We start from the raw sequence: 51,000 nt of genomic DNA, 5'->3' as shown, positions 1-51,000 counted from the left end.
CTCCGTGTCCAAAAAGTCGCTAGACATCACAACACTAGCCTTCCAGCTTCTCCCCCAGCTCCAGCCATTCCATCTCTAGCTCCTCGCGCTCGGCGGCCACCGCTTTGAGGTCGGCGTCGAGCTTGGCCAGCTCGCCGCTGTCTCCCTCTCCGGAAGACATCTTCTCCGCGGCCTGCGCCATCTTTTCATTCAGCTTCGCCGTCTTGTCGTCGAGCTTGCCCATCTTGCGCTCCAGCGCGTTCATCTTCTTGGTCAGCTCGCGCTCCTCCTGGGAACTCAGCCGTTTTACCGGGGCGGTTTCCGTACGCTGACCGTCGGCGTTCTTCGAGGCCTCGCCCAAGTCGAGCACACCGCCGGCGGTGGCGGCTTCCATCTCCTGGCGGCGGCGCAAGTACTCCTCGATTCCGCCCGGCAGGTTGGTGAGCTTGCCATCCCCAAACAGCGCATAGGTGTTGTCCGCGATGCGCTCAATGAGGTAGCGGTCGTGAGAAATGACCACCAAGGTTCCCGGCCACGAGTCCAGCAAGGATTCAAGCTCTTGGAGGGTATCGATGTCGAGGTCGTTCGTGGGCTCGTCGAGAAGCAGCACGTTTGGCTCCGCCATGAGCACTCGGGTCAGCTGCAAACGGCGGCGCTCACCGCCCGATAGGTCACCGACGGGTGTGCGCTGGCGCTTGGCGGAAAAGCCCAGGCGCTCGGCCAGCTGGGAGGCAGAAAGCTCTTTCTTGCCCAGGTGGACGTAGGTGGCGACGTCTTCGACGGCGTCGAGAAGCCGGCGCTGTGGATCCAGGTCATCGAGTTCTTGGCGCAGCCACCCTAGGCGTACCGTCTTGCCCTCGATGCGTTTGCCGGCGGCAAGCTCGACTTCGCCAGCAAGCGCGCGCAGCAGCGTGGTCTTGCCGGAACCATTAACGCCGACGAGGCCGATGCGCTCGCCCGGCGCCAGCCGCCAGGTGAGGTGATCTACCAGCGTGCGGCCGTCCGGGGTTGTAACCTTTGCGTCCTCGAGCTCAATGACGACTCGCCCCTGGCGCTGCTTGGAAAAGGCCATGAGCTCAACCTTGTCGCGCGGCGCGGGAACATCCGCGATGAGCGCCTCAGCCGCTTCGATGCGGTAGCGCGGCTTTGAGGTACGGGCAGGCGCCCCGCGGCGCAACCACGCCAGCTCTTTGCGCGCCAGATTCTGGCGGCGCTGCTCAATGGCATCGGCCTGGCGGGCGCGCTCAGCGCGGGCAAAGGTCCAGTCGTTATAGCCGCCCTCGTAGGCATCGACTACGCCATCGTGCACCTCCCAGGTCGTGGTGGCCACAGTGTCGAGGAACCAGCGGTCGTGTGTGACGACGACGACCGCCAGCTTGCGCGAAAGCAGGTGGCTGGCCAGCCATTGCACGCCCTCGACGTCGAGGTGGTTGGTCGGCTCGTCGAGAACCACGATGTCGAGGTCTTGAACGAGTGCGGCGGCCAGGTTGACGCGGCGGCGCTCACCACCGGAAAGTGAACCGACGGGAGTGTCCAGCCCCAGGTCAACGATGCCGAGGCCACCGAGAACATCGCGCACCTTCGCGTTAGAAGCCCACTCGAAGGTTTCTAGCCCGAGCGGCTCAATGATGACCTGGGCGATGGTGAGGGACTCCTCCAGCTCGAACCGCTGGGTCACCACCGCCATGCGCAAATCCGAGTTGTGGGATACGCGGCCCGCGTCCGGCGGCTCAATGCCGGTGAGGACCTCCAGCAGCGTGGTCTTGCCGCCGCCGTTAACGCCGACGATGCCGATGCGATCACCGGTTTGAACACCGAGCGAGACCCCGTTCAGCAGGGTCTTGAGCCCGAAGGACTTGGTTACGTTTTCGAGGTTAATGAGGTTCGCCATATCGAGAGTTCATCTTAGTGCTTCAACACAGTTACCCCCGCACCATTACCTTTATTGCTATTGATTTTCACTTCCAATACTCTGCAACACCATGAAAAGAGAACGCCTCATCCTGTGCGCCGCACTTTCCGCAAGCATCATCACGCTGACCTCCTGTTCCTCCCCCGAAAGCAACGAAGCTTCATCGCCCTCCAGCGCTGCAGCCTCCCACGCGCATGCCGAACACGGCGAAGGCCATGACGGAGAGCACAGCCATGACGGCTTCGAAGCCTCTGCTGGCGAAACCGAGGTGGCAGAGCTTCCACCTCGTGTCCTCATCTCCCATAAGGACGGTCTCACCACGCTTGATGGAGAGACCGGTGAGGTCATCGACAACGAAGAACTGAAAGCATTTCTCCGGCTTAGCGATGCCGGCGATAACCGCCACATCATGGTGACCAAAGGCGATAGCTTCCTCACCTACGACACCGGGCGCATCACCAAGCCACACGGAGACCACAAGCACTACTACGCGGCACAGCCGCAGCTTGACGACGCTTCCATTGACGCACCTCACGCCGGCCACGTGGTTCATCACGATGGTTTTACCGCGCTCTTCTCCGACGGAGATGGTGTAGCAAAGATCTACAAGACCGATGACTTCGGCAAGGAAGACGCCCAGCCGGTCAACACCGTCGAGACAGGAGCCGCGCACCACGGCGTCGCGGTTCCGCTGAAAGACGGCTCCGTGGTCACTACGAAGGGCACCGAAGATGAGCGCCACACCATCCAGCATGTGGACAAGTCTGGCAAGGTCCTTGCGGAAACCACCGAGTGTCCTGGTGTTCACGGCGAAGCTGCCGCTGGCAATGGCTCCCTCTTCTTCGGATGCGAGGACGGGCCCATCGTCTTCGACGGAACTGAATTCCACAAGATCGACGCTTCCGCCTATGCAGGCAAAGACGGCTACCAGCGCTCCGGCAACTCTGCAGGCTCAGAGGAGTCCAACGTCATTCTGGCGGATAACAAGACCGACAAGGATGCCGACTTCGAGCGCCCCACCTCAGTGACTCTCATCAATACGGAGGACTACTCTGCCACGAAGGTCGAGCTCGGCGAGTCCTATTGGTTCCGTTCCTTGGCCCGCGGGCCCTTGGGCGAGGCACTGGTGCTCACGACCGACGGCAAGCTCAACATCATCGATCCGGATTCCGGCGAGATAACGAAAAAGATTGACGCCATCTCCCCGTGGAAGGAAAACGAGGAGTGGCAGCAGCCAGGGCCAATCCTGAAGGCAGCCAACGGCTATGCCTACGTCACCGACGCAAACAAGCAGGAACTGGTCGTTCTTGACCTCCTCGGCGACCAAGAACCACAGCGCTACAAGCTCGATGTCAAGCCCGTAGAGATGGCCGTCCTCTAAGGGCCTCCACCATTCACCCTGCTGGTGTTAGACCAGCGTTGCGCCGGTAGCCGGCCCATAGGTCACCAATCCGCGGGTTCCGCGGTTATCGGCGCACACCTGGGCCACCACCTCCTGCGCGGTCTCCTCGTCTTCGCAGAGGAAGGCGCAGGTGGGCCCGGAACCGGAGACAATTCCCTTGAGGGCGCCGGCGGCCTCACCAGTATCCAGAATCTTGCGCAAGTCCGGGCGCAGCGAGAGCGCTGCTGGCTGGAGGTCATTGTGCATCACTGCGGCGAGCTCGCGGGGGTTGCCACCTACGAGGGCTTGCCCCACGGCTTCAGTATCGAGGTGCGGGGTACTTCCACGTCCGGCACCCCGCAGCTCATCCAGCTTGCGGAATACCGACGGCGTCGACAAGCCCTCAGCATTGGTGATGATCGCCCAGATATAGCGCCCACGCGCCAGCATCGGGGTCAGAAACTCACCGCGGCCGCGTCCCAAAGCCGTGCCGCCCATGAGGGTAAAAGGCACATCGGAGCCGAGTTCCGCGGCGAGTTCGTAGAGCTTTTCCATGCTGAGAGGCTCCCGACCAAACTCAGCGCTCAGCGCGTGATTGGCCAAAAGCAAGGCCGCGGCGGCATCGGCAGACCCGCCGGCCATCCCGCCGGCAGCGGGGATGTTCTTTTCCATCGTGAGCGTGCCAGCTGCCGGTAGCATGAGGTTTTTCGCCACCAGCTCCACCGCGCGCCATGCCAGGTTCTCGGTCGATGCCGGCACGCCTGTCGCGTGGTTACCCGTGACCTCCACGGCACAGCCCTCGCCCCAGCGGTAGCTCACGCGGTCGTGTACATCGAGGGACTGGAACACGGTGGCAAGCTCGTGGAAACCATCCGCGCGGGCCTCGCCCACACCCAGGTGCAGGTTAACCTTGGCGTGGGCATGCGCCTGCCACAGCTGCATGGAATCAGTCACTGTATTACTCATGAGGCTTCCGCCAATCGGACGAAGTCCTCCACACCTAGCTTCTCGCCGCGCAGGCGCGGATCGATATTCGCCGCGCGCAGCGCCTCCTCGGCTGCCGCGGCGGAGCCATAAAAGCCCGCCAAGGCGGCGCGGAGGGTCTTACGGCGTTGGGCAAAGGAGGCGTCGATCAGCGCAAAAAGCCGCGGGCGCAGCGCCTCGTCGAAGGGACGGGTGCAGTCAATGCGCACCAGGCCCGACTCAATCTTCGGCGCCGGCCAAAACACGTTCTTGCCGATTGTCCCGGCTTGCCTAACCGGGCCATAAAAAGATGCCTTCACACTAGGAATGCCATAGACCTTGTTGCCCGGCGCGGCGGCGAGGCGCTCAGCAACCTCCAGCTGCACCATGACCAAAACGCGGCGAATCGATGGGTAGACCTCCAGCAGGTGGAGCAAAACCGGTACCGCGACGTTATAGGGCAGGTTGGCCACCAAGGCGGTGGGTTCCCCCAACTCGCCCGCCTCAACGGTGAGCGCATCCTTTTCCACGACTGAAAGACGGTCAGCAAAATCGGCTGCGCGCGCGGCCACGGTATCCGGGAGTTTGCCAGCCAGACGCGAGTCAATTTCCACGGCCGTTACGTGCGCAACTTCCCCCAACAGACCCAGGGTCAGCGAGCCCAGCCCGGGGCCCACCTCAACCACGCGGTCCTCTGGGGACAAGTCGGCAGCAGCAACGATGCGGCGGATGGTGTTCGGGTCATGCAGAAAGTTCTGGCCCAGCTTCTTCGTCGGCGTCACGTCAAGCTCAGCGGCGAGTTCGCGGATCTCCACTGGGCCCAGCAGATGGGGTTGAGTCATACCACTCAGACTAATACGCGTGGCTCGTAAGCTTTAGCGCAGGCCGAGCTTGGCGGTACACGCAGGCCATGCACCCCAGCCCTGCGCGGCTTGAACCTTCTCTGCCACAGCGATCTGCTGCTCGCGAGAAGCCTGCCATGCCTCCGGGGCATACTCGGTGCCACCAAAAGCAGCCCAAGTCGACGGGGTGAACTGCAGGCCACCGGAGAAACCATTGCCTGTGTTGATTGCCCAGTTTCCGGTTGCCTCACACTGTGCGATGGAATCCCACACGGAGCCATCCGCAACAGCCGGCGCGGTGGACTTCGGCTTGGTTCCGCGCGCAATCACGGCAGCAACGGCCTCCCTGCGCACGTCTTCCTTGATAATCTCGTTGGATTCTTCCTTGCCGTTGACCTTGACAATCTTGCGGGTCACGGCGCGCGAACCGGGAGTTCCCTCCTCGCGGACTTCCTCAGTACCTTCCTCGAGCTCTGGGTCATCGACATAATTAGCCGGCGCGTCAAAGTCCTCCGTCTTTTCCTCTTCGGAGATCTCGACGCGGTCCACAGTAATGGCGGTACCGGCCTTCACCGGCGTATCCAGAGCTGGGGATACGCGGTCATCCTTGCCCACCGTGATTCCACGAGCCTCGAGCACGTCCCCCACAGTCTTGGCCGCAACGCTGGCATAGGAAACGGAACCGCCGTCAGTAAGCTTAACGATCTTCGGGGACACCACTTCAAGGTTCATTCCCTCAGTCACCGTTTCATCCTCCTCCACGGTCTTGGAACCGGAAGTGATGGCAGCACCCGGGGCGATTCCATCGAGGCCGCCCAGCAGGTCAGACACCGTGAGATCGGTAGATGAGAGCTGCTTTTCGACGCCATCGATGGTAACCGCGACAGGCTTGGCAGTGCGAACGGTGATCGAATCACCGTCAGCAACCTGCTCCGACAGGGCCGGGTAGACAACGTCTTCTCCCTCAACGTTGACTCCGGCAGCCTCGAGGGCAGCGTTGACATCACCGGCGAAGGTGGCCAGCTGAGTGGTCTCGCCGTTCACGTCAAGCGTGATGTCCTTCTGCGTGCTGACGGCAACGACGCCGCCCACGGCTAGGGTGCCAAGCACACCACCGGTAGCCATGCGCAGCGGCAAAGAGCGGGAATTGTTGATTCGCTTGATCTGCTTCTTCGGGGACATAAACCTTTACTCGTCTTCACGATGCTTCGTATTCACAATGCAGCAACCCGCATTCTGAACACCTGTCACGGCGCGCCCCACGCGCGCCCGCCGGCGACATCAATGCCGGACTAACTTTGAATAACAATACGGTAACAGAACGTAACTTAGAAAATGCATTCACGCGCCGCGGCCACTAGCAGCACACTCGTCACAACAAACACGTGCGCCACCACTGAGCAGCACCTTTAGATAAAGTGAAAATCCTCACACGCCAAAGACCCGCGCGAAAGTCGTGGCCACCTCCGCCGCGAGGTCTTCCACTTCTTGACCACGCGCCTGCGCCACGCAACGGTACGTGTGCCCAATCAAGGAGGGCTCATTACGCGCACCCCGGAAAGGCTCCGGCGTCATGTACGGCGCATCCGTTTCAATCAGCAGTTGCCCTGCCGGGGCAATGGCAGCGGCCTGGCGCATTTCCTCATTGCGCTTGAAAGTAACGTTGCCGGCGAAAGACAGAACATAGCCGCGCTCAAGAGCTTCTTTGGCCACAGCGAGCGGCGAGGAAAAGCAGTGCAGCATCACCGTCGGCGGCTCTGGGCAGTCCCCCAACACACGCATGAGATCCTCATCCGCCTCACGGTTGTGGATCATCAGCGTCTTTCCTACCTTGGCCGCCAATTCCGCGTGCCAACGAAGAGCCCCTTCCTGCACTTCGAGGGGCGCAGTGCGCTCCGGCTCGTGGTGAATCCAGTAGGTATCCAGGCCGGTCTCCCCGATGGCCACGCAGCGCGGATCCGCTGCCATCTCGCTCAGGCGCACACGGGCAGCCTCATCAAGTTCAGCCGCCTTAGTGGGGTGAATGGCGCACGCGGCATACACGTTGTCGAATTCCTGCGCCGCCGCCAAAGCCTTCTCTGCCTCCGCTAGGCCGTCACCCACGGTGACGATGCGCTCAACACCAGCAGCACGAGCGCGCTCGACGAGGTCGGCATCAGCGTCGCGGCAGGAGGCGAGGTGCGTGTGGGCGTCGATAAGCTGGCTCAAACCTTCGGCGGGAACGGGCGTGGGGCGTGGCTTCTTCTTAGACATGGCTGCGAGTGTAGTCTTGCGCGCATGATTATCCGTGAAGCGACGGACGCCGACGTCCCCGCGATGACCGCCACGCTGAATTGGGCCATCCGAGAGACCCACTTCATCTTTCGCAGCGAACCCGCCACGGTGGAAGAGCGCACCGAGTATCTCCACCAGCTACGCCGCGACGGCTGCCCCTGCTTCGTGGCTTTCACTGACGACGGCACGTACTTGGGCTGGGCTCTCTACCGCCCCTACCGCGATCCCAAGGTGTGGCTGGGGTGCTACGAGACCACGATCTACGTTGATCCCGCAGCGCACGGCCACGGGGTGGGCACGGGCTTGCTCGGTGCAGTCGTTGAGCATGCCCGCGCAGCCGAACAGGTCCATACGCTGCTGGCGCTCATCGTGGCGGACAACGCCGCATCCATCAAGTTGCATGAAAAGTTCGGCTTTGCCACTGTAGGAACGTTAAAAGAAGTCAGCCGCAAAGCTGGGCGCTGGATAGACCTCACCCACTTGCAACTCATGGTTTAAGGAACATCATGCACGTCCGTCCCGCAGAGCTTGCCGACGCCTCCGCAATCGCCACCATCTACAACTCCGCCTCCGCCGCGAAACCGGCCGCCAACCTCGTCACATGGCAGGAGTCCGTAGAGGACCGCGAGAAGTGGCTGGCGCAGATGGAAAAGGACAACTATCCGGTCTATGTCGCCGTGGACGACGACGAAATTGTCGGTTGGGCCGCCTACTTCCAATTCGTCACCCCAGCCATCTACTACGGCACGGCGGAGGACTCCATTTACATCGCGGAATCAGCGCGCGGCAAGGGCGTGGGCAGCGAGCTCATGGACACGCTCATGGATCACGCAAAGGAAAATGACTACGTGGAGACGATAATCACCTACATCGTGGACACCAACGAGTCCTCCATCGCCCTGCACAAGAAATTCGGCTTCGTGGAAACCGGCCGCATGCCCAATATCCACACCAAGGACGGCGTGCGGCTAGGGCTGGTACACCTGCAGCGCGACTTCGACCGCTCCTAAAGCGGCTTGATTGCCGCCCACCCCAGTGACGGCACTGCCCTACGCCCCCGACCCAGTGACGGCGCTGCCATTGTTGCCAAAGTTCCGGCCAGATCTTGAGGCGAAGCGGGAAACTTTGGCAACAACGGCAGTTTCAACCCAAGAGACTCACACTGTGCTGCTCAGTCACTCCCCGCGCACAAATTAAGCCGACGCTGCCTGAAGCGGCACAATATCGTCCAACTCAGCAAGAATTTTGTCTTCCGCGACATCCAAATCGTAGTGAGTCTGCAGCCCCAGCCAGAACTGTGGGGACATTCCAAAATATTTAGCCAAACGAAGAGCCGTATCGGCGGTAATAGCCCGCTTTCCGTGGACGATTTCGTTAATACGTCGAGGCGGGACCCCTATCGAAACAGCGAGTTTGTGTTGGATAATCCCCATGTCCTTGAGAAAGTCCTCCATAAGGATTTCACCTGGGTGTACTGGGGGAGCTTGTTAGTGGTAGTCAACGATCTCAACCTCCTCTGCTCTACAGGCAGTATACCGTCGAGAAACAGCTAGGCAGCGAGCTCGTCGTCAATGTAGACCCGAGTGGTCGCACGCAGACCCGCGACCAGCATGCAGAAACAGAGCACCATGAGACCAATGAGCACAGCGGTCCAATCCCCGGTGGCCCCGCGCACCACTCCCACGGACAGCGGTACGAGGCCCGCCAAGACGTAGCCGCCCGGCTGAACGAAGCCGGAGAGCCGCGCCGTGGTGAGCGCGGTGCACGTGCGGGCAGTGAGCAGAGCAAGCGCCAATGGGAAGCACATACCGCCGATCCCCATCAACGAGGCCCAGATCAAGGGGGCGGCGTCGGCAGCCACGAGCACTCCACCCCACCCGGCACACGTGCACAAAGAAAGCACCACGGGAACGGGAGTTAGGCGGTTAAGACGCGAGATGAGCCACGGCATGACTACGCCGCCGAGAATATTAAAGACTCCGATGACAGCCAGCGCCACACTGGCGGTGTTCTCACTCACGCCTTTTTCTACCAGCATGCGCGGCAGCCACCCCATCTGTACATAGGCCATGGTGGACTGCAAACCGAAGAAAAAGAGCATGGCCACCGCTGTGGGCGAGGTGAACATGGAGCGTTGTGCGTCCGCGCCATCAACCGTGCCGTGGGCGACGTCCTTGCCGGCCTTAGGTAGGACCACTATCCACGCCACCAGCTGGGCGATGGCGGGCAGGCACCAAATCCACAACGCACCTTGCCACGATTTTTGTGTCACCGCGGACAATGGGCCGAGGGCGCTGGAAACGCCCAACATCGTGGTGTAGGTGGTCATCAGCGCCACCAACGTGCGGCCCGACCCATGCTGCTTGATCCATGCAGGAAGCAGCACATTTGCCAGCGCGATGCCGGCAACAACGCACAGGGTAAGCGCGACGAAAAGCGGAAAGCTACTGACCCATGGACGCAGGCCGAGCCCCGCAACCAAGGCCACCGTGCCGCCGGCTAGGGTTCGGCTTAGGCCCACGCGGCGCGCGATGGGAACCGCCGCCAACCCCATGGCGGCAAAACACAGCCCCGGCAGCGCGGTCAACAAGCCTGCCTGCCCAGAGCTGATTCCAAAGAAGTCTTGGATCTGCCCCAGCACCGGTGCCACCGAAGCAATACCGGAGCGCAGGTTCAGCGCGGTCAGGCAAACAACTGTGAAGAGTAGGACAGGCGCAAGTGTGCGCCGAAACGCCAAACCCACCTCTTTTACTTCTGAACCGGAGCCCACTCAGGGCCGGTCTCACCGAGCTCTGGGTCAAGCTTAGCCACCAGCGGCTTCGGCTTCTGCAGCGCGGTCCCCGGGGTTATGTCGAATCGCTTCCACGCGGCCTGCTGTGCGGAGTAGTCACCCGTGATGATCGGGTACGGGTGATTCTCCGGCGGAAGGTTTACGCCAACAAGCTCAACCGGCATGTCATCCGCCACTTCCTCGATGCGCGGCTGCGCGGCCCACACTCCCTCGCGGCCCAGGGTCTCGTGCACCTTTTGGGCGGTAAACGGCAGGAACGGGGTCAGCATCACGTTGCAATCGGAGACCACCTGCAGCGCGGTCCACAACACCGTGGCCAGCCGCTCACGTTGGGTCTCATCCTTGGCCAGCTTCCACGGCTCCATAGCAGCGATGTAGGCATTGGCCTCACCCACGACGTGCATGATGGCGGTCATGGCTTGCTTAAACTTGGACTGCTCGAGGAAGCCCGCGGCGGTGGCAAAGGTTTCCTCTGCAAGCGACAAGATGTCCTTATCTGCCTGCTCCAGCGCGGCCGGTGCCGGCACCTCACCGAAGTTCTTGTGAGCCATCGACACGGTGCGGTTAACCAGGTTGCCCCAGCCGTTGGCGAGCTCGTTGTTAATGCGGCGCACGAACTCATCCCAGGTGAAGTCGGTGTCGTTGTTTTCCGGACCGGCAACGGCAATGAAGTAGCGCAGCGCGTCAGGACCGAACTCCTCAAGGAAGTCCTTGACGTAGATAACGACGCCCTTGGAAGAGGAGAACTTGGACCCGGACATGGTCAGGTACTCCGAAGACACGATTTCCGTCGGCAGGTTGAGCTCACCATAGGTGTGCAGCTCACCGCCCTTGGAGCCCTTACCCGCATAGCCCAAGAGCTCAGCCGGCCAGATCTGGGAGTGGAAGGTGATGTTGTCCTTGCCCTGGAAGTAGTAGTGGCGCGCCTGCGGGTTCTGCCAGTAATCCTTCCACGCGTCCGGGTTGCCGGTGCGGTGTGCCCACTCGATGGAAGAAGACAGGTAACCAATGACCGCGTCGAACCACACATAGAGCTTCTTCGCGCCATTGTCCTCCCAGCCCTCGACTGGAATGGGAATTCCCCAGTCGATGTCTCGGGTCATGGTGCGCGGGCGCATGTCCTCCAGCAGGTTGAGGGAGAACTTGAGAACGTTGGGGCGCCAATCCTCACGAGTCTTCAACCACTCTTCGAGGACCTCCTTGACCGCAGGCAGGTCCAGCAGGAAGTGCTCGGTGTCAATAAACTCCGGGGTCTCGCCGTTGATCTTGGATACTGGGTTAATCAGGTCCACCGGATCGAGCTGGTTACCGCAGTTATCGCACTGGTCACCGCGCGCGCCATCGGCGCCACACAACGGGCAGGTGCCCTCAATATAGCGGTCCGGCAAAGTGCGGCCAGTGGACGGCGAGATCGCACCCTGGGTGGTCTCCTTAATCATGTAGCCGTTCTCGTAGAGTCCCTTGAACAGCTCCTGCACCACCGCGTAGTGGTTGCGCGTCGTGGTGCGGGTAAAGAGGTCATAAGACAGGCCGAGCCCAGCCAGGTCGGTGACGATCTGGCGGTTGTAGCGATCCGCCAACTCACGCACCGTCACGCCTTCCTTGTCCGCCTGAACCAGCAGCGGGGTGCCGTGTTCATCGGTACCAGAAACCATGAGGACGTCGTTGCCACGCATTCGCTGGAAACGGGCGAACACGTCGGAAGGAACACCGAAGCCCGCCACGTGTCCGATGTGGCGGGGTCCGTTGGCATAGGGCCAAGCAACATTAACGACAACTGGATTCTTCATGGACACCACTCTACTTTGAGAGGTTTAGCACTTACGAACTGGCTCTGAGGTCTTCTTTACAAGCAGAAGCCATAGCCCGACCGTCAATACAAGACATACCGCACCCCAAACTCCACACGCAGTAGCAGCGCTTATTCCCTCCGAAATGAAACCCAACAGCGGCCGAGTGAAGATCATTACCACTCCGCCTACTAATGAAACGAAGGACAGCATGGTAGCGCGGTTGCTCGTAGATGACAGCTCTGAAACCCAAATGTCGCAGTAAGCAGTGCCGACCGAATAAAAAATACCTAGCGAAACAAGCAATACAAAAGGAGCCCAAACATCAACATCGAGTTTGAACCCAAACCACACGCCTAAGCACATAAACGCAATTCCCGCTACAGACGTAACTAGCACAATTCGTCTCGAAAAGGGGAGCTTTCCCACAAGCCATGCGCCTGCCAACTGCGCCACGCCAAAACCGGCAAAGAGGAAGGAGATCTCCTTAGGAGTCAATGATGCTTCCAACCCAAGCGGTTGAAAGACCATTTGGATACTCCATCCGCTGATCAGCACTATGCTACCGGCCACAATTGCCCAGAGAATCTCTCCTGAAGGCAAATTTTCTGTTGAAATACGTTTCGGCCCAATTTGACGCACATGCTGATCGATATCAGGCAAGCCCCACGCGACAGGAATTACAGCTGCAGCTACTACAGCTGTAATAACAAATGGAAACGCTGGAGACAGTTCGAACAGCGCTCCTGCCGATACCAACGAAACAATCATCGCGATCGCTGCGCACACTCTGCGTATACGAATGAACTCGGCTGCGGTGGTAGGACCACCACCTTCTATTTGGCTGCCTATCTCCCAGCCATAGGCCGTAAGCAAGCCCGAAACAAGAGCCCACACAAGGCCCCACACGCTCCATGCAATAAACAAGCTAGGTAAGTCATTCACATAGGCGATAAGAAGGAATGTAATAAACGTACCAAAAAGAGCTAGATAAAGGGACTTCTTCCGGCCAATGCGATCTGAAAACCATCCGACAGGAACCTCAAGGGCCGTCGCAATCAAGCGGAAAACCCCATCGGCTATAGAGGCCTCCTCGGTGGTAATTCCACGTTCTAAGAGGAAAAGCAACCAAACTGGAAACCAGAACTGGACTTCCAAAGCCAGTACAATTACTCCGTATCGCGTTCTCGTCCCCATCAAGACTCGCTTTTCTTACGAGCAACTACGAATGCGATAACCATGAGAACCGAAACTATGGTTGATATAAGAAGAATGACGTCGACGGGTTGAGTAGCAATCCACGTAGTCAGGTCACCCGCACCTAGATCATAGATAGTTTGATCAGGATCGGCAGAAGTACTCCGGCCCAAACTGACCACTGCCAACATTGTCCCCAAGATTGAAGTTACACCAATCACCATAAGGATTAAGTCCGTGAAAAAGCTCGCAGACCGAGCTCGTTCTCCATCAATATCGTCAAGTCTCGTCTGGCAAATACGCAGCTTGGTTTGTACAGGATTCTCCAATACTTCGTAATAATCCCAAACCTCAAGAATGCGCGTCGTCTCCAATCTCGACATTGGATTAACGTATTTACCCACTTCCGTTTTCTTGAGAAACAAGGCTTCAGCAAAATCCATCTCCTGCCGCAGTTGCGCTCGAAGCTTGCTAGTTGAAATATCGGAAGATTGGGACATGGCCCAAGACAGGATATTCATGAGATTCGAATCGCTTCTACCCGTAGCAGCATAGAAGAACTGTGCACGCACAAGCGCCTTCCACATCTCCTGCATCTCAACCCTGTTGTCAGCAGTTTCCCTCAGATAAATGTAATTCATCCAGTCCGCAGTGTGGCTAGTCTTCCGCTGTTTCAGCGATTCAACAATCCCGCTCTTACCTTTAGTGTTTCCCAGCCATTCCAAGGCAAAGTCACTTTGAAGTTCTGCATATTCGGACTCTGATGGGTCAAAAATCAGTGCTCGCGACGCCCAGGCATCTTCCATGGGCGTATCGCCCTGGAACAACACGAATTCCTCGTAGCCATCATGTTGTTTAATCACGTCGCGCAATTCGTCATAAATGCGGGCGATGAGCTCTTGGTTAATTCGCGTAGCGACCTTCTGCACAAGTTGTTCAATTGACGAGGCCGTTTTCCCTTCAATCCCCACAGCCAGTTCGATTTCAGAAAGCAGGATACCGAAATCACAGAGGCTCCACTCAACAGAACTGATTTCTACTGTCGGTTCCTGACTTCGATAAAACGACTTTTCGACTTGAACCTTGTCCTTCACCACGGCGATATCATTCTGAATATCAATGCTCTGCGCTGATTCATATTGTAGCGATCCTGCTTGCGGAACCTTGCGCGCATAAATAGTCCCAGATTCACGGGCGACTGACTCCCAAAAGCGTCGGGCAGAATCTCCATCACGATATTCAACTCCGGGTTGGGTTAAGCAATCAACGCGCAGCGGCGAAACTAATCGGAAACTAGCCTTGTACGTCATTGACTTCCACACTTTCAAGATTCACAAAACCAGTTCGCCCAGCCAAAGGTCCGGTGAGCATCTTGATTTTTACTTCCTGCTCCTCTTTGAGGTCATCCGGCCAAACAAGCACTTGAGCTGATACTCCAGCTGGCAAACTGCCAAGCAATTTGCCTGATTCGTCACGTATGTCAATCAATCCATCACCGATAAGCCTCACTCTTTCTGGTACACCTTTCAGCATGGAGATTTGCTCTCTATATCGATCGGTCTTTTTATACTCAGCCAGGGATTTATTGAACCTATCGATTACAGCTCTCGATTGCTTGTTTTTCCGAATCAAGAAATGAACACTGTCTTCAGAAGAAAGAGCTGCCGCATTACCTTCAAGAATGTCGAACATCCCTGAATCACCTTCGAAGGCCGCACTCCTAAGAATAGCGTTGCCTACGAGATCGGATTCCGCGAGAAGATCCACTTCTTTATTCTGAAGAGCTTTAAAACCCTCAGCCGGCGAGGAGTAGTTGCTAAATTCTGCACCTGAGTTATCAAGCTCTGCCCAATAGTCATAGCCGTCAATTTTTCCAATACGTACACCGTTAAAATCACCACGTTGCATCGCCTGGGTAACGTTGTAATCCTTCCGCTTGAATAGGACATACCGATAGTCAACAAGGGGATCAGAGTATTCGTAATTTTCCAGGCGCGAAGCAGATTTCACCATTGGGAAAACGCCGAATACAGTTCCTTCTTGTACTTTCTGGAGGCCACTATCCCATGTGTCAAAGGAAACCTGACCGTTGTAACCACTACTCGCCAAAACTGACAGAACAATGTCGCCAACAACGCCACCGTTTTCATCACTAGTCGTGACATACGGATCCCAATCTGATGTTTTGATCTGCACAGACTGAGCCGCGCGCGGAGGTTGAAGCCGCAGCATTAATAATGACGCCAACACCGATAGAATGCAGACGACTCCAAAAACCAAGCGAATCCAGCGAGTTTTCTTCTTATCTTTCAATGGTGGCACGGCAAAACGATAGCAAAGATCGCGTTTTTCCCTCAAGCAAATACTTTATCGTATGAATTAAATTTTTACCCCTGCTAACCACGAGCAGCAAGGTAAGCGTCATAGAGCTCACGGTTGGACCATGCCGTTCCCGCCGCCGCCTTCTTGCACGCATCCTTGGCACGCACACCCCGCTCTACTTCTGCCCGGACCTGCTCAACGAGGGTCTCCATCGACACGGGTGCAGCCTCACCGCCCTCGATTACTACGGTGATTTCGCCCCGCGCATTCTCTTCAGCCCACTCCGCGAGCTCGCCTAGGCAGCCTCGCTTAATCTCCTCGTAGGTCTTCGTCAGCTCCCGGCACACAGCGGCGCGACGGTCGGCGCCGAGGATCGTAGAGGCGTCGCCAAGCGTCTGCGCCAAACGGTGCGGGGACTCGAAGAACGCAATCGCGCGCTGCTCCCCCACCAAGGACTCCAGCCACGCCTTGCGCGGCCCGGGCTTGCGCGGCGGGAAGGCATCGAAGAGAAAATGCCCCACTCCCAAACCAGACAGCGCAAGAGCCGTCGGCACCGCCGAGGGTCCTGGGAAGCAGGTCACGGGCACGTCTGCTTCCACTGCTGCGGTGACGATGGAGTGCCCAGGATCAGACACTAGGGGCATACCGGCGTCGGACACCACGAGCACTGTCCCGGTCCGGGCGGCGGCGACGAGAGCGCGCGAACGCTCCTCTTCGTTGTGGTCGAAATTGGACACCACCCTGCCGCGGATCTCCACCCCTAATGCCTGGGCCAGATTGCGAACGCGACGGGTATCTTCCGCGGCAATGACATCTGCGTGACCCAAAGCTTGCATCAAGCGGGCTGAAGCGTCACCGGGATTTCCCAGCGGCGTGGCGGCAAGGATGACCCCACGCGGCAAGGGTTCAAGCTGAAGACTCATACTCCCCAGCATGGCACACGCACGCTAGACTCATCCGAGTGAGTATCGCAACCCCTACCGATCGATCTGGCCGCATCAAGCGCCCGCGTCCTTCTCTTGCACGCGGCGCCCATACCCGGCCAGCGCCTCCTGCTCCCCGGCCCTATGTCTGGACAACGGCTGACACGATCAGCACCGTGATCATCGCGGCGCTGGCTTTCCTCACGCGCTTCATTGGCCTGACCTCCCCGGTCTCCGAAGGCACGCCCGTCTTCGATGAGAAGCACTACGTGCCGCAGGCCTGGGACATGGTTACCAGCTGGCATAACCTTTTCATCGGCGGTATCGAGTCCAATCCGGGCTATGGCCTTGTCGTCCACCCGCCGCTGGCCAAGCAGATTGTTGCGATTTCGGAGGCTCTCTTCGGCTACACCCCATTGGGATGGCGCTGCATGGCCGCGCTTTTTGGCGTGGGCACGGTCCTGCTGACAATGGCGCTGGCTCGCCGATTGTCCGGTTCATGGCAGGTTGGATTCCTGGCTGGTCTGCTCGCAGTGTGCGATGGTGTGCTTCTCGTTGCCTCCAAGTTTGGCATGCTGGACATCTTCCAAGTCTTCTTCGTCGTTGCCGCCGCGTGGGCCTTGGCGCGCGACCACCAGCAGATGCGCGAGCGCCTCCACGCCGCTTTCCTTTCGGGCACCATGGGTGATTCCGACTTCGGTCCTCGTTTTGGTTTCCGGTGGTGGCGCTTTGCGGCCGGTGTCTTCCTGGGGCTAACACTTTCTGTGAAGTGGTCGGGCCTGTATTACATCATGTTCTTCGGCCTCATGAGCGTCTTCTCGGACCTCGCGCTGCGCCGTCTTTATGGCGTGCGCCGCTACATCGTGGGCACGCTGGTACGCGATACGCCCGCGGCCCTCGCCTCCATCGTCGCGGTTCCTGTAGCGCTCTACGCGTGGTCATGGCGCGCTTGGTTCGCCGATGAAACCGCCGTCTACCGCCACGCCAAGGTGGACGGCACTATCGAAGAAGGGTCCTGGCTGCTCAACCTCCCCGAGCCCCTCGCCGGCTGGTTCTACTACCACTCCTCCGTGCTGGAATTCCACGCCTCCTTGACCACTTCAGGCGGCCACAGCCACCCCTGGGATTCCAAGCCGTGGGCCTGGCTGGTGGCCGCGCGCCCCATCCTCTACTACTCCTCCACTGACATTTCCTGTGGCGACGGCGGATCCTGCCGCAAGATGCTGTACCTGTTTGGCACCCCGGCCATTTGGTGGCTGGTCATTCCAGCGGTGCTGTGGGGGCTGTGGTCCTTGCTCGTGCGCCGCAACCGCGCCTTCCTCATTCCGCTCGTGGGCGCCGCGGCGGGTTTCCTACCCTGGCTAGCGGTCTTCGACCGCCAGATGTACTTCTTTTATGCCACGGCGTTTATCCCGTTCATCATCGTGCTCATCGCGTTGGCCTTGGGCCAAATGATCGGGCGCGGCCGCAAACTGGAATGGCACTGGCTCACAAGGCTCTTCGGTTCCGCGATGCCGCTGGGCACCTTCATCACGGTGTGCTACGCCGCACTCGTTGTAGCGATGTTTGCCTACTTCTCCCCGATTCTCTACGGCTACATGATCCCGGATTCTTGGTACAACTCCATCATGTGGCTGCCGTCGTGGACCTAACGCGGGCTAGCAGATAGCGTCCGATAAACGTCCCGCAGCAGGAACCCCCGGTCCGCCGCCCAAGCCCAGCCCAGGCAGGCGGTGGCGAGCCCGGTGCCGATGAGGATATAAAGCTGCCCCGCGGCGACGCTGCCCAGGGCAAAATCGCGCATGGTAAAGCCGCACAGGAACGCGAACATTGTGCACGCCACCGGCAGCAATCCGGGCGCTGAGGCAGGGCGCCATGCAGCAAAACCCAAACCGCTGGCAAGGCCGAAGCGCAGTGCTGCGGCCTCGATCAACAGGCGCGCGCGCTCCGGGTCAGCGCCTTCTGCAAGGGTCCCTTCGCTCTCCAGGGTGGTCAAGCCCGAAGCACTGACGACGACCACAATCGCCCACACAAGAAATGCCACGGACAGCACACCGAGGGTTACTCGCGCCAACGACAGCGAAGCCTGGCGAGTGCTCGAAGCTCGCTGCCATTCTGGCTCCACGCCAGCGAGGATAACCTCGGATAGATCCTGCGGCGGTGCTCCATCCGGTTCCACAAGGCTCAACGAGCGCGATAGAGCCGCTGCCTTGTCCCGGAAGGCTGCACAGTCTGGGCAGCTGGAAACGTGTGCCTCGATGACGTCAGGCGACAGCTGCGGGGCTTCCCCGTCTAGCTGCGCGGAAATCGCTGCCTGCACTTGCTCATGCGTCAGCACGGCTCAGCACTCCATCCACGCTCGCCCGGCCGGAACCGAAGACCACGATCATGAGCAATGACACGATGAGAACCAGCGGGTACTCGATACCACCATCGGCCGCGAAGAGACCGTTACCGATGTGCACGAAATACAATGCGCACGCCATGAGCAGCGCTAAAGCCCCCGCAACAAAGGTCGTAAGAAGGCCTACCACCAGGGCCGCCCCGCCCAGCATTTCCGCGAAGGCAGCCAAGTATGCCGAGGTCTGTGGCTGTGGGACCCCCATGGCGGAGAACTGCCCGGTAATTTCGTCCATCCCGCTAAAGAACATCTTGTCCACGCCGTGCGCCACGAAGATTACTCCCAGCACCGCGCGGAAGATGAGGAGCGCGGCATCGCGTACGGCGGGTCTATTCATGGTTCATAGACTACCCTGGATAGCCACCTCCCTCCGAAAGGACTCCCCACCCAGCATGCTTACGTGGACCACTACGAACACGCCTCTAGGTTGCCTCACCCTCGTGGGATCTGCGCGAGGTTTATCTCATGTGTATTTCGACGGCGAATCTCCGGATCTTAGAAGCATGCAACGCCTCACGGATGTCACCGAACCTGGCTCTGCGGGCGCGGTGCTTGTCGACGCCTCTCAACAAATTGCCGAGTATTTTGCCGGCACGCGGAGGGATTTTGAGCTGCTTCTCGCCGTGCCTGAGTCCCCGCGCACCTTCCGGGATCGGGCGCAGCGTGCTCTGCGCGATATCCCATTCGGGGAACGTTGGACCTATTCGACTCTTGCCACCGCCGCCGGTAGCGCGCAGGCCGCACGTGCCGCGGGGAGCGCCTGTGCCACCAACCCGCTTCCTATTGTGGTGCCGTGTCACCGCGTCGTACCGGCTGGCGGCGGTGTGGGTTCCTATCGCGGAGGCGCAGCCGCGAAGCAGATGCTTCTGGACCACGAGGCCGCGTGCTGCGGCACTAATCCGCAGAGAGCCCTTGGCAACCACGGGTAGCCCTGGGGAACCGATGAATAGCTTCTGCAGTCTAAAAAGGCATGACTAGTACACAGATGGCAAACGATACGAGACTTGTTTTTGACTCCGCGGGGCTCGGCCGCCCTGCTTGGGCAATGACCTCCCCACTCCTCAAGGAGTACTACGACACCGAATGGGGTATGCCCATCCATGAGGAATCCGCACTGCTAGAGCGCCTCTGTTTGGAGGGCTTCCAGGCTGGGCTGGGCTGGGAGATCGTTCTGCGCAAACGCGAAGCCTTCCGCGCCGCTTTCGTGGGGTTTGATGCTGACCTTCTGGCAAGCTTCGGCGAGGAGGAAGTGGAGCGCCTGATGAATAATCCTGGAATCATCCGGAACCGCCTCAAGATCAATGCGGTACTCGCCAACGCGAAGGCCACGGTGGCCTTAAGAGAGCAGGGCGGACTCGATGAGTTCATCTGGAGCTTCTTGCCGGAAGAGACCATCGCACCGGAGCGCGAAGAAGACATCCCTAAATACACGCAAGAAGCCTTGGACATGTCCAAGGCTTTAAAGAAGGCCGGGTTCAAGTTTGTCGGCCCAGTAACGTGCTTCTCACTCATGGAGGCCATCGGCATGGTCGATGCCCACCTCGTGGGCTCGCACCGTCGCGGTACATCCGGTGTGTGGCCGGCCTAGCGCTCAGCCAACACAGCGCTTAGCCAACTCGACGCTCCGCCAAATCATCACGCCGTTGACGCGGGGTGGGATGAGGACCGTCAAACCCACCGTCGGAATCATCCTCCGAGTACACCGGAAGGTAGTCAAAGTCCGGGCTTTCATCATCGATTTCCAGGATGAGCGCGCCCGGGCGGCGCAGCTTCGGCGGAAGCGACTCGGCGGGGTTCTCCGCGTTCCGCACTCCCAGGCGGGCGCGGCGTAGGTGGTAAATGCGGCGCCGCAACAACTCCCGTTCACGGCGTACCTGGGCGCGCAGCGCAACCAGGTAAACCGTGGTCATAACACCAGCGATAGCCGCCAGCCACCACGTCCATCCACCCACGACGATGCCGAGGCATACCGTAGCTACCACTGCTACCGCCAATCCGATAAGCGTACGCTGACGGCGCTGGTAACGCGTGGCAGAAGCTTCCTTCTCCTTCACCGGATCCCATCCGCCGCGGCCAAGGCGGCGCTGTGCGAAGGCGAGCTCGTCCTCAGACAGCTCGGTATCGCTGCCGCCGGCCTCAGAGTCCTCGGCGTTCAGCTCCGCGGCATCAGCGTTCTCGCTCTCGGCCGCCGTGGATTCTTCCGCGTCGGGAGCACCATCAGCCCCATCTGATTCCTCGGCGTTGGGCGTCGTCGGCGCCTCCTCCACAGCGTCAATAGCACCCGGGTACATCAAATCGACCGGAGAAGTGTAGGCGTCATCGAAGTCATAAGCATCCTCCGCCACCTCAGCATTTGCTGGGGCTGTAAACACTTCAGCAGCATCTGCTTCAACGTCCTTGGTGTCCTGTCCTGCTTCCTGCTCGGCCTCGGCGACGTGGGCGGGCTCCGCTTCGAGCTCGAAGTCCTCTTCAACGGCGTCTTCCTCAACAACCTCGCCGTCAATCGTCTCCGCGACGTCCGAAGTAGCTTCGTCAGAGGTAGCGGTTTCAGCGCGGGAGGACTGCGAATCCTCGCTTACGCCTTCGGCCTCCACCAGCTCGTACTCCGCTTCGTCCGCTGCAGCCCCCGTTCCTGCCTGGGCGCGCGGGCGGATATCTTCCTTGCCCAGGCGCGGCTTGCGACGGCCCGGCACAGAGCCGGAATCACCTTCGAAGAGCACGCGGGTCTCTTCAAAGGCCTCACCCGTGTGGCTCATCGGACGCTGCGAACGCAAAAGCAACGGGGCGAGGATGAAGAGCCACAACACGATTACGAGAATGATCGGCACGGCAGTCATCATGCGGCTGTGTCCCACTTTCAGGGGTCGACGAAAAGGGAATATAACTAGGCCCCTACTCTAGCCGCCCACACCGGCTCCATGGGCATCAACGAGCCCATAAATTACAAGGTTGTTACTTAAGTGAAAACAGAGGTAGTTGAACTAATCCAAGCGCGATCTAGAGACCGAGGATCCGCCCCGCCGCGTGCAGGCGCTCCACCGCGCTCGAGGCAAAATCCTCACGATTGAGCGCCAAGAAGTGGTGGTCCCGCCATGCGCCGTCAATGTGTAAGTTGCGGCGCAGAAATCCCTCATCCCGAAAGCCATTGTTGTGTAGCACCTTGCCCGAAGCAGGGTTCTCCGGCAGGTAGGTGGCGGTGACTCTGTGCAGCCCCACTCGGTAAAAAGCGTGGTCCACGCCGAGGGCGCACGCAACGGTGGCCACGCCGGCGCCGTGTACCCCGGAATGGACCCAATAGCCGATCCAGCATTCACTGACCCCTCCGTGCTGAATATTTCCCAGGGTCAATTGGCCTCGAAATTGCCCATCGACGTCAATGACGAGCGGCACCACCGTTCCAACGCGGGCAGAATCGCGCAAAAACATCAGGTGATTCCACCACGCAGACTGCGAATGCGCCGCATCCCATGACGTCGGCAGCGTAGGTTCCACGGGCTTAAGAAAATCCCGATCCGCCATGCGCTGCTGCCGCCACGCCTCGCCATCCCGACGCAACAGCGGGCGCAGGCGCACCGTCGCTCCGTGTGGGAAAACGCTAGAGCCTCGCAGCCGCACCGCAGGGGTCGCCTCAGGCCACCCCGGATGCTCGGGGTGAGCCTCACCGCTGGCGGGAGTGGAAAACCGCCCTGCGGCAGTACCAAAAGGATCAAGCATGGCGTGCGTAGCTGCCGGCTAGCTTCGTTGGGTCAGGAAGAGGACGTCGACCACATCTCCCGGGCGGATCTCGGTGACCTCCTCCGGGATGCGAATCATCGCGTTCGCTTCTGACAACCCGGCGAGCAGGTGTGCCGGCGCGCCCGCCGCGCCACCTAGCCCTTCCACGAGGTAATCGGAGGTCTCGGCGTCACGCATCAGCCGGGCACGGATGTATCCTCGACGGCCCGGGCGGGACTCCATGTGGTTGAGCACGCGTGCGCGTACGACGCGACGCTGACCGCTGCGCTTGCCTAGGGACAACCGAATCAACGGGCGCACAAAAACCTCAAAGATGACGAGCGCAGACACGGGGTTCGAAGGCAACAGGAAGGTGGGGATGCGCTCTTCACCCAACAGACCAAAACCTTGGACCGAACCGGGGTGCATTGCCACACGAGTAGTATCGACATCCCCCAGCTCATCGAGGACTTCGCGGATTTCATCCGCGCCCGCACCACCCACGGCACCGGAAATCACCAACACCTCGCTGCGCACCAGGTAAGTCTCCAAGGCCTCCCGCACGCGGCGCGGCTCACCGGCAGCAATGCCCACGCGGTGCACGTCCGCGCCTGCCTCCTTCGCGGCCGCTGCGAGTGAGTAAGAGTTCACGTCGAAGACCTGGCCCAGGCCGGGCTCACGGTCGACGTCGACAAGCTCCTTGCCGTAAGAGACGATGGTCACGCGCGGGCGTGGGTACGCCAGCACCTTCGAGCGCCCCACCGCCGCGAGCAGGCCAATCTGCGCCGGCCCCAAGACAGTTCCAGAGGACACTGCCACATCGCCGGGTTGGATGTCATCGCCCACGCGGCGCACGAAGTCTCCCGAACGCACTGGCCGGTGCGAGGTCACGCGCTTGCGTCCGCGGTCGGTCCACTCGAGGGGAAGGACGGCGTCGGCAAGCGTGGGCAAAGGCGCACCCGTATACACCCGCACCGCCTGCTTAGGCTGCAAACGCAAAGGCTGGCGCGAGCCTGCCGGAACCTCCCCCACCACCGGAAGCGAGCGCTCAATCTCAGTCTCCGAGGCAGGAGCATCCGCATCCTCAGCGTCGTGGCGAGTGCGCACCTTGAGGGCTTTTTCTCCCCCGACGTCCACGGCACGCACGGCGTAGCCATCAATCGCCGCCTGCGGGAAGCCCGGCAGCGGCTGATTAGCCTGCACCTCCTCCGCGCACTTGAGACCCAGCGCATTCGCGATGGCGATGCGTACCGGCTCCGGAGTCATCGCTGCATCAAGAATGAACGCCATCTGGTCATCGACCGAACGCATGTACCGCCTACCTTTGCTCTGGGGTATGTGGGGCCTAAAGGGATGGAAGTTACTGGAGTAGAGCTTAGCGCGCTTGGTGCGTCAAGACTTAGCCCTTCAGCCCGTTTTCTTCTTCGTAATCCTCCACAATCTTCTTAATCGCCTTGTAGAGCGCAGGACCGTATTTCTCATCGCGCAGACCAAAGTCCACGTTGGCTGGGATATAACCGCCCGGGTTGCCAAGGTCGTGACGCTTGCCTTGGTGAACTACGACGTGAACCGGGTGTCCCTCCTTGATGAGGAGCTCGATGGCATCGGTCAACTGCAGCTCTCCACCCTTGCCCGGCTTGATACGGCGAAGCGCATCAAAGATCTTCCTGTCGAGCAGGTAGCGCCCGGTGGCCACAAGGTTGGACGGCGCATCAGCCGGATCCGGCTTCTCCACCATGCCCACAACCTTCTTCACTCCCGGCGCGTCGGTGTCTTCGACGTCGAACACACCGTAGTTAAAGGTCTCCTCGCGCGCGACCTCAAAGGCGCACAGCACGCTGCCGCCTAGAGCTGCGCGAACACGGGCCATCTCCCCCATGACGGTGGCGGGCAGAACAATGTCATCCGGTAGCATGACGGCGAAGAATTCCTCGTCATCCTCGAGCACGGATTCCGCCAAGCCCACCGCGTGGCCCAAGCCCAGCGGCTTTTCCTGCTCCACCGAAATCGGGTGAATCAGCTGGGCGGCGCGCTTGACCTTAGCAACCTGCTCGTCTTTGCCGCGGGCGTCGAGTGTCTCAACCAGATCCGGAAACTCCTCGAAGTGCCGCATCACTTCTTGCTTGTTTGGTGCAGTGATCACCGCGAGGCGCTGAGCACCAACCGAAGCGGCCTCTTCCGCAATAAGCTCGATGCCCGGCGTATCAACGACGGGGAGCAGCTCCTTGGGCACGGTCTTGGTGGCAGGCAGGAAGCGAGTGCCCATGCCAGCAGCGGGGACAACGACCGTAGCGATCCCGGTGTGGGAATCCTCGTGTGCAATAGCCATAAGTTCCACTTTACAATGCACCCACCGCTCTCCTGCGCTGCGCTACGCCGTCACATTATGATTAACAACCATGACGACCTCCCCCAAGGACGCCTTAAGAGCCTCACTCCTTAGCGCCCGCCGCGAACGCACCTCTGAACAGCGAACTGACGACAACGCCGCGTGGTGTGCTGGTGTGAGAGAGCTCCTGACTCCCGCGATGCGCATTGCCGCCTACCACCCACTGGGCACAGAGCCGGGCGGCCCCAGCTTCGTAGATACCGTGGCACAGCTCTGCAAAGAGGTTTACCTGCCTATTTCCGGTGCAGACGGGGAGCTTTTGTGGACGCTATATACCGGCCCACAGGCCATGCGCCCGGGGGCGCTGGGGATTGCGGAGCCCGTCGGCCAGCGCCACAGCAGCGAAATCCTGGCCCAGCTCGATCTCATCCTCGCGCCCGCGATGGCAGTCAGCGAATCAGGCATGCGCTTGGGCAAGGGGGCAGGGTATTACGACCGCGCGCTCACGCCTCTCCCCACTGGGCGCCCGCCTGTCGTCGCCTTGGTGCATTCCAGCGAGATCCGCGATGTCCCCTTCGATGAGCACGACCGTCCAGTCGATGGCGTCCTGACCGAGCGCGGGTTGCGCTGGCTTTAATCGCTTTCGGGCCCCGCCCGGGAACCACGCGGCGCCACGCGCAGTCTAAGAAGGTATGGATTTTCTACATGTTCTGCGCACCCCGGGACATCGCCGCAGCGTGTTCCTGCGCCGCGTTATCGCAGCTGTCCTGCTCGTGACCGCCGCGGCCAGTGCGCTCGCTTCCACGCGTGAGCAGCCCCGCGTCGTGGTCATGGCCCGGGACGTGGCGGCCGGGGAGACGCTAGCGCTTGGCGATGTCTCCGTGGCCCGCGTCCCCTCCTCCGCTCTTCCCGCCACGGCGTTGGGAAATAACCCAGAGGATGCCGTGGGACGCGTGCTGGTAGCGGCCGCGAGCGCTGGCGAAATCTTGACCACAACTCGCCTACTCAGCTCAGATCTCGTCGCAGATTTCGGTATGGACAACGGCCACCTCATCCCGCTTACGCTGGCTGAGCCGGAGATTTCTCGTAATCTCCACCATGGAGATACGGTCAACATCGTCGGCACGGTCGAGGATGGGCCCGACGGTACCGCCCCCGCACGCGGAAAGACTATTGCCCGTGGCGCTCGCGTCGTGTCGGTAGGAACAGGCGGAGATGATGCACGCACACAATCGTTGCTCGTTGCCCTCCCCGCCGAGGCGGCCGAGGACGTCGCTGCCGCTTCCCTTGCGCAACCGCTCACGGTCGTCATCGTGGGCGACCGTGCCCACAATTAAGATGACACTGTGAAGATCGCCGCGTTTGCGCATCAATGGTGCCGCGGGATGTTGCCACCACCAACAATCTCTGCCTAGTATGGGCGCATCCACTCAGGCGCTAATGTTTGTGTGTCTTTCCTGTCTCACAACGTCGTGGCAACGCATGCTGTGAGCGCTCAACAGTGGTCTTTTCTATTCCAGCAATTTCCCCCGATGCTTCTTCCTAAGTAGGCACTCCTACCGCTTCAAGAATCTCGCTCCTTTCGGCTCCTTCCGGCTCATCACGTGCTAGGTACCGCCTCATTGAACAGCGTTGGTTCTCTCACCGCGCGCTGCGCCGCAGCCGCGCACTACCGAAGAAGCATTTACTCCGCAGAAAAGGACATATTCCCATGCTTAAGGGCTTTAAAGATTTCATCTTGCGCGGCAACGTCATCGAGCTGGCCGTGGCCGTCATCATCGGTGCTGCATTCACCGCAATCGTTACCTCCATCACGGACCACCTCATCCAGCCGCTGATCAACTCCTTCGGTTCCCCGGACTTCGGTGGCCTGGGCTTCGCGATTACCGACAATCCCGAGACCTTCCTTGACTTTGGTGCGGTCATCACGGCACTCATCAACTTCCTGATCGTCGCTGCCGTCATCTACTTCGTCATTGTCGCTCCGCTCAATGCCGTCACCGAGCACGCTAAGCGCCGCCAGGGTGTTGACCCGGAGGAGCCGGCTCCGACCGCCGAGCAGCTGCTCGCTGAGATCCGCGACCTGCTCGCTGCTGAGAACGGTGGCACCACCACTGAGAAGCCAGGTTCCAGCTTCTAATTCACAAGCAAAACCTGCAATCCCGCAGAGCCAGCACAATGCTGAAGCTCTGCGGGATTTCCTTATGCGCTCTAGGCCCTCGACGCGCTACTGCGTAGTACCAAAGTGCGGCGGCATATTCTCGCGGTAGAAAGCCTCACCGGTGACTTCGTCTTCGCTGTTGCCATCAAGGCTTACGATGCGCAGCTCATCGGCGCCAGCCCCAGCAGAGGTACCAGCCGCCTGCGATACTGGCCCGCCGGGCACGTCGAAGCTGCGGTCATAATTCTGGGCGGTCGACGGGCGCTGAGCACGACGACGGCGGGCACGTGGTGCGGAATCAGCCATTAGACGCTGGATTTCTGCAGCTGATCAACTAGATGATGCACCAAAGGCGTCAAGGTTGCCATGCCATCGCGCACCGCCGCGCGGGACGAAGCCACGTTGACGATGACCGTCGAACCGGACACTCCTGAAATACCGCGGGAGGTGCAGGCATCCACCGCGCCGCATGCCTGGCCGGAAGAGCGCAGCGCCTGCGCCACGCCCGGAACCATTTGATCCAGCACCGCGCGGGTTGCCTCAGGAGTTTTATCGCGGGGGCCAACGCCCGTGCCACCGATAGTCAATACGAGGTCAACTCCCCCGACCACACCGGTTTCAATCGCCTGTCGGATTTTGGATTTCTTGGAGCGAACAATCACTGCGCCGTCGAAGGTGAAATCGGCTTCGGCCAGCAATTCACCCGCCAAACGCGATGTGTCCTCCGTTGACTCATCTGGGTGGTCGGTAACGATCACGACGAGCGCGCGACGCGGCGCCTGAACGCTTTGTTCTTGCTCGCTCGCAATGAGGAAGGCGTCATCGGGCTCGGTAACATCATCAAGTTCGTGTGAGGCATCGCGCCCCAACAGCTCAGCTGCGTCGGTGTTGTCTGCCACGGAGGTTCTCCTTAAAGGTGGGACGGAATCTTCCGGAAGTAGTTGCTTAAAAAGGTGTCAGGGTGCGGTATTCACGCGGTGCTTGCGCACCGCCCGAGTATTTGTAAACTTACTCGCTCGCCAGCGTTACCTCTACCTTTCTCACGTCTTCGTTGTCGCGGCCCTTAACTTCCAGTGTCACGGTTGCCCCAAATTCCTGCGAGCGGGTTGCCGCAATCAGGGCATCGGAGCTTTCAATGAGCCGGTCGTTGACGCGAGTGACCACATCACCGGACTTCAGTCCTGCTTTATCAGCCGGGCTGCCAGATTCCACATCAACGATTTCCGCGCCAAGGGTATCGCTCTGCGCACGGACCTTAACGCCCAACGTGGGATGCTTGACCTTGCCGTTATTGATGAGCTCATCGGCCATTCGCTTAGCAAAATTTGAGGGGATGGCGAAGCCCAGGCCGATGGAGCCGCCTTCGGCATTCGAACCGCCAGATAGCGAGGCAATCATCGAGTTCATGCCAATGATGTTGCCCTCCATATCCACCAGGGGACCGCCGGAGTTACCGGGGTTGACGGCTGCGTCGGTCTGGATGGCGTCGATAAGCGAGGACTCCCCACCTTCCTGTGACGCACGCACCGGGCGGTTCTTGGCCGACACAATTCCGGACGTCACCGTGGCGTTGAGCCCCAGCGGGGAGCCAACGGCAACTACCTCCTGCCCCACTGCGGCCGCGTCCGAATCACCAAACTGGAGGAAAGGAAGATCGCTGACGTCGTCGATTTTGATGACCCCGACGTCTGTCGTCGCATCGGACGCGACAAACGTAGCGCTATGGCGCGAACCATCATTCATCGTCACTTCGAGCCTCCCTCCCTGATCCGCGCCAGCAACGACGTGGTGGTTGGTCAGCACATAACCATCTGGGGAGATAATTGAACCGGAGCCCTCGGCACCGCCAGAGCGGGTCATGGAGTAGATCGACACCACCGACGGCAGAACCTTCGATGCTACGTCCTCCACAGAGCCGGCGGCCGGCTCGTTACCGGTGCTATTGGCCACCGGCTGGCGCTCGAGAACCTCGTTGACCGTCGAGGTCGAGGATTTATCGTCACCGGCTTTGCCAACCACGGCACCGGTGACGCCGCCAACTGCAATGGCTTCAACAAGCATCATCGCCAACGCGGTGCCCATTCCTACTTTGCGCTTGTTCTTCGGTTCGCTCCCCTGCTCCACGACCTGCGCGCCTGCGCCTTGCTGACCAGCGAAGCGTTCGTTCTGATTCCCCTCGGGCGCAGCACCGAAGCGCTGTCCTGCATATGGTTGTGCTGCGCTCTGTCGCACCTGGCTTTGCTGACCAAAGCCATAGGTTGAGCCGCCATACGGTGCTTGTCCCGCGCTTGGCGCCTGAGAAGGCTGAGCACCAAACGACGACGGGCTTCCCGGCCCGCCCTGTGCGCCGTAGGGCGCTTGCTGCTGCCTTCCCTGTGCCCACGAGTCCGAGCGCGGCTGATTCCAGCCGTTTGATGAGCTACCCGCAGAAGGCGCCCCGCCCTGCTGCTGTGCTTGTCCCCGTCCATCAGAGTTCTGCGGGGTATCCATGGGATTATCCATGTTCGAATTCCTCATATTCATGTCAGGTAGTGTGCACCATCGCGCTGGGGTGTATCTGTCTCTGCTCTGCCAGTGTGCTAGGAAAAGCTGTACATTTCCTGTGCGCACTGAACTGGGGCGATACTTTGCAGACTAGCTTTGGTTAAACCACCGCTCTGCAAAGATATGCCCCCGGTCGTGTGGGTTCTCCGAGTGCTCCTCGGCTGGCTCCTGAGATGTCTCCTCTGCGTCTTGCGCATCGAAGGATTCTGGCTGAAACTCGTTCGGAATTTCTTCCAGTCCATCCACCATGGCATCCCCCTCGGTGGGATGCCCCGGCAGGATAACCTCCATGCGTGTTCCACCGTCCGCAGAATCCTTAATGGTGATCTCTCCATTGTGCCGCTCAACGACGGATTTCACGATGGCCAAGCCCAATCCGGAACCAGGCATTGCACGAGCTTCGGCCGAACGGTAGAAACGCTCGAACACCTTGTCGCGCTCCTCGGGCGCGATACCGGGACCCGAGTCATCCACACGCAGGCACACCTTGTCCTCTGCCACTTGCCGCATGGACACGCGCACGGTACCCGTCGGCGGCGACCACTTCGCGGCGTTATCCATGAGATTGAGCGTGGCACGCCCCAAGGCAAATGGGTCACCATCCAACATCCACGGAATAAACCTCACGCGGAAGTCCACGTCAGGGCGCCGGCGCTTGGCACGATTAAGGGAATTCTCCAGAACCTCGTGCAGCTCGACAGGTTCCGGTTCCTTCTCAGTGGCATCTTCGCGTGCCAAGTCCACGAGATCACCGATCAGGGTCGACAACTCCGACATCTGCGCCATCACGTCGTCTTCCAAATCACGACGATCTTCCTCGCTGATGCCGAATCCGCCGCCGGATTTATTCAGCATCATGAGCAGCTCGATATTGGTACGCATGGAAGTTAGCGGCGTCTTCAACTCGTGGCCGGCATCTGCCACGAACTGCGATTGCTGCACGCGCGCATGCTGCAGGGCAGACAGCATTCGGTTGAAGGACACCGTCAGCTGCGACATCTCGTCATTGCTCTCCACCGCAATCGGCCGCAAGTCATTAGTCTGCGTCACATAATCTGCCGCGCGCTTGAGGCGCGCGATGGGTTCCATACCGGTCTTGGACACCACCATTCCCGCGAAGACGGAAAGCAGCACGCCGAACGCCACGATAATGAGCAGAGCCGAGCCCACCGCGGAAACGATTTCCTCGGTCGGCCCTAGGTCCTTAGCTAGGACTACCGTGGCCCCGCCGTCCTCATGCTTAGCCAGCACGCGCTCCCCACCCAAAGTGCGGATGGAGCTTTCCATAGTGTCCCCGTCGGGCTTAAAATCGCCGCCCACGGGCAGTACGTCACCAAATGCAAACGCGGCCGACGGTGGGGAGATTGAGATCCGAGTCGAGGGGTTATAGAGCTTGAATGAGGAAATTTCCTGGTCGATGTTCTCCACAAAGGCCGGATCCTGCGCCTGCTGTATGAGTACGTCGGCTTGCTGCATAATCTGCTTATCGACGCTCGCCGTCATCGAAGCCGCGACAAGCCAATAGGTCACAAACGTCATTACTGCCACGGAGAAGGCAACAACAACACCGGTAACCAAAGAAAGGCGCCACCGAAGCGGCGCCCGTGAAGCCCAGCCGCGTCGGCCTGAGCGGCCTAACCACGCAGTGGTATCCAGGTCTTCAGAAGGCACCGCATCAGGCGCGGGCCTCCGCAAAATCACGCGATAGCCTCCCTCATGACATAGCCAACACCGCGCACGGTGTGGATAAGACGCGGCTCACCATTCTCCTCGGTCTTTTTGCGGAGATAGCCAATGTAGACTTCAAGCGCATTTCCGGAGGTGGGGAAATCATAGCCCCACACTTCTTCCAAGATGGTGTTGCGGGAGAGCACCTTGCGGGGGTTCTCCATCAATAAACGCAGGAGAGCAAACTCGGTACGGGTCAGGGAAATTGGACGGTCGCCGCGAGTAACTTCACGCGTATCTGCATCAAGCTTGAGGTCCTCGAAGCTTAGCTGCGTCTCAACCGGCTGCTTCGCCCCGATGGAGTCCGCAGCGGCACGCCGAACCAAAGAACGCACGCGAGCCAAAAGCTCCTCCAGCGCAAATGGCTTGGGCAGGTAATCGTCGGCGCCAGCATCGAGACCTGCAACGCGATCGGACACGCCATCACGAGCCGTCAGCACGAGAATGGGGCGGTCCCAGCCTTCGCTGCGCAGGGTGCGGCAGACTTCAAGGCCGTCCATGTTCGGCATCATCACATCGAGGATCAGTAGCTCGGGGTTATCACTGTGAACCATCTCGACAGCCTGAACGCCGTCGGCGGCCAGCACAACCTCGTAGCCATTAAACTTCAGGGAGCGCCGAAGCGATTCACGTACGGCCTGCTCGTCATCCACGACAAGAATCTTCATAATCTCAATTATGTCCTATCTAGGACGTTTTCACGAAGTAGGCCGCATTCTTTCGCCCCCTTATACCCCCTTAGGCCGCTGGTTTCCCCAAAAAATTCAAGGCCGCCTCGGCGGCCCACGCCTTAGCAATCATGGAGAGCTGCGAGCGCGCAATACATGCACACGACAAAAGCCCCGAAGATTCACTCAAAGCGGTGAATCTTCGGGGCTACAGTCACAGACTGAAGACCTGAGAGGCCTTAGAACTGCTCGACGTCAACCAGGCCAAGCTTTGCAGCCTTGACCAGGCGGCGCGGGATGCGCACGGTCTGACCGTCGATGGTGACTTCTTGGAGGGCGACATTGTCAGCCTTCCACTGGGAACGGCGAGAGTGGGTGTTCGCGCGGGACTTCTTAAACTTAGGAGTTGCCATCTTTTCCTATCCTCCTTACGCGTTCTTCTTCTTGCGGCGAGCCATTGCACCGAAGCGCTGGTTGAACTTCTCAACGCGGCCAGCGGTATCCATAACGCGCTGCGCACCGGTCCAGAACGGGTGAGACTCAGCGGTCACGTCGACGACGATGAGCGGGTACTCGTTGCCGTCTTCCCACTCAACGGTGCGCTCGGAGGTAGCGGTGGACTTGGTCAGGAAGGAGTGGCCGGTACCGGCGTCCTTGAAGACCACCGGGTGGTAATCCGGGTGGATGTCTTTCTTCATATGTCGATTCCCTCAGGGTTGAACTACGGGTCGGTTCCTTCCGTGACGCGTGAGAGCGTGAAAGGATCGTGCCCGAGTTGGGTCTCTATACTTACAAACGTGCGGCTCGCGCCGACAACTTGAAACATCCTACAGGCCGCAGGCATCAAAATCGAAATCGCCGCAGTTCATACTCCTCAGAGCAACGCAACGGCAAGCGCAAACAATCACCCCGCCAGCACCTTCGACGGAAATGGCGCTTGGATAATAGGTATCAAAGCCGGGTTGCACGACAGCGGTGATTAGGTTCTACAGGCCGCGGCATGTAAGATTTCCCCTTGCTGTTGTCAAAGTAATCGTTTTACGCCCCATCAACTGGTGTTCAACGGATTAAGCCTCCTGCTCAACCTCACTTTTTAGAGCGCCGCGCCTCACCGCGGATATAGGCACTCCGTTAGTCGCTTTCGATGTGGGCGGCTAGGAGAAAGAAGACCCATGTCGGCTATTTGCCAGGTAACGGGCCGCAAGCCGGAATTCGGCAAGCAGGTCTCGCACTCGCACCGCCGCACCTCGCGCCGTTGGAACCCCAACGTGCAGCGTCGTCGGTACTACCTGCCCTCTGAGGGCCGTACCATCACCCTGAATGTTTCCACCAAGGGCATGAAGATCATCGACCGTGACGGGATCGAGTCCGTCGTGGCCAAGATTCGCGCACGTGGGGAGAAGATCTAAAGATGGCACGTAATGACATCCGTCCAATCATCAAACTGAAGTCCACTGCGGGCACCGGTTACACCTACGTGACCCGTAAGAACAAGCGCAACAACCCGGATCGCATCACCTTGAAGAAGTTCGATCCGATCGTCCGCAAGCACGTCGAATTCCGCGAGGAGCGATAATTTATGGCTAAGAAGTCAAAGATCGCCAAGAACGAGCAGCGCAAGGAAATCGTCGCCCGCTACGCGGAGCGTCGCGCTGAACTCAAGGCAATCATCAAGAACCCGAACACCCCGGACGAAGAGCGCCTCGAGGCGCAGTTCGAGCTGAACCGTCAGCCGCGCGACGCCGCTCGCGTCCGCGTCCGTAACCGCGACTCCGCCGATGGACGTCCGCGCGGTTACCTCCGCAAGTTCGGTCTGTCCCGTGTCCGTATGCGCGGCATGGCTCACCGTGGTGAGCTGCCGGGCGTTCGCAAGTCCAGCTGGTAAAGGGGTACCCATACAATGGCTGTCAAGCGTAATAATCACAAGAAGTTCCGTATGGAGCAGACCCGTCGCCCGAAGAAGAACCCGCTCAAGGCCGAGGGCATTGAGAAGGTTGACTACAAGGAGATCAAGACCCTGCGTCTGTTCATCTCCGATCGTGGCAAGATCCGCTCCCGTCGCGTCACCGGTCTGACCCCGCAGCAGCAGCGCCAGGTTGCTACTGCCGTCAAGAACGCTCGCGAAATGGCTCTCCTGCCGTTCACGTCCCGCTAAACACTAGCTGGTTTCAACAGCGCACTTTTGCCGCTGTACTCGTGACTCACTAGGACAGGACAAAAGAGCTTTTAAGCCGCCGCCTACCTCCCCGTTTAAGGGGCACGGTAGGCGGCGGCTTTCGTTTTCCGCCTGTCCTCTCTTGGGGATCGTGCACCGCACCTGTCTTACTCAGAACTGGCACCCCCGAGTGCTACATTGAAGGGTTAGAACGCCCCTGATGGAAAGGGAACTTAAGCCTTTATGCCACTGCACTCATCACTCACAGACCTCAGCGAACTCGCTACCCACTGCCAGTCCCCCGCCCATGCACGCGGCTTGTTGGAAGAAGCGCAGGATTTGGTGCGCAACGCTACCGCCCACCGGGGAGACGGTGTGGAACTCGCTGCGTGGTTTTCTCGCGTGGTCACGGACATCGTCCGTTCTCCAGGTCTCGCCAGCCCGGTTCGCCTCACCGGCGCCGCTGCCCGCGGCGACCTCCTCCCCTCACTACCCATCACGTGGTTAGGCACTGACGAGCAGCTAGAGAAGGTCATCACCGAGGCCGGTTTGACCTGCGGCGCGGTACAGGATTGTGCATCAACCCGTGCCGATGCTGGCCTCCCACTGGGGTCTGGCGGCGAGGAGGAGCTCTACGCCGAGGCCGTGTCACAGCGCCCAGCACCGCTCAAGCTCGTGGATGGGCTTCCCGATCGTTTAGCCGATGTGTCAATTCGTTTTTCTTTGCTGGCGCCCATTTCTGCCATCGCGCGTTGGGCAGCACCAGCGCCCCGCCCCACCCAAGACCGTCTTGCCATCGGCGTGGAGCGTGAGCTGCTCACCACCGCGGAGGCGGAGGGCCTGAGTCTCGCTTGGGGCACGGGCATCGCGCTGGAGTTGGGGCGGTGGTACGAAGGCGTCGTCCAGCACAGTGTCGTGCTCGGGGATCTGCCTCCACTGGACCGCACCGCCTATGGATCGGCGTGCCGCACAGTCTCCGCTGCCTTTGAATCCCTCATGATTCGGCACGGTAATGTGGTTGGCAGTAGTGAAAGCTGAGCTTTAGCAATCGCCGTTTGCGGCGGAGTGTACGATTACTGATTTGCCGTCAGTTATTACTTGAACATTATCGAAGGGAGTCCGCCTCATGGCAGGTAGCGTTGGCAGGCCACGGAAGAATAGCCCACGCCGCCGGGGTAACACCGCGCGCGAAGAAATCCTGGATGCCTCATCCGAGCTTTTTACCACCCAGGGTTTTGCTACAACTTCCACGCACCAAATTGCTGATGCCGTCGGCATCCGTCAGGCTTCGCTGTACTATCACTTTCCTTCGAAGACCGATATCTTCCTCACCCTGCTGAATTCCACCATCGAGCCCTCGCTGGAGCTCGCGGATGAGCTTGCGGCCTCCGATGCCGCGCCGGCGCAGCGCCTGTGGTCACTGGTAGCAGCCGAATCTCGCCTGCTTTTGACCTCGGCGTGGAACGTCGGCCGCCTTTATCAGCTGCCGGTGGCTAATTCCCCCGAGTTCGGTGAATATCACGAGCAGCGCGACCGCCTCAAGGATCACTTCCGTACTGCCGCCGCAGGAATTGTGGGCGCGGACGATCCGCGCATCGAGCTCCCCTTCCACATCGCGCTCTCCGTCATTGAAATGCGTCCCAATGATGGCAACGCACCGTTTGATGCCTCGCAGCGCGTGCCGGAGCAGTCCGCCATGCTTGCCGACGCCGCCCTAGCAGTCCTCGGCGCCACCCCTCCCGACGACGCCGAGGCGACCACCCTGGAGCTGCTCAAGAACCGCAACGACTCTATTTCTTCCGCCGCCGCAGCCGCAGCAGACCGCAAGAGGTCGGCCCGCTAGCGGCCGTGTCGAATGGCGTAGTGCGCCAAGAAGGTCTTATAAGGCTTGTAGGCCTTTTCGCCGTCAGCGCGGAGGTTATCGACGAGGCGATCCATCTTGTGGTTCGTCTTCTTTTCGGTCCACCCCAGCGCCTCAGCAATGTCGCGCACCGAGGGGATATCGGCGTCGGTAGAGCCCGGCTTCTTGAGGTAGCTGGCTAGCTGGCGCAGCAGCTCTTCTTGCTCATCATTGGGCACGTGACGGGTGCGTGTGCGCTCTTCATCAACGTCCTGCTCGCGCTTGGTACGGCGCGAATAGTTGCTGTTTTCTACGTCGATATACAGCTCGTAGGGGCATTCTGGCGTCTCAAAGGTAACCCTCGATGGCCCTGGGGGTACCGCCGCGACCGAGCGGGGGCCGAGGTCAATGCGCGAAAATCCTTTGACCCCGCGCAGCTCGATGCGCAGAGGGATATGGCTACCCACGTTGCAGATCATCCATCCCTGGCCGCCATACCACAGCTGGAAGAGTTGGCGGTGCAGGCTGAGGTCCTCCTCACCCACCCGGAAGTCACCGGCGCGGCCGACGATGACTTCCTCACCCGGGGAAATAACCTTCACGCCGCCGATCAGGTCATCGATGCGCAGCCTGGGCCCCCGCGGTGCGTTCTGCGGCGGGCGTGGTTGTTGCTGGCTCATGGACACCTCCGTAGGGCTGGACAACTCGCGCTCTTCGCCGGGTATGTCGGCGAGGCGCCTTCAAACAGTGCCCTTCAGTGTAGCGGCTCTCACTATGTCTCGGCGTGCTAAGCCACAGCCCAGTTCAGCTGGCGCTAGGCCACGATAGCCCACGTCACTATGAAAATAAGGATGATGACCACGACGGTGACCGTGATGATGAGGGCATTCGAATTATCCTTCGCGGCCGGCTTGCGGGTTGCCCGTTGAGGAGTAGACCGTCGCTGCACCGTAGACCCTGGCATCGCCGGGGTAACTGGTGTGGAGGGTGACACGGTTCCCGAAGACGCGATCGGGTTAGAGGGAGCGACGAAGCCAGTTGGCCTTGCCCGATCCATGGACCCAAAGGAGGCGGAGGGCTCCGGCCAACGCTGGGGTGATTGCCCCTGTTGGCCAAACTGTCTCGGCCGCGCAGTGCTTCGTGTATTCCGCGGCTGCTCTGGTTGCGACGAAGGCTGCGGGGCTGGGGCGCCGCGCAGGGCTGGGGCGCTACGCGGGGCAGAGGAAGTAGGGCCGGAAGCGGGCTGGGAGGGGCGGGAACGGGAGACGTCGTCAAGCGCGGCGATGAAGTCCTGGGCCCGCGCATAGCGCTGCATGGGCACGCTGTTGAGCGCCTTGTTCAGCACGGTCTGTACCTCCGAGGCAACGCGGGCAGTGTCTTCTGCAAGGAATGCGGCGAAGGCATCGCTGGACAGATCCGGGATACGGCGCTGTCCTTCCCACTCGCTGCGCGGCATCGTGTCCTTGAGGTGGTGAAGCGTGAGCATCTCGAAGGCGATAAGCGCCAGCGAGTAATCGTCCGCGCGCGCCGACATGTCATCATCACCATAAGCATGGCCGTTATTCTCTGGGGCCAAATACTTTTCGGTACCCACGATGTGACCGACCTTAGTCAGGCGCGACTGGCCTTCCTCGATACTGATTCCGAAGTCACTCAGCACAGCCGGCGGCAGGCTGCCCGGGTTTTTGCGCAGCAAGATATTGGCGGGCTTGATGTCCCGATGCACCCACCCGGGGTGCAGCTCGTGGTGCATATAGTCCAGCGCCGCGGCAATCGGTTTGAGGTAGTACACCACCTCGGTGACCGTAGATCCCCTCCCCTTGTTGGCCCGTTCCCGGATCGCCTGCGCTAAGGTTCCACCGTCGATGAACGCCATGACCATCACGTCATCCCCGCGCGGCGTCGATTCCTTGGAATAGAACTGAACCACCCCCGGGTGGCTACCGATCCTGGTGAGAGCCTTCATTTCGTTGTGGAAACGGGCTCGAGAGGCCTCATCCCGGACATCATCCAGCAGCACTTTAACCGCGAGCTCACGGGACAGGTCCGGATCGGTTGCATGAAAAACCTGCCCCATGCCGCCCTCGCCCAGCAGGTACACGGTGGTATACCGCTTTTGCTGGGTAAGCCATTGCACGAAGTAGGAATTAGTCACCGCCCCATTGCACCATATGCATAGCAAGGCTTGAGGTTGCCATGTCCCATCGCCCCCAAATGGAGGGTGCTACCCCGCAGTTCCGTCTGGTTGTGCGGAGCCAGATATGCTACCTGTAGTTCTCTACTGTTTTCCAAGGACCCTATGAGCACCCCAGGATTTGGCACTAACCATTACGCACATAAGCCCCCTACGCCGGCGTCGGGCCAGACTCAACGGCCCCAGTCAGAGCAGCGCAACCTCGTTCCGATCATCTGCGCCATTGCAATCCTTATCGCACTGCTGATTGCCGGAATCGTGATTTGGAATGATGTCCGTTCCACCAGCCAGGCAAGCCCCGAAGCCGGCAGCGCAACGGAGCAGGAACCCACCCGCGTAGGCGGGGCTGCGCCGGAGGAAACGGCCGCAGAAGAAGGAACAGCTGACGACGAGGAAACTGCTGACGACGAGGAAGCCGCTGATGAGCAGGCACCAAAGACTTCTCTAAATCCTGATGCTGCCGATGTCCCCGAAGGACTCACCGCGGCCGGATGGTCCGACTACCCGGAGGCACGCTGCCAGCACGGCGAGAACATGATTTTCGCTGCCCATGGCTCGGATCCCGATTCGCACATTGTGGTCTGCGAAAAGCAGGACTCCCTTTTCTACCGCGGAGTCTGGTCCAGCGGTGCTGCCTTTGGTCCGGCGCGCGGTGAGGGAACCTCCTTTAGCGCCACAATCCTCGATCCCACCAGCGGGGATGACACCGGCTCCGTGCTCAACATCCGGGGTACGGACTATGACATCGACGGGGAGGCCGGAAAATTCGAGGACTACTGGCCTCACTAGGAACCGCACTAGGGCTTTTAGACAGCTCCCTGCTGGCATCCCGCGTCCGGCCACTCCACCTGTGCGGTTTCTAGTTGCCTGACTAGTCGGGTGAGCATCTGCTGGGCTTCGCCGTAATCACCGGATGGTGCTGCGGCAAAAATTGCCACCGCCACCGTGTGCCCACCCAGCGTGATAAGCCCCATCTGACGGGCCTCATAGGAACCGTCCTCGGCAGGCCCCCAGCCGCCCTTCACCACTGCCCCGTCGAGGGTGCGAAGGCCATACTGTTGTGCCGGATCATCATCACCCATGGCCGCGAGGATGGGATCTGCGCCTTCCTGGCATCCCAGTGCGGCGACGAATGTCGCTTGCTCCGACACCGGCCACTGCGTTTGGCCGAAGGCGCTAAACCCTGGGCGCGGTGGCGTGGCGGGAACGGTGGCTGTTCCGATGATTTTCTGGGTAGCTTGTGCCGCCTGTGCTCCCCCGCCGAGGGCTTCCCAGAGAGAATCGGCCGCAGCGTTATCGGAAAAAGTAATTGCCCGAGACACAGCGTCCGGATCCGCTACCCCGGCGCGTTCGGCGGCGATGGCCAGGGGGACTTTCGCCGTGGACCATGCGGGCCGCGGGTCGGTGATGCCGGCAGCCGCGACGGTCTGTGACCCAGCCACCGCGATTCCGGTTCCCGGGTTGTCGGCGGCGATGGCGTCGACGGCTTCCTGAAGGTCGGTGGCCTTAATCACGGATGGTTCCTTGTCGAGGATGGAATCAGGGGCAGGACTTGCGGACGAGCCGGAACCAGAATCAGGAAGGGAAGGCTGCGGGCTGCTTGCTGGAGCACTTGGTTCCGGCTGAGAGACGTCCCCGATGGTGCAGGCGCTAAGCGACGCCACCGCGATCCCCACCAACGCTGCCAGTGCCGCAGGCCGGCGCCGCGGGCGTTCATGCGTGCGGTCTGGGCGTGTTCTGAGTTTCATCGTTGATCGCCTACGCATTAGAGGATGTATACAACCGCGTTATTGCCGCCAGCGCAGGTCACGTACTCGCCGTTATCGGAACAATCCATGGTGTAGAACTGCTTGGTCCACGGACTAAAAGCCCTAATCGTGGCGTCGAACTCGTGGGTGTCCACGTAGTGTTTGACGTATTCATCGCGCACGGAGTTGGCGAACGGCTCCGTCGTCACCTCAGTGCCGCGATAGACACTGTTGAAGTTGCCGCCGGGCTCGTTGTTACGCGCGGCGTCGTTCGCCGGGATCGCGCCCGCGGGCAGGTCAGGGTGCTCGGGGCGCTTCTGCGCCTTGGAGGTCGTCGTAGCCTGCTCTGAAGTCTTTTCAGGCTCTTCCGCAGCTGAAGTTCTATCTTGTGGCCCCTCATTCTGCTCGGTGAGTTGGGCAGAGGTCTGGGGCGATTCAGCCTGGGATCCTGAGTCAGCGTGTTTAAAGAAAATGAGGTAGGCCAACGCGGCAATAACGAGGATTACTGCCAGGATCAACACGCCGATGAGCACAAGCTTTCCGGAATTAGAGGAACCATGGTTTCCGGCATCGTCCTGTGCATAGGAATTCGCATAGGCAGCCGGCTGCTGATCGTACTGGCCAAATCCGTCCTGCGGCGCCGCCTGGGGCTGGAACTGTTGCGTGGGGAATTGCTGCTGCTGAGGATACTGGCCCTGGGATCCGGAGGGTGCAAAAGGATTTGAGTAGTTGCGCTCACCCGATGGCGAGTAGCTCGGATTATTGCCCATGTTTTGGGGGTATTGCTGGGGCTGTACCGGGCGCTGTTGTGTTGGCGGGGCTTCAAAATCCGCGGTTTCCGGGTGGGTTTCTTGATGAGAAGGCTGCGGCTGGCTGCCGTTTCCCTGCTGGGGATGCGCGCCGAATCCATGATTGCGATCTGAATCAGTCACCGAAGCCTCCGTAGATCGTGACGTTTGCAAATGCCAATAGGCGTTTTCTATCTGTCCTATTTTTGCACAGTCACAATTCTCTGCGCAGCGTTTACGTTTTTACTCGCGCTTTGCACAGTGTGTACTCTGCTGTGCTGCCAGCACTTCCTGCCCCACTGGGGAGTATTCCCACGAGCTTCCATTGAAGTCCCCACGGACGGTGCTCGAGGGTTTAGATTGTTAGAGGTATCTCGATGCTCTAACTTCCTGTGCACGGAAAGGTTGCTGATCTCCCGCCATGTCATTTCCTACTGGTCCTTCGGGCACCCCTCCACGCAACTCCGGTTCCTCCGGCTTCGGTTCACCTGCTCCCGGGTTTGGCCGCCCGGGCCATCCCGGCGGCACGAATGGTCCGAGCGGCGGATTCGGAAGCACTCCCCCGTTCGGTGGGCACCCCGCTAGCCCCGCCCCGCAGCCGTTCAGTGGTGGCGCGCCAACACCCCCAAATCCACCCCAGCCCAACTCTTATGCCGCTCCTACCCCGCCGAAAGGCACAGGGCGCTTCAGCGGCGCCATCGCGGCGCTGATTGCTTTGCTCCTCATCCTGGCTGTCGTCCTTGGCGTCGGCGCGTGGTTTATCTGGGGCCGCGAATCATCCGATACGGAGCAGACTGGTACAAGCTCCGAGCCAACCTCGACGGCCGCGCTTGCGACCACGCCTATGACCATCACGGGCGCTTAAAAGCTGAGATCACAACTGCCCTAGCCGCCAAATCTTGCGCTTCCGCGTCGAATTACGCGGCTAGATTCGTCAGCTAGGGCAGTTGAAGTTTGCTGGAACGCTCTGGTTCAGGCTCTAGTGGAAGAAGTGGCGGGTTCCGGTGAGGTACATGGTCACGCCAGCCTTCTTAGCGGTCTCGATGACTTCTTCATCGCGAATGGAACCACCCGGCTGAACCACGGCCTTGACACCGGCGTCGAGGAGGACCTCGAGGCCATCCGCAAACGGGAAGAAGGCGTCCGATGCAGCGAAGGAACCTTCGGTGCGGTTGGTGCCGTCGGCCAGCGTGTTGGCGCGCTCAACCGCAAGCTTGGCGGAGTCGACGCGGTTGACCTGGCCCATGCCCACGCCCACGGTGGCATTGTTCTTAGCCAACAGGATGGCGTTGGACTTCACCGCACGCACGGCGCGCCAAGCAAACTCGAGCTGCGCTAGGTCGGATTCGTTCAGGGCCTCGCCCGCAGCCAGCGTCCAGTTGGCCGGGTTATCGCCCTCCGCCTGGTAGGTATCCGGCTCTTGGGTGAGCACACCGCCGGAAATGTACTTGCGCTCCACCTGCGGAGCCTCGTACTCAGCTTGCAGCACACGGAGGTTCTTCTTGGCCTTAAGAACCTCGATGGCGCCCTCCTCGTAGGACGGGGCCACGATGACCTCGGTGAAGATCTCCTTGACCTGCTCCGCCATCTCCACGGTGACCTCGCGGTTCACAGCGATGACGCCGCCGAATGCGGACATCGGGTCGCAGGCATGGGCCGCGCGGTGAGCAGCCGCGATGGACTCGTCAGACACCGCGATGCCACACGGGTTGGCATGCTTGATGATTGCCACGCACGGGCGCTCATGATCCCAGGCGGCGCGCCACGCGGCGTCAGCATCCTGGTAGTTGTTGTAGCTCATTTCCTTGCCGTTGAACTGCGTCGCATTGGCCAGTCCCTTGGCACCGATGCGGGTCACGGTCGCGGACTGGTGCGAGTTCTCGCCATAGCGCAGCGGGGTGGTCTCCTTGCCCTCGCTGAACTGATCGACGAACCACGCAGACACCGCGGCGTCGTAATCAGCGGTGTGCAGGAAGGCATCGCGGGCTAGGCCGCGGCGCTGTTCCAACGTGAAGCCACCGTTGGCCACGGCGTCTGCGACCTCGCCATAGCGGGCAGGGTCTACAACCACAGCAACGGAAGGGTGGTTCTTGGCGGCCGCGCGCACCATGGACGGGCCGCCGATATCGATCTGCTCCACGCAGCCATCAAAGTCTGCGCCGGAGGCCACCGTCTCACGGAAGGGATACAGGTTCACCACGACGAGCTGGAAAGGATCTACCTCAAGCTCCTGGAGCTGGTTGAGGTGATCCTCTTTGCGGGTATCCGCCAGGATGCCTGCATGCACGCGCGGGTGCAGCGTCTTCACACGGCCCTCAAGGCACTCCGGGAAGCCAGTGAGCTTCTCGACGGGCGTGACGTCAATGCCCAAGTCTGCGATCTTTTTCGCGGTGGAACCGGTGGAAACAATCTCCACGCCAGCGTTATCGAGGGACCGGGCGAGGTCTTCCAGACCGGTCTTGTCATAAACGCTAATCAGCGCGCGCTTGATGTTCTTACGATCTTCGCTCATGGTACGGGGACTTAAGCCTTCCTTGCGGTAATGAATTAATTAGAGCTGAATGCTGAGTGCTTCGCCCTCCACGCGCGCCGCGCGGAGAACGCTAACGATAAGTTCTCTTTCGACCACTTTGATGCGCTCGTGCAAGCTGGCCTCATCATCCTCTGCCAGAATCCGGACGGGTTCCTGGGCAATGATGGAGCCGGTATCGACGCCGGCATCAACGAAATGGACGGTCGAGCCTGTGACCTTGGCACCATAAGCCAGCGCATCGCGTACGCCATGCGCGCCTTTGAAGGCAGGCAAGAGCGCTGGATGGGTATTGATGGTGCGACCTTCGAAGCGATCCAGGAAATCTTTGCCCAAGATCTTCATAAAGCCTGCAGAAACAACAACGTCTGGCTGCGCAGCATCCACTGCGGCAACCAGACGTTGGTTCCATTCGGCGCGGTCAGCGCCCATCTCTACGACTTCGGTGGCAATTCCCGCCGCCCTCGCGCGCTCAATGCCCTGGCAAGGCACGTCCGCGATGACTTTCACGACGCTGTAATGCTCATCCTGGCCATCGACGATGGCCTGCAATAGCGAGCCAGTTCCGGAAACCAGAACAACAACGTTGAGGTGGGCAATAGCAGCGGGCTGATGCGGTGTAGTCACGCGCTACAGCCTAGCCGCTACCGCCGTGAACCGCGGAATTTTTACTCTTTTGTGGGGCCTTCAGCTTCTTGGTGTTCCGCTGCGTCTGTATCGCGCTTCCCCGTGGCTTCAGCGGTCTCATCGGGTTCAGCCTCGGTTTCGGCACTTTCTGCGTCCACGACTTCTGCGTCGATTACGGCGGTTTCGGTCTGGCTTTCGGCCTGTTCCTCAGCTGGTGCCTCAGCTTGCTTCTTAGTCTGGCCCTCTTGCTCGTCCTCTATTTCGTCCTCAGCGTCGGCCTCGGCTTCGCTTTCTTCGTCGGGGTTGGATTCCTCCGCGTCAGTCTCTGCTTCTTCCGCTTCGGCAGCGGTGGCGTCGCCAAGCACTGCAGAATCCTGCTCCGGCTGAGCAGTGTCGGTGGAGTCTGTCGTCGTCTCCTCGGCAGCCGCGGGGGCTTCTTCCTCAGCAGCCGGGGCGGTAGCGCGGCGAGCACGCGATGCGGACACCGCCTGAGACGTCGCAAAGGCACACCCCACGACGAGGCACCACAGGGAGCTCAGCCCCACCGCTGTCCACAGCTCCGGCCCGGTGTAGCCGTACACGCCTAGCGCGCCGGACACGGCGTAGTACGCCACGAGAGAGGACACGGCAACAGTGATGGTTGCAACAAGCGCTACGTGGAAAGACACCAGCGCTCGGCGACGATAAAACGCCGCCACCGCAGCGAGTACTGGAACAACCAAGAGAACCGCGAACCACGAGCTGATGGAAGGAGGAACGGCTGCGGCCAACGGCAGCGGCGGAAGTGGAACTACGTGGCCGCTGAACAGACTCACGCTGGTACCTTCACCAATGTGCAGCTCCGAACCGCTCAGCACCGCCCCCGCAGCAACAGCGGCATTCGGGAGATACAGAATACTTAGCAGGAAAAGCCCCACGGTCCCCATCGCTGTGAGAACCGGATAGCTAGCGAGCATCTCAGCCTGGCGCGACCAGCCACACCCCCACATAATCACAACGAGAACCAGCCCTGCGGCACCAAGGTAGCCAAGGTAGCTCAGGCCGATTTGAGCGGCGTCGACGAATACGCGGGGGACCCCACTGCGCTTAGCCAAGGCCTTCCACAAGCGCGGGCCCATACCTCCAATGAGAGCAGCGGCATGCAGAAGGAGCATGCGGGGCACAACGCGATACAACTCCGGCGGAGAGACGTCGTAAACCTTTCCGGCATCCCAGAGCATCAACCACGCAATAATGGTCAGAACCACTGGCACCGCCAGCACACAGCAGCTCAGGACAAGCAAGTCATTAATACTCACCTTGTCCTTGACTGCCACGCGAACGCGTCGGCCTACCAGCCAGGCCAAGAACGCGGCTGGAAGAACAGGTAGGACACCGATATCAATCCCGCCAGCCCGGATTGGAGCCAGATTAAACACCATCCACGCCTCCCCCACGATGGTGTTCAGCCACGCAAAGGGAGAGCTGGTGAGGAGGAGCGCGGCGATAGCGACCACGAAAATGCCCAGAACCACGACGAGGTGCGGGACGCCGACGACGATAAGCATGCGGCGAATTCGCCCGCGCAGCGTCGTCGGGGCTTGCGCGCGACGGGCGCGAGCCTTATCCGATTCAATTCCCTTGATGCGCTCAGCAGGAGCCCGGCGATCTCGCCTGTAGCCGCGCTCAGAGTGCTCGGCGCTATCACCGCGACCACGCACATGCGCGCGGGGGCGAGCTGACGTCCTGGACTGGGGACTCGTGTTCTTATTCATCGGCGTCCACTTTGCCACGCGCGCCTCCCCCACCGGGGGTGGCACGTCGATATCCGATCCAATTGATCCGACACACCCCGAAACGACAGCACTGCGAGAGTTCTTTCCCTGCCCCTTTCACCGACCACCCCGCCACTCTGACCATAGGTTTACTTTGTTCACAGTAAATAGCTGCCGTATCATGACGTTGAAATCTTTCGGTATATCCAGAAGAAAAACTGCAATCCGGGTTGCTCTGTGCCCGTCGAGACGCTACTGTTACATCTCGTTGGTAACAGGAAGGTCACAATCGGATAACCAACCAGATTTAGACGTAACGATTATTTTGGTTGGACGATAGTGAATTAAGACGGAAGAAGAGTTCATGCGAAGCAAGACTCAGCGAAGCGCAGGTCGCCACCGCAAAATCACCACCTCGCAGACCGCGAAGGGGCGTCTGGCGGTTATGACCATCGCGGCTGGTGCCGTGTCTACCGCAGGCGTTGGCGGTGCGGCAGCAGGCACCATTCAATCCGCCGGCACCGGCGAGACCAAGGCGCAGTCCATCGATTACACCTTGCAGGCAGACACCGATCCGCTCAAGGACGCACAGGCCGCCGTTGAGGACGCAGCACCGCAGATCCTCTCCATCGCAGAAACCAAGCCGGTCGCTGACCTGTCCACGCAGCTGGACAAGGCCATTCAGGCCGCTGATGCCCGCGCCGCCGCCGATGAGGCAAACCGCGCGCCTTCCGTAGCCCGCCCGGCAGAAGGTACCTTCACCTCGGGCTTCGGCCCCCGCTGGGGCTCCTTCCACTCCGGCATCGACATCGCTAATGCCGTGGGCACCCCGATCCTTTCCGTTATGGATGGAACCGTCATCGATTCCGGCCCGGCTTCCGGCTACGGCCAGTGGATCCGCATCAAGCACGATGACGGCTCCATGAGCGTTTACGGCCACATGCAGACCCTTGACGTCGCTGTTGGCGAGCGCGTCCACGCTGGCCAGAAGATCGCCGGCATGGGTTCTCTCGGCTTCTCCACCGGCTCCCACCTGCACTTCGAAATTCACCCCACCGGTGAAGGTGCCGTGGACCCGGTTCCGTGGCTCGCAGAGCGCGGCATCGACGTCGCTTAAAACTCACGCGACCAAACCTTCCAACACCACGTAGGCGGCATAGAGCGAATCTGCTCTATGCCGTCTTTTGCGTATTTCACCCCACTCACCGATGGTCAGGCGCGTAGGGTCGCGCGCCACCTCGCGGGACACCGGGCGGGGGTAAACACCACTCTCCGTTCCGGAACCTCTTGCCAAGCCGATAGTTACCCGGTAACTTACCGGGTATGCACCTAACTAATCCTCCCCTTGTCCTCCGCGCAGGAGGTGACCATGTCCGTCAAACACTCCGTTCTTGCGCTGCTCAGTGATCAACCTTCCACAGCCAGCCACATCAAGACCCGCTTTGCGGAGACCTTCGACAACCTCTGGCCGCTCAACATGGGCCAAGTAGCCCAAACCTTAAGCCGCCTAGAGCGCGATGGGCTCATAACCACCGACGGCGAGCTCACCGGCCCCACCGGGCGCCGCGCCACCAGCTACGCCATCACCCCTGACGGGCGCGCAGAGCTCTCGCAATGGTGGAAGTCCACCTTGCACAGTGACGCCATCGAGCGCGATGAGCTCGTGCTCAAAGTGTCCCTTGCCGCTCGGCGCTCCGACGTCGACGTTATCGCCGTCCTTGACGCCCAGCGTTTCGCCACCGTTCGCCAGCTCCGCGAACTCAACCGCCGAGCCTCGGAATTGCCCGCGGAGCGCAGCGCCCAGCGCTTGGCCGTGGAGCGCCAAATCTTCGACTTGGAATCTCTCTCACGTTGGCTCGACCGCGTGGAATCTCTGACCAACCCGACCACCCCCACCGCCGCCGAGGAGGAACCGCGATGACCCCCGACTCCGTGCCCACCACCCAGCACATTCCTTTCCCGCTCGAACTCGAAAACATCACCTGTGTCTTCGGTAGCGGCGCTCGCCAGGTCACCGCTCTGGATTCCGTCAACCTGCAGCTGCAACCGGGCGAGTTGGTAGCCGTCATGGGCCCCTCCGGCTCCGGCAAGTCCACCCTGCTCAACGTCGCAGGACTGTTGCAACCGCCGACATCGGGACGCGTGCTTCTCGACGGCGCCGATGCCTCCCAGCTCTCCAAAGCCAAGGCCGCAATTGCCCGACGCCGCCACTTGGGCCTCGTGTTTCAGCACTTCAACCTGGTTTCTTCCCTGACCGTTGGTGAAAACGTTTCCCTTCCCCTTGAACTCGATGGCCTATCGCCTGCGCAGTGCCGTGAGGCAGCAGAGGAAGCGCTGAGCGAGGTCGGCCTCGACGGCACCATTGACCGCTTCCCCGAGGAAATCTCCGGTGGTCAGGCCCAGCGCGTGGCGATTGCCCGCGCGCTCATTGGACCGCGCAAAGTTCTGCTCGCGGATGAGCCCACCGGTGCCTTGGATACCTCGACGGGCGAGGAGATCATGAAGGTTCTACGCGCGCGTATCGACGCCGGTGCTTCCGGCATTCTGGTCACCCACGAGCCGCGTTTCGCGGGCTGGGCCGACCGCGTCGTTATGGTTCGCGACGGGCGCCTCACCGGCGAGGAGGTGCGCTAATATGTCCGGCATTAATGCCGCTACCCGCCCGACGAGGCGTGATCTCAAGCTTCATCCATGGCGCACTCTGGCCGCCGTGATGCTCATTGCCTTGCCGGTGGCCCTAGTCATCGGAATTGCGCTCTTTGATAATTCCTCCGGACGGCTCTCCGCAGCCTTGAGCTCGCCCGATCGGTCCCTTCAGGTGAGCAACGAGCGTCAGGACATTGCCAACGAAGACGTTCCCCGCCTGGCCGCCCAGGTGCTGCCAAAAGGCCTCAGCGTCAGCCCGGTCACCACTTTTTCTAGCACGTCACTTATCCATAATGGGAAGTCAACCAACTCCTGGGTAGATCAGTTCGACACAGAGAATCCGCCGGAACCGGCACAGGAGGCCGTCGATAAGTTCAACCTTGGCCCCAACCAGGCAGTTCTGTCGCGTTCGACCGCACGCAAGATCGACGCCTCCGTCGGAGACGTCATCACCGTGCGCACCAACGCCCTCAGCGGCGATCGCCAAGCCACAGTCGCGGCCATTGCTCCCGAAAACTATGACTTTGTCACCTCCCCCACCCTCAATGACGCTCTCAGCGACCCGTCCTTTCAGATACGCACCTCCTGGGTCATCGTGGGTGACACGCCGCTGACCAAAGAGGACGCCGACCGCGCCCATGAAGCTGGGCTGGAAATCTGGGCACCGGAGCTGCGAGATACGGACCGACCCGATTCTGAGTCGGATTCCTTTGGTGGAATCCTGAGCAGCATTCTTTTCGTGCTTTTCTTCTTCGGCCTCTACGCCATCGCCGGATTGCTCATCCTTTTCCTTCTCGCGCCCGTCTTCACGCTGGCTACCGGACGCAATACGCGCCTGTACGCGCTGATGTCGAGCCAGGGTGCATTACCACGCCACATCATGTTCGCAGTGATGGCCTATGGCCTGCTGATGGGACTAATCGGCGCCACCATCGGTGTGATCGTTGGCCTCACGGTCTCGTGGGTGTGGTGGACAGCCCGCTATCCGGACTTTGCTGCACGCCTGCCCTTCCTAGCGATTGCTCTCGCGTGGCTCGTGGCGGTGGCAGGCTGTGTCATTGTCTCCATCGTTCCCGCATGGTTGGCACAACGTGGTGCCCTCTCCGCTGCAATCCAGGGAGCCGCTCCCGACCGCCTGCTGCGCTTTAGGAAGTGGATGGCCATCGGCCCTGCATTCCTGCTTCTCCTCGTGTTATTCAGCTTCACCCCCTGGGGAGAGTACATCCCCACGGTGCTGGCTCTCTTCGGAGTCATCGCGGTTGCCGCGTCTGCCCCGGCCTTGGTCTTCCTGTGCTCCCTGTTGTCTCGCCGAGGCCCGCTCGCGTTGCGCCTTGCCGGGCGTGGCCTGACCCGGCGCAGCATGCATGCCTTGCCGACATCCATTGCTCTCGTATCGGTCTCCTTCACAGCCTCCCTGTTTGGTGTGGGCGTCATGACCGATAGCGCAAAGAGCGTAGCCGAAGAAGCGCTTGTGATGCCGGAGACCACAGCGCTGATTGAGGAGACAACGTTTGACCAACCAACGCAGGTGTCCACGCCGGAAGAACGCGCAGCGGTAGAGGCCATCCAGCAGGCTACCGGTGCTCGCACACACTCCTTCTATGCTTTCCCCTCGTGGACCACGTCTTTTAGCCTTCCTGACGATGGTGAATTCTATGAGCTCAGCACCGAATTTGACTACCAGTGCGAACAGGTCGATCTCAGCAAACCAGTTGAGAGGGCAGTCTTCGTGGACAACCAAGGGCGGCGCACCGATGAGTCCGAAGAGGCCCGTCAAGAGTGCGCGCACGAATTGATGACGACCTTCCCTTATAGCCCGTTGATCTATCAAAGCAGGATGATCCAAGCTGATTCCTCGCAGCTCGAGCTGTGGCAGTTCGACTCGGAAGAGGATCGACGTGCGGCGGCACAAACATTGGAGGCCGGCGGCATCGTGCTCCCCCACAGCAGCCACGTCGGGGACAAGACACACGGCACGGTAACCGTAAAGACGTATAACCGCGTCGACAGTCAAGAGCCAAGCGGAGCCCACAACGCCGATCTGCCAGTTGTTGAGGCCTTGCCTACCGTGGATCGTGACGTGGTCCTGATTAGCCAGCAGGCCGCTCAAAAGCTGAACATGAAGCCCTTCTACGTAGGCCAGGCCCTGGCGTTGGATGAGGCGCCGAGCGAAGCAGAGCGAGAGGAGCTGCGAGACCTAACAGCGAGCGCTTCGCAGTCGCGATACTCACTGGAGTTCGGTGTCTCCTCCCCCGAGAGCTTCCGCTACTACCTCGGCCTAGGAATGGGAATTATCTGCCTCATCGTGCTCGCGCTCATCATCGCCAATGCGGCTAACAGCATGCGCCATGAAAGCACCGTGCTGCAGTCGATTGGCGCGCACCCCTCGCTGATGTCCAAGGTAGCCGCGTGGCAAACCTGGATAGTGGCCACCGCAAGCATGCTCTTCGGAGTGATCGCGGGACACCTTGGCACGTTCCTCTTCACTGATAGGTCCGCCTTCACCTTCTCTGAGCCCCCACATGGCCTGCGCCCGCAGGACTACTTCACCCCGGATTGGTGGCAGTTCCTCGCCGTGCTTGTTGTGCCGCTCATAGCCGCCGCTATAGCGGCCGCGGTCAATCGCAGCGATAAGACAGCCCCGCTCACCGCACGGGATCGCAGCGAGTCGCGTTCGTTGACCTAGCCTTCGTGGCCCACCGTTCCCCGACCGAGCCTTCGGCCGGGGAACAACTCTTTTCACACCCCCAACCCCTACCCCCATTCTTTAAACCTTCACTTTACCCCTGTAACAATTTT

Annotated in this window: 53 protein-coding genes; 21 read left to right on the top strand and 32 right to left on the bottom strand. The window is 60.3% G+C overall.

Annotated elements, in window-relative coordinates:
* Positions 1–34 precede the first annotated feature (34 nt).
* A complete protein-coding gene (locus HMPREF2792_RS05865) occupies positions 35–1,870 on the bottom strand; it encodes an ABC-F family ATP-binding cassette domain-containing protein (protein WP_070531717.1) in 1,836 nt (611 codons plus the stop codon).
* Positions 1,871–1,961: 91 nt separating this feature from the next.
* On the opposite strand from HMPREF2792_RS05865, the gene HMPREF2792_RS05860 reads away from it, so the two are divergent.
* The gene (locus HMPREF2792_RS05860; protein WP_070531714.1) at positions 1,962–3,272 is read left to right on the top strand and encodes a hypothetical protein; all 1,311 of its coding nucleotides are present in this window, start codon (positions 1,962–1,964) and stop codon (positions 3,270–3,272) included.
* Positions 3,273–3,299: 27 nt separating this feature from the next.
* Here the strand turns inward: HMPREF2792_RS05860 and HMPREF2792_RS05855 are convergent, their stop codons facing one another.
* From HMPREF2792_RS05855 to HMPREF2792_RS05840, 4 genes are all read right to left on the bottom strand, one after another.
* Positions 3,300–4,238: a 4-(cytidine 5'-diphospho)-2-C-methyl-D-erythritol kinase gene (locus tag HMPREF2792_RS05855; RefSeq protein WP_070531710.1), complete on the bottom strand. Its 939-nt coding sequence runs from the start codon at positions 4,236–4,238 to the stop codon at positions 3,300–3,302.
* Entirely contained in the window at positions 4,235–5,077 is an 843-nt protein-coding gene (gene rsmA / locus HMPREF2792_RS05850; RefSeq protein WP_070531707.1) for a 16S rRNA (adenine(1518)-N(6)/adenine(1519)-N(6))-dimethyltransferase RsmA, read from the bottom strand. The genes HMPREF2792_RS05855 and rsmA overlap by 4 nt, the downstream gene beginning before the upstream one ends.
* 33 nt (positions 5,078–5,110) lie before the next feature.
* Positions 5,111–6,259, bottom strand: coding sequence for a resuscitation-promoting factor (locus HMPREF2792_RS05845; protein WP_070531704.1), 1,149 nt, complete (start codon positions 6,257–6,259; stop codon positions 5,111–5,113).
* 246 nt (positions 6,260–6,505) lie between these two features.
* Positions 6,506–7,330 (bottom strand): TatD family hydrolase, encoded by an 825-nt coding sequence (locus HMPREF2792_RS05840; protein ID WP_070531700.1) that lies wholly within the window; start codon positions 7,328–7,330, stop codon positions 6,506–6,508.
* A 24-nt stretch (positions 7,331–7,354) separates the two neighbouring features.
* Between HMPREF2792_RS05840 and HMPREF2792_RS05835 the strand changes: the two genes are divergently transcribed.
* Together HMPREF2792_RS05835 and HMPREF2792_RS05830 are read left to right on the top strand one after the other, a co-directional pair.
* Complete coding sequence (locus HMPREF2792_RS05835; RefSeq protein WP_083306394.1) at positions 7,355–7,849, top strand: GNAT family N-acetyltransferase; 495 nt, start codon at positions 7,355–7,357, stop codon at positions 7,847–7,849.
* Positions 7,850–7,857: 8 nt separating this feature from the next.
* Entirely contained in the window at positions 7,858–8,361 is a 504-nt protein-coding gene (locus HMPREF2792_RS05830) for a GNAT family N-acetyltransferase (RefSeq protein WP_070531697.1), read from the top strand.
* A gap of 183 nt (positions 8,362–8,544) precedes the next feature.
* Here the strand turns inward: HMPREF2792_RS05830 and HMPREF2792_RS05825 are convergent, their stop codons facing one another.
* The 7 genes from HMPREF2792_RS05825 to rsmI form a co-directional block, all read right to left on the bottom strand.
* Positions 8,545–8,805 carry a HigA family addiction module antitoxin gene (locus tag HMPREF2792_RS05825; RefSeq protein ID WP_070531694.1) on the bottom strand — a complete coding sequence of 87 codons (261 nt, stop codon included), beginning with the start codon at positions 8,803–8,805 and terminating at the stop codon, positions 8,545–8,547.
* Between the two features lie 95 nt (positions 8,806–8,900).
* The gene (locus HMPREF2792_RS05820) at positions 8,901–10,094 is read right to left on the bottom strand and encodes an MFS transporter (RefSeq protein WP_070531690.1); all 1,194 of its coding nucleotides are present in this window, start codon (positions 10,092–10,094) and stop codon (positions 8,901–8,903) included.
* 5 nt (positions 10,095–10,099) lie between these two features.
* The gene (gene metG / locus HMPREF2792_RS05815; protein WP_070531686.1) at positions 10,100–11,932 is read right to left on the bottom strand and encodes a methionine--tRNA ligase; all 1,833 of its coding nucleotides are present in this window, start codon (positions 11,930–11,932) and stop codon (positions 10,100–10,102) included.
* A gap of 24 nt (positions 11,933–11,956) precedes the next feature.
* Positions 11,957–13,090 (bottom strand): MFS transporter, encoded by a 1,134-nt coding sequence (locus HMPREF2792_RS05810; RefSeq protein WP_158011583.1) that lies wholly within the window; start codon positions 13,088–13,090, stop codon positions 11,957–11,959.
* A gap of 38 nt (positions 13,091–13,128) precedes the next feature.
* Complete coding sequence (locus HMPREF2792_RS05805) at positions 13,129–14,439, bottom strand: hypothetical protein (protein ID WP_158011582.1); 1,311 nt, start codon at positions 14,437–14,439, stop codon at positions 13,129–13,131.
* Positions 14,423–15,487, bottom strand: coding sequence for a substrate-binding periplasmic protein (locus tag HMPREF2792_RS05800; protein WP_158011581.1), 1,065 nt, complete (start codon positions 15,485–15,487; stop codon positions 14,423–14,425). The genes HMPREF2792_RS05805 and HMPREF2792_RS05800 overlap by 17 nt, the downstream gene beginning before the upstream one ends.
* A 38-nt stretch (positions 15,488–15,525) precedes the next feature.
* Positions 15,526–16,374, bottom strand: coding sequence for a 16S rRNA (cytidine(1402)-2'-O)-methyltransferase (gene rsmI, locus HMPREF2792_RS05795; RefSeq protein ID WP_070520767.1), 849 nt, complete (start codon positions 16,372–16,374; stop codon positions 15,526–15,528).
* Positions 16,375–16,412: 38 nt separating this feature from the next.
* Between rsmI and HMPREF2792_RS05790 the strand changes: the two genes are divergently transcribed.
* A complete protein-coding gene (locus tag HMPREF2792_RS05790; RefSeq protein ID WP_198530302.1) occupies positions 16,413–18,026 on the top strand; it encodes a dolichyl-phosphate-mannose--protein mannosyltransferase in 1,614 nt (537 codons plus the stop codon).
* Here HMPREF2792_RS05790 and HMPREF2792_RS05785 read toward each other — a convergent pair.
* Positions 18,023–18,712 carry a zf-HC2 domain-containing protein gene (locus tag HMPREF2792_RS05785; RefSeq protein WP_070531672.1) on the bottom strand — a complete coding sequence of 230 codons (690 nt, stop codon included), beginning with the start codon at positions 18,710–18,712 and terminating at the stop codon, positions 18,023–18,025. The genes HMPREF2792_RS05790 and HMPREF2792_RS05785 overlap by 4 nt on opposite strands.
* Entirely contained in the window at positions 18,699–19,112 is a 414-nt protein-coding gene (locus tag HMPREF2792_RS05780; RefSeq protein WP_070520761.1) for a DoxX family protein, read from the bottom strand. The genes HMPREF2792_RS05785 and HMPREF2792_RS05780 overlap by 14 nt, the downstream gene beginning before the upstream one ends.
* Here HMPREF2792_RS05780 and HMPREF2792_RS05775 point away from each other — a divergent pair.
* Both HMPREF2792_RS05775 and HMPREF2792_RS05770 read left to right on the top strand, forming a co-directional pair.
* Positions 19,075–19,704, top strand: a complete 630-nt coding sequence (locus HMPREF2792_RS05775; RefSeq protein ID WP_318278302.1) for a methylated-DNA--[protein]-cysteine S-methyltransferase — start codon at positions 19,075–19,077, stop codon at positions 19,702–19,704. The two genes, HMPREF2792_RS05780 and HMPREF2792_RS05775, sit on opposite strands and share 38 nt — an antisense overlap.
* A gap of 41 nt (positions 19,705–19,745) precedes the next feature.
* Entirely contained in the window at positions 19,746–20,363 is a 618-nt protein-coding gene (locus HMPREF2792_RS05770) for a DNA-3-methyladenine glycosylase I (RefSeq protein WP_083306392.1), read from the top strand.
* A 19-nt stretch (positions 20,364–20,382) separates the two neighbouring features.
* On the opposite strand, the gene glpR is transcribed toward HMPREF2792_RS05770, so the two are convergent.
* The 4 genes from glpR to HMPREF2792_RS05750 form a co-directional block, all read right to left on the bottom strand.
* Positions 20,383–21,612, bottom strand: coding sequence for a divisome protein SepX/GlpR (glpR, locus tag HMPREF2792_RS05765; protein ID WP_369821991.1), 1,230 nt, complete (start codon positions 21,610–21,612; stop codon positions 20,383–20,385).
* A gap of 160 nt (positions 21,613–21,772) precedes the next feature.
* Positions 21,773–22,489, bottom strand: a complete 717-nt coding sequence (locus tag HMPREF2792_RS05760) for a GNAT family N-acetyltransferase (protein WP_070520749.1) — start codon at positions 22,487–22,489, stop codon at positions 21,773–21,775.
* A gap of 18 nt (positions 22,490–22,507) precedes the next feature.
* Entirely contained in the window at positions 22,508–23,800 is a 1,293-nt protein-coding gene (gene glp / locus HMPREF2792_RS05755) for a molybdotransferase-like divisome protein Glp (RefSeq protein WP_070531662.1), read from the bottom strand.
* An 88-nt stretch (positions 23,801–23,888) separates the two neighbouring features.
* Positions 23,889–24,818: a UTP--glucose-1-phosphate uridylyltransferase gene (locus HMPREF2792_RS05750; RefSeq protein ID WP_070520743.1), complete on the bottom strand. Its 930-nt coding sequence runs from the start codon at positions 24,816–24,818 to the stop codon at positions 23,889–23,891.
* Positions 24,819–24,888: 70 nt separating this feature from the next.
* Between HMPREF2792_RS05750 and HMPREF2792_RS05745 the strand changes: the two genes are divergently transcribed.
* The 3 genes from HMPREF2792_RS05745 (at position 24,889) to mscL (ending at position 26,958) form a co-directional block, all read left to right on the top strand.
* The gene (locus tag HMPREF2792_RS05745) at positions 24,889–25,455 is read left to right on the top strand and encodes a 5-formyltetrahydrofolate cyclo-ligase (protein WP_070531661.1); all 567 of its coding nucleotides are present in this window, start codon (positions 24,889–24,891) and stop codon (positions 25,453–25,455) included.
* A gap of 55 nt (positions 25,456–25,510) precedes the next feature.
* On the top strand, positions 25,511–26,155 hold the full coding sequence (locus tag HMPREF2792_RS05740; RefSeq protein ID WP_070531660.1) for an SAF domain-containing protein: 645 nt from the start codon (positions 25,511–25,513) through the stop codon (positions 26,153–26,155).
* A gap of 374 nt (positions 26,156–26,529) precedes the next feature.
* On the top strand, positions 26,530–26,958 hold the full coding sequence (mscL, locus tag HMPREF2792_RS05735) for a large conductance mechanosensitive channel protein MscL (protein ID WP_070520733.1): 429 nt from the start codon (positions 26,530–26,532) through the stop codon (positions 26,956–26,958).
* Between the two features lie 87 nt (positions 26,959–27,045).
* Here mscL and HMPREF2792_RS05730 read toward each other — a convergent pair whose 3' ends face one another.
* The 7 genes from HMPREF2792_RS05730 to HMPREF2792_RS05700 form a co-directional block, all read right to left on the bottom strand.
* A complete protein-coding gene (locus tag HMPREF2792_RS05730; RefSeq protein WP_070520730.1) occupies positions 27,046–27,285 on the bottom strand; it encodes a hypothetical protein in 240 nt (79 codons plus the stop codon).
* Complete coding sequence (locus tag HMPREF2792_RS05725; protein ID WP_070520727.1) at positions 27,285–27,878, bottom strand: MogA/MoaB family molybdenum cofactor biosynthesis protein; 594 nt, start codon at positions 27,876–27,878, stop codon at positions 27,285–27,287. Before HMPREF2792_RS05725 ends, HMPREF2792_RS05730 begins: the two co-directional genes overlap by 1 nt.
* Before the next feature lie 109 nt (positions 27,879–27,987).
* Positions 27,988–29,481, bottom strand: a complete 1,494-nt coding sequence (locus HMPREF2792_RS05720; RefSeq protein ID WP_083299261.1) for a S1C family serine protease — start codon at positions 29,479–29,481, stop codon at positions 27,988–27,990.
* Between the two features lie 132 nt (positions 29,482–29,613).
* Positions 29,614–31,062, bottom strand: a complete 1,449-nt coding sequence (locus HMPREF2792_RS05715) for a HAMP domain-containing sensor histidine kinase (protein ID WP_232748471.1) — start codon at positions 31,060–31,062, stop codon at positions 29,614–29,616.
* Between the two features lie 158 nt (positions 31,063–31,220).
* Entirely contained in the window at positions 31,221–31,919 is a 699-nt protein-coding gene (locus HMPREF2792_RS05710; protein ID WP_070520714.1) for a response regulator transcription factor, read from the bottom strand.
* 239 nt (positions 31,920–32,158) lie between these two features.
* Positions 32,159–32,332, bottom strand: coding sequence for a 50S ribosomal protein L32 (rpmF, locus tag HMPREF2792_RS05705; protein ID WP_010187615.1), 174 nt, complete (start codon positions 32,330–32,332; stop codon positions 32,159–32,161).
* A 15-nt stretch (positions 32,333–32,347) separates the two neighbouring features.
* On the bottom strand, positions 32,348–32,617 hold the full coding sequence (locus HMPREF2792_RS05700) for a type B 50S ribosomal protein L31 (RefSeq protein ID WP_070520710.1): 270 nt from the start codon (positions 32,615–32,617) through the stop codon (positions 32,348–32,350).
* A 474-nt stretch (positions 32,618–33,091) separates the two neighbouring features.
* On the opposite strand from HMPREF2792_RS05700, the gene rpmB reads away from it, so the two are divergent.
* The 6 genes from rpmB (at position 33,092) to HMPREF2792_RS05670 (ending at position 35,917) form a co-directional block, all read left to right on the top strand.
* The gene (gene rpmB / locus HMPREF2792_RS05695) at positions 33,092–33,328 is read left to right on the top strand and encodes a 50S ribosomal protein L28 (RefSeq protein WP_005279911.1); all 237 of its coding nucleotides are present in this window, start codon (positions 33,092–33,094) and stop codon (positions 33,326–33,328) included.
* Between the two features lie 2 nt (positions 33,329–33,330).
* Positions 33,331–33,495, top strand: a complete 165-nt coding sequence (gene rpmG / locus HMPREF2792_RS05690; RefSeq protein ID WP_010187624.1) for a 50S ribosomal protein L33 — start codon at positions 33,331–33,333, stop codon at positions 33,493–33,495.
* A gap of 3 nt (positions 33,496–33,498) precedes the next feature.
* The gene (gene rpsN / locus HMPREF2792_RS05685; protein WP_010187625.1) at positions 33,499–33,804 is read left to right on the top strand and encodes a 30S ribosomal protein S14; all 306 of its coding nucleotides are present in this window, start codon (positions 33,499–33,501) and stop codon (positions 33,802–33,804) included.
* A 15-nt stretch (positions 33,805–33,819) separates the two neighbouring features.
* Entirely contained in the window at positions 33,820–34,074 is a 255-nt protein-coding gene (gene rpsR / locus HMPREF2792_RS05680) for a 30S ribosomal protein S18 (protein ID WP_010187626.1), read from the top strand.
* A gap of 243 nt (positions 34,075–34,317) precedes the next feature.
* On the top strand, positions 34,318–35,112 hold the full coding sequence (locus HMPREF2792_RS05675) for a hypothetical protein (protein ID WP_070531656.1): 795 nt from the start codon (positions 34,318–34,320) through the stop codon (positions 35,110–35,112).
* 88 nt (positions 35,113–35,200) lie between these two features.
* Entirely contained in the window at positions 35,201–35,917 is a 717-nt protein-coding gene (locus HMPREF2792_RS05670; protein WP_070520700.1) for a TetR/AcrR family transcriptional regulator, read from the top strand.
* On the opposite strand, the gene HMPREF2792_RS05665 is transcribed toward HMPREF2792_RS05670, so the two are convergent.
* Positions 35,914–36,594 (bottom strand): DNA-binding response regulator, encoded by a 681-nt coding sequence (locus HMPREF2792_RS05665; protein WP_118781208.1) that lies wholly within the window; start codon positions 36,592–36,594, stop codon positions 35,914–35,916. The genes HMPREF2792_RS05670 and HMPREF2792_RS05665 overlap by 4 nt on opposite strands.
* A gap of 134 nt (positions 36,595–36,728) precedes the next feature.
* A complete protein-coding gene (locus tag HMPREF2792_RS05660; protein WP_070531650.1) occupies positions 36,729–38,069 on the bottom strand; it encodes a serine/threonine protein kinase in 1,341 nt (446 codons plus the stop codon).
* A gap of 144 nt (positions 38,070–38,213) precedes the next feature.
* Between HMPREF2792_RS05660 and HMPREF2792_RS05655 the strand changes: the two genes are divergently transcribed.
* Complete coding sequence (locus tag HMPREF2792_RS05655) at positions 38,214–38,897, top strand: hypothetical protein (RefSeq protein ID WP_070531647.1); 684 nt, start codon at positions 38,214–38,216, stop codon at positions 38,895–38,897.
* A 17-nt stretch (positions 38,898–38,914) separates the two neighbouring features.
* Here the strand turns inward: HMPREF2792_RS05655 and HMPREF2792_RS05650 are convergent, their stop codons facing one another.
* Both HMPREF2792_RS05650 and HMPREF2792_RS05645 read right to left on the bottom strand, forming a co-directional pair.
* A complete protein-coding gene (locus HMPREF2792_RS05650; RefSeq protein ID WP_232748470.1) occupies positions 38,915–39,856 on the bottom strand; it encodes a serine hydrolase in 942 nt (313 codons plus the stop codon).
* 17 nt (positions 39,857–39,873) lie between these two features.
* On the bottom strand, positions 39,874–40,788 hold the full coding sequence (locus HMPREF2792_RS05645; RefSeq protein ID WP_070531644.1) for a hypothetical protein: 915 nt from the start codon (positions 40,786–40,788) through the stop codon (positions 39,874–39,876).
* Positions 40,789–41,065: 277 nt separating this feature from the next.
* Here HMPREF2792_RS05645 and HMPREF2792_RS12605 point away from each other — a divergent pair, with 277 nt between their 5' ends.
* Positions 41,066–41,509: a hypothetical protein gene (locus HMPREF2792_RS12605; RefSeq protein WP_232748468.1), complete on the top strand. Its 444-nt coding sequence runs from the start codon at positions 41,066–41,068 to the stop codon at positions 41,507–41,509.
* 114 nt (positions 41,510–41,623) lie between these two features.
* Here HMPREF2792_RS12605 and purH read toward each other — a convergent pair whose 3' ends face one another.
* Genes purH through HMPREF2792_RS05630 form a run of 3 tightly spaced genes read right to left on the bottom strand, consistent with a single transcriptional unit; the run spans position 41,624 to position 45,573 of the window.
* Positions 41,624–43,156 carry a bifunctional phosphoribosylaminoimidazolecarboxamide formyltransferase/IMP cyclohydrolase gene (purH, locus tag HMPREF2792_RS05640; RefSeq protein ID WP_070531641.1) on the bottom strand — a complete coding sequence of 511 codons (1,533 nt, stop codon included), beginning with the start codon at positions 43,154–43,156 and terminating at the stop codon, positions 41,624–41,626.
* Between the two features lie 39 nt (positions 43,157–43,195).
* Positions 43,196–43,801: a phosphoribosylglycinamide formyltransferase gene (gene purN / locus HMPREF2792_RS05635; RefSeq protein ID WP_070531639.1), complete on the bottom strand. Its 606-nt coding sequence runs from the start codon at positions 43,799–43,801 to the stop codon at positions 43,196–43,198.
* Positions 43,802–43,842: 41 nt separating this feature from the next.
* Positions 43,843–45,573 carry a cell division protein PerM gene (locus HMPREF2792_RS05630; protein ID WP_083306396.1) on the bottom strand — a complete coding sequence of 577 codons (1,731 nt, stop codon included), beginning with the start codon at positions 45,571–45,573 and terminating at the stop codon, positions 43,843–43,845.
* A gap of 346 nt (positions 45,574–45,919) precedes the next feature.
* Here HMPREF2792_RS05630 and HMPREF2792_RS05625 point away from each other — a divergent pair, with 346 nt between their 5' ends.
* From HMPREF2792_RS05625 to HMPREF2792_RS05610, 4 genes are all read left to right on the top strand, one after another.
* The gene (locus tag HMPREF2792_RS05625) at positions 45,920–46,672 is read left to right on the top strand and encodes a M23 family metallopeptidase (RefSeq protein ID WP_070520676.1); all 753 of its coding nucleotides are present in this window, start codon (positions 45,920–45,922) and stop codon (positions 46,670–46,672) included.
* 252 nt (positions 46,673–46,924) lie between these two features.
* A complete protein-coding gene (locus tag HMPREF2792_RS12980) occupies positions 46,925–47,476 on the top strand; it encodes a PadR family transcriptional regulator (RefSeq protein WP_158011580.1) in 552 nt (183 codons plus the stop codon).
* Positions 47,473–48,189, top strand: coding sequence for an ABC transporter ATP-binding protein (locus HMPREF2792_RS05615; RefSeq protein ID WP_070531636.1), 717 nt, complete (start codon positions 47,473–47,475; stop codon positions 48,187–48,189). Before HMPREF2792_RS12980 ends, HMPREF2792_RS05615 begins: the two co-directional genes overlap by 4 nt.
* 1 nt (position 48,190) lies before the next feature.
* Entirely contained in the window at positions 48,191–50,887 is a 2,697-nt protein-coding gene (locus tag HMPREF2792_RS05610) for an FtsX-like permease family protein (RefSeq protein ID WP_070531633.1), read from the top strand.
* Positions 50,888–51,000: the final 113 nt, after the last annotated feature.

It is taken from the genome of Corynebacterium sp. HMSC068H04, assembly GCF_001811255.1.
GTDB lineage: Bacteria > Actinomycetota > Actinomycetes > Mycobacteriales > Mycobacteriaceae > Corynebacterium > Corynebacterium hesseae.
The sequence above is the reverse complement of the archived record's forward strand: the minus strand, read 5'-3'. Positions and strand labels throughout refer to the sequence as shown.

Coding starts and splice junctions, on each gene's coding strand:
- rpmB (WP_005279911.1), top strand. CDS start 33,092: ATGTCGGCTATTTGCCAGGTAACGGGCCGCAAGCCGGAATTCGGCAAG.
- HMPREF2792_RS05615 (WP_070531636.1), top strand. CDS start 47,473: ATGACCCCCGACTCCGTGCCCACCACCCAGCACATTCCTTTCCCGCTC.
- HMPREF2792_RS05760 (WP_070520749.1), bottom strand. CDS start 22,489: ATGCTTGATCCTTTTGGTACTGCCGCAGGGCGGTTTTCCACTCCCGCC.
- glpR (WP_369821991.1), bottom strand. CDS start 21,612: ATGACTGCCGTGCCGATCATTCTCGTAATCGTGTTGTGGCTCTTCATC.
- HMPREF2792_RS05670 (WP_070520700.1), top strand. CDS start 35,201: ATGGCAGGTAGCGTTGGCAGGCCACGGAAGAATAGCCCACGCCGCCGG.
- HMPREF2792_RS05740 (WP_070531660.1), top strand. CDS start 25,511: ATGGATTTTCTACATGTTCTGCGCACCCCGGGACATCGCCGCAGCGTG.
- HMPREF2792_RS05805 (WP_158011582.1), bottom strand. CDS start 14,439: ATGACGTACAAGGCTAGTTTCCGATTAGTTTCGCCGCTGCGCGTTGAT.
- HMPREF2792_RS05835 (WP_083306394.1), top strand. CDS start 7,355: ATGATTATCCGTGAAGCGACGGACGCCGACGTCCCCGCGATGACCGCC.
- rpmF (WP_010187615.1), bottom strand. CDS start 32,332: ATGGCAACTCCTAAGTTTAAGAAGTCCCGCGCGAACACCCACTCTCGC.
- HMPREF2792_RS05855 (WP_070531710.1), bottom strand. CDS start 4,238: ATGAGTAATACAGTGACTGATTCCATGCAGCTGTGGCAGGCGCATGCC.
- HMPREF2792_RS05665 (WP_118781208.1), bottom strand. CDS start 36,594: ATGAGCCAGCAACAACCACGCCCGCCGCAGAACGCACCGCGGGGGCCC.
- HMPREF2792_RS05750 (WP_070520743.1), bottom strand. CDS start 24,818: ATGGCTATTGCACACGAGGATTCCCACACCGGGATCGCTACGGTCGTT.
- HMPREF2792_RS05730 (WP_070520730.1), bottom strand. CDS start 27,285: ATGGCTGATTCCGCACCACGTGCCCGCCGTCGTCGTGCTCAGCGCCCG.
- rpmG (WP_010187624.1), top strand. CDS start 33,331: ATGGCACGTAATGACATCCGTCCAATCATCAAACTGAAGTCCACTGCG.
- HMPREF2792_RS05845 (WP_070531704.1), bottom strand. CDS start 6,259: ATGTCCCCGAAGAAGCAGATCAAGCGAATCAACAATTCCCGCTCTTTG.
- mscL (WP_070520733.1), top strand. CDS start 26,530: ATGCTTAAGGGCTTTAAAGATTTCATCTTGCGCGGCAACGTCATCGAG.
- HMPREF2792_RS12980 (WP_158011580.1), top strand. CDS start 46,925: ATGTCCGTCAAACACTCCGTTCTTGCGCTGCTCAGTGATCAACCTTCC.
- rsmI (WP_070520767.1), bottom strand. CDS start 16,374: ATGAGTCTTCAGCTTGAACCCTTGCCGCGTGGGGTCATCCTTGCCGCC.
- HMPREF2792_RS05675 (WP_070531656.1), top strand. CDS start 34,318: ATGCCACTGCACTCATCACTCACAGACCTCAGCGAACTCGCTACCCAC.
- HMPREF2792_RS05655 (WP_070531647.1), top strand. CDS start 38,214: ATGAGCACCCCAGGATTTGGCACTAACCATTACGCACATAAGCCCCCT.
- purH (WP_070531641.1), bottom strand. CDS start 43,156: ATGAGCGAAGATCGTAAGAACATCAAGCGCGCGCTGATTAGCGTTTAT.
- HMPREF2792_RS05715 (WP_232748471.1), bottom strand. CDS start 31,062: ATGACGTTTGTGACCTATTGGCTTGTCGCGGCTTCGATGACGGCGAGC.
- HMPREF2792_RS05700 (WP_070520710.1), bottom strand. CDS start 32,617: ATGAAGAAAGACATCCACCCGGATTACCACCCGGTGGTCTTCAAGGAC.
- HMPREF2792_RS05770 (WP_083306392.1), top strand. CDS start 19,746: ATGACTAGTACACAGATGGCAAACGATACGAGACTTGTTTTTGACTCC.
- rpsN (WP_010187625.1), top strand. CDS start 33,499: ATGGCTAAGAAGTCAAAGATCGCCAAGAACGAGCAGCGCAAGGAAATC.
- HMPREF2792_RS05840 (WP_070531700.1), bottom strand. CDS start 7,330: ATGTCTAAGAAGAAGCCACGCCCCACGCCCGTTCCCGCCGAAGGTTTG.
- HMPREF2792_RS05830 (WP_070531697.1), top strand. CDS start 7,858: ATGCACGTCCGTCCCGCAGAGCTTGCCGACGCCTCCGCAATCGCCACC.
- HMPREF2792_RS05825 (WP_070531694.1), bottom strand. CDS start 8,805: ATGGAGGACTTTCTCAAGGACATGGGGATTATCCAACACAAACTCGCT.
- HMPREF2792_RS12605 (WP_232748468.1), top strand. CDS start 41,066: ATGTCATTTCCTACTGGTCCTTCGGGCACCCCTCCACGCAACTCCGGT.
- HMPREF2792_RS05650 (WP_232748470.1), bottom strand. CDS start 39,856: ATGAAACTCAGAACACGCCCAGACCGCACGCATGAACGCCCGCGGCGC.
- glp (WP_070531662.1), bottom strand. CDS start 23,800: ATGCGTTCGGTCGATGACCAGATGGCGTTCATTCTTGATGCAGCGATG.
- rsmA (WP_070531707.1), bottom strand. CDS start 5,077: ATGACTCAACCCCATCTGCTGGGCCCAGTGGAGATCCGCGAACTCGCC.
- rpsR (WP_010187626.1), top strand. CDS start 33,820: ATGGCTGTCAAGCGTAATAATCACAAGAAGTTCCGTATGGAGCAGACC.
- HMPREF2792_RS05625 (WP_070520676.1), top strand. CDS start 45,920: ATGCGAAGCAAGACTCAGCGAAGCGCAGGTCGCCACCGCAAAATCACC.
- HMPREF2792_RS05610 (WP_070531633.1), top strand. CDS start 48,191: ATGTCCGGCATTAATGCCGCTACCCGCCCGACGAGGCGTGATCTCAAG.
- HMPREF2792_RS05865 (WP_070531717.1), bottom strand. CDS start 1,870: ATGGCGAACCTCATTAACCTCGAAAACGTAACCAAGTCCTTCGGGCTC.
- HMPREF2792_RS05860 (WP_070531714.1), top strand. CDS start 1,962: ATGAAAAGAGAACGCCTCATCCTGTGCGCCGCACTTTCCGCAAGCATC.
- HMPREF2792_RS05775 (WP_318278302.1), top strand. CDS start 19,075: ATGAGGAGCGCGGCATCGCGTACGGCGGGTCTATTCATGGTTCATAGA.
- HMPREF2792_RS05710 (WP_070520714.1), bottom strand. CDS start 31,919: ATGAAGATTCTTGTCGTGGATGACGAGCAGGCCGTACGTGAATCGCTT.
- metG (WP_070531686.1), bottom strand. CDS start 11,932: ATGAAGAATCCAGTTGTCGTTAATGTTGCTTGGCCCTATGCCAACGGA.
- HMPREF2792_RS05720 (WP_083299261.1), bottom strand. CDS start 29,481: ATGGATAATCCCATGGATACCCCGCAGAACTCTGATGGACGGGGACAA.
- HMPREF2792_RS05745 (WP_070531661.1), top strand. CDS start 24,889: ATGACGACCTCCCCCAAGGACGCCTTAAGAGCCTCACTCCTTAGCGCC.
- HMPREF2792_RS05780 (WP_070520761.1), bottom strand. CDS start 19,112: ATGAATAGACCCGCCGTACGCGATGCCGCGCTCCTCATCTTCCGCGCG.